The 57,671-nt window shown below is 72.5% G+C and carries 44 protein-coding genes and 7 pseudogenes (1 of these 51 running past the window's edge); 20 read left to right on the top strand and 31 right to left on the bottom strand.

Annotation, left to right across the window (positions count from 1 at the left end; translation table 11 throughout):
* The coding region (locus BMY40_RS23330) for a magnesium transporter (protein WP_143071809.1) at positions 1–362 on the top strand (362 nt) is incomplete at its 5' end.
* 27 nt (positions 363–389) lie between these two features.
* On the opposite strand, the gene BMY40_RS23335 is transcribed toward BMY40_RS23330, so the two are convergent.
* Complete coding sequence (locus tag BMY40_RS23335; RefSeq protein ID WP_245770273.1) at positions 390–671, bottom strand: cation:proton antiporter regulatory subunit; 282 nt, start codon at positions 669–671, stop codon at positions 390–392.
* A gap of 122 nt (positions 672–793) precedes the next feature.
* Between BMY40_RS23335 and BMY40_RS28110 the strand changes: the two genes are divergently transcribed.
* Entirely contained in the window at positions 794–949 is a 156-nt protein-coding gene (locus tag BMY40_RS28110) for a hypothetical protein (RefSeq protein ID WP_177214104.1), read from the top strand.
* 199 nt (positions 950–1,148) lie between these two features.
* Here BMY40_RS28110 and BMY40_RS23340 read toward each other — a convergent pair whose 3' ends face one another.
* From BMY40_RS23340 to BMY40_RS28730, 7 genes and pseudogenes are all read right to left on the bottom strand, one after another.
* Positions 1,149–1,694 (bottom strand): DUF2703 domain-containing protein, encoded by a 546-nt coding sequence (locus BMY40_RS23340; RefSeq protein WP_093662761.1) that lies wholly within the window; start codon positions 1,692–1,694, stop codon positions 1,149–1,151.
* Positions 1,691–2,053: an ArsR/SmtB family transcription factor gene (locus tag BMY40_RS23345; RefSeq protein WP_093662762.1), complete on the bottom strand. Its 363-nt coding sequence runs from the start codon at positions 2,051–2,053 to the stop codon at positions 1,691–1,693. Before BMY40_RS23345 ends, BMY40_RS23340 begins: the two co-directional genes overlap by 4 nt.
* A 17-nt stretch (positions 2,054–2,070) precedes the next feature.
* Positions 2,071–2,397, bottom strand: coding sequence for a hypothetical protein (locus BMY40_RS23350; RefSeq protein WP_143071810.1), 327 nt, complete (start codon positions 2,395–2,397; stop codon positions 2,071–2,073).
* Complete coding sequence (locus BMY40_RS23355; protein WP_245770274.1) at positions 2,387–2,896, bottom strand: sigma-70 family RNA polymerase sigma factor; 510 nt, start codon at positions 2,894–2,896, stop codon at positions 2,387–2,389. The genes BMY40_RS23350 and BMY40_RS23355 overlap by 11 nt, the downstream gene beginning before the upstream one ends.
* 247 nt (positions 2,897–3,143) lie before the next feature.
* Positions 3,144–3,422 carry an SAM-dependent methyltransferase gene (locus tag BMY40_RS23360; RefSeq protein WP_093662765.1) on the bottom strand — a complete coding sequence of 93 codons (279 nt, stop codon included), beginning with the start codon at positions 3,420–3,422 and terminating at the stop codon, positions 3,144–3,146.
* A 1,296-nt stretch (positions 3,423–4,718) separates the two neighbouring features.
* The gene (locus tag BMY40_RS28725; protein ID WP_245770275.1) at positions 4,719–4,943 is read right to left on the bottom strand and encodes a hypothetical protein; all 225 of its coding nucleotides are present in this window, start codon (positions 4,941–4,943) and stop codon (positions 4,719–4,721) included.
* A gap of 145 nt (positions 4,944–5,088) precedes the next feature.
* Positions 5,089–5,490: pseudogene (locus BMY40_RS28730) on the bottom strand (replication-relaxation family protein); the annotation flags it as partial.
* Between the two features lie 868 nt (positions 5,491–6,358).
* Between BMY40_RS28730 and BMY40_RS23380 the strand changes: the two are divergent.
* The 3 genes and pseudogenes from BMY40_RS23380 to BMY40_RS23390 form a co-directional block, all read left to right on the top strand.
* Complete coding sequence (locus tag BMY40_RS23380) at positions 6,359–6,583, top strand: recombinase (protein ID WP_093662767.1); 225 nt, start codon at positions 6,359–6,361, stop codon at positions 6,581–6,583.
* A gap of 367 nt (positions 6,584–6,950) precedes the next feature.
* Entirely contained in the window at positions 6,951–8,450 is a 1,500-nt protein-coding gene (locus BMY40_RS23385; RefSeq protein WP_093662840.1) for a DHA2 family efflux MFS transporter permease subunit, read from the top strand.
* An 8-nt stretch (positions 8,451–8,458) separates the two neighbouring features.
* Positions 8,459–8,758: pseudogene (locus tag BMY40_RS23390) on the top strand (transposase); the annotation flags it as partial.
* A 497-nt stretch (positions 8,759–9,255) separates the two neighbouring features.
* Here the strand turns inward: BMY40_RS23390 and BMY40_RS23400 are convergent.
* From BMY40_RS23400 to BMY40_RS29180, 4 genes and pseudogenes are all read right to left on the bottom strand, one after another.
* Positions 9,256–11,313 carry a CHAT domain-containing protein gene (locus tag BMY40_RS23400; protein ID WP_107436786.1) on the bottom strand — a complete coding sequence of 686 codons (2,058 nt, stop codon included), beginning with the start codon at positions 11,311–11,313 and terminating at the stop codon, positions 9,256–9,258.
* A gap of 207 nt (positions 11,314–11,520) precedes the next feature.
* Positions 11,521–13,056: a CATRA conflict system CASPASE/TPR repeat-associated protein gene (locus tag BMY40_RS23405; RefSeq protein WP_093662769.1), complete on the bottom strand. Its 1,536-nt coding sequence runs from the start codon at positions 13,054–13,056 to the stop codon at positions 11,521–11,523.
* Positions 13,043–13,369, bottom strand: coding sequence for a CATRA system-associated protein (locus tag BMY40_RS29175; protein ID WP_425443164.1), 327 nt, complete (start codon positions 13,367–13,369; stop codon positions 13,043–13,045). Before BMY40_RS29175 ends, BMY40_RS23405 begins: the two co-directional genes overlap by 14 nt.
* Positions 13,370–13,492: 123 nt before the next feature.
* A pseudogene (locus tag BMY40_RS29180) lies at positions 13,493–14,257 on the bottom strand (IS5 family transposase); the annotation flags it as partial.
* Between the two features lie 142 nt (positions 14,258–14,399).
* On the opposite strand from BMY40_RS29180, the gene BMY40_RS23415 reads away from it, so the two are divergent.
* Positions 14,400–14,561: a transposase gene (locus BMY40_RS23415; protein ID WP_177214106.1), complete on the top strand. Its 162-nt coding sequence runs from the start codon at positions 14,400–14,402 to the stop codon at positions 14,559–14,561.
* 266 nt (positions 14,562–14,827) lie between these two features.
* Here the strand turns inward: BMY40_RS23415 and BMY40_RS23425 are convergent, their stop codons facing one another.
* Positions 14,828–16,930, bottom strand: a complete 2,103-nt coding sequence (locus BMY40_RS23425; protein WP_093662772.1) for an ATP-binding SpoIIE family protein phosphatase — start codon at positions 16,928–16,930, stop codon at positions 14,828–14,830.
* A gap of 247 nt (positions 16,931–17,177) precedes the next feature.
* A complete protein-coding gene (locus tag BMY40_RS28305) occupies positions 17,178–17,324 on the bottom strand; it encodes a hypothetical protein (protein WP_218158310.1) in 147 nt (48 codons plus the stop codon).
* Between the two features lie 23 nt (positions 17,325–17,347).
* On the opposite strand from BMY40_RS28305, the pseudogene BMY40_RS28310 reads away from it, so the two are divergent.
* Positions 17,348–17,480 (top strand): annotated as a pseudogene (locus tag BMY40_RS28310) (TerD family protein); the annotation flags it as partial.
* Positions 17,481–17,543: 63 nt separating this feature from the next.
* On the opposite strand, the pseudogene BMY40_RS23430 reads toward BMY40_RS28310, so the two are convergent.
* From BMY40_RS23430 to BMY40_RS23440, 3 genes and pseudogenes are all read right to left on the bottom strand, one after another.
* Positions 17,544–18,313, bottom strand: a pseudogene (locus tag BMY40_RS23430) (transposase family protein).
* 248 nt (positions 18,314–18,561) lie between these two features.
* Positions 18,562–19,386: a hypothetical protein gene (locus BMY40_RS23435; protein ID WP_093662773.1), complete on the bottom strand. Its 825-nt coding sequence runs from the start codon at positions 19,384–19,386 to the stop codon at positions 18,562–18,564.
* A gap of 26 nt (positions 19,387–19,412) precedes the next feature.
* Positions 19,413–20,441, bottom strand: coding sequence for a hypothetical protein (locus tag BMY40_RS23440; RefSeq protein ID WP_093662774.1), 1,029 nt, complete (start codon positions 20,439–20,441; stop codon positions 19,413–19,415).
* 164 nt (positions 20,442–20,605) lie between these two features.
* On the opposite strand from BMY40_RS23440, the gene BMY40_RS27800 reads away from it, so the two are divergent.
* The 3 genes from BMY40_RS27800 (at position 20,606) to BMY40_RS23455 (ending at position 25,302) form a co-directional block, all read left to right on the top strand.
* The gene (locus BMY40_RS27800; RefSeq protein WP_143071812.1) at positions 20,606–20,821 is read left to right on the top strand and encodes a hypothetical protein; all 216 of its coding nucleotides are present in this window, start codon (positions 20,606–20,608) and stop codon (positions 20,819–20,821) included.
* A 483-nt stretch (positions 20,822–21,304) separates the two neighbouring features.
* Positions 21,305–24,625 carry a CHAT domain-containing tetratricopeptide repeat protein gene (locus BMY40_RS23450; protein ID WP_143071813.1) on the top strand — a complete coding sequence of 1,107 codons (3,321 nt, stop codon included), beginning with the start codon at positions 21,305–21,307 and terminating at the stop codon, positions 24,623–24,625.
* Positions 24,626–24,744: 119 nt separating this feature from the next.
* Positions 24,745–25,302: a hypothetical protein gene (locus tag BMY40_RS23455; RefSeq protein ID WP_143071814.1), complete on the top strand. Its 558-nt coding sequence runs from the start codon at positions 24,745–24,747 to the stop codon at positions 25,300–25,302.
* Between the two features lie 152 nt (positions 25,303–25,454).
* Here the strand turns inward: BMY40_RS23455 and BMY40_RS23460 are convergent.
* Positions 25,455–26,227: pseudogene (locus tag BMY40_RS23460) on the bottom strand (transposase family protein).
* Positions 26,228–26,737: 510 nt separating this feature from the next.
* Between BMY40_RS23460 and BMY40_RS29185 the strand changes: the two are divergent.
* The 4 genes and pseudogenes from BMY40_RS29185 (at position 26,738) to BMY40_RS28315 (ending at position 29,278) form a co-directional block, all read left to right on the top strand.
* The gene (locus tag BMY40_RS29185) at positions 26,738–27,019 is read left to right on the top strand and encodes an FmdB family zinc ribbon protein (protein WP_093662778.1); all 282 of its coding nucleotides are present in this window, start codon (positions 26,738–26,740) and stop codon (positions 27,017–27,019) included.
* Positions 27,020–27,040: 21 nt separating this feature from the next.
* Complete coding sequence (gene fmdA / locus BMY40_RS23470) at positions 27,041–28,285, top strand: formamidase (RefSeq protein ID WP_093662779.1); 1,245 nt, start codon at positions 27,041–27,043, stop codon at positions 28,283–28,285.
* Between the two features lie 268 nt (positions 28,286–28,553).
* A pseudogene (locus BMY40_RS29075) lies at positions 28,554–28,610 on the top strand (hypothetical protein); the annotation flags it as partial.
* A gap of 263 nt (positions 28,611–28,873) precedes the next feature.
* Positions 28,874–29,278: a transposase family protein gene (locus tag BMY40_RS28315; RefSeq protein WP_218158311.1), complete on the top strand. Its 405-nt coding sequence runs from the start codon at positions 28,874–28,876 to the stop codon at positions 29,276–29,278.
* A 323-nt stretch (positions 29,279–29,601) separates the two neighbouring features.
* Here the strand turns inward: BMY40_RS28315 and BMY40_RS23480 are convergent, their stop codons facing one another.
* The 9 genes from BMY40_RS23480 to paaA all read right to left on the bottom strand — a co-directional run bounded on the left by BMY40_RS23480 (position 29,602) and on the right by paaA (position 37,056).
* The gene (locus tag BMY40_RS23480; protein WP_093662780.1) at positions 29,602–30,039 is read right to left on the bottom strand and encodes an excalibur calcium-binding domain-containing protein; all 438 of its coding nucleotides are present in this window, start codon (positions 30,037–30,039) and stop codon (positions 29,602–29,604) included.
* 456 nt (positions 30,040–30,495) lie between these two features.
* Positions 30,496–31,344: an alpha/beta hydrolase gene (locus BMY40_RS23485; RefSeq protein WP_093662781.1), complete on the bottom strand. Its 849-nt coding sequence runs from the start codon at positions 31,342–31,344 to the stop codon at positions 30,496–30,498.
* The gene (locus BMY40_RS23490) at positions 31,334–32,188 is read right to left on the bottom strand and encodes a tryptophan 2,3-dioxygenase (protein ID WP_093662782.1); all 855 of its coding nucleotides are present in this window, start codon (positions 32,186–32,188) and stop codon (positions 31,334–31,336) included. Before BMY40_RS23490 ends, BMY40_RS23485 begins: the two co-directional genes overlap by 11 nt.
* A gap of 101 nt (positions 32,189–32,289) precedes the next feature.
* Positions 32,290–33,066, bottom strand: coding sequence for an SDR family oxidoreductase (locus BMY40_RS23495; RefSeq protein ID WP_093662783.1), 777 nt, complete (start codon positions 33,064–33,066; stop codon positions 32,290–32,292).
* A gap of 56 nt (positions 33,067–33,122) precedes the next feature.
* On the bottom strand, positions 33,123–34,307 hold the full coding sequence (locus tag BMY40_RS23500) for a 2Fe-2S iron-sulfur cluster-binding protein (protein ID WP_245770277.1): 1,185 nt from the start codon (positions 34,305–34,307) through the stop codon (positions 33,123–33,125).
* A gap of 8 nt (positions 34,308–34,315) precedes the next feature.
* The gene (gene paaD, locus BMY40_RS23505; protein ID WP_177214112.1) at positions 34,316–34,816 is read right to left on the bottom strand and encodes a 1,2-phenylacetyl-CoA epoxidase subunit PaaD; all 501 of its coding nucleotides are present in this window, start codon (positions 34,814–34,816) and stop codon (positions 34,316–34,318) included.
* Between the two features lie 74 nt (positions 34,817–34,890).
* Positions 34,891–35,625: a 1,2-phenylacetyl-CoA epoxidase subunit PaaC gene (gene paaC, locus BMY40_RS23510; RefSeq protein ID WP_425443165.1), complete on the bottom strand. Its 735-nt coding sequence runs from the start codon at positions 35,623–35,625 to the stop codon at positions 34,891–34,893.
* 46 nt (positions 35,626–35,671) lie between these two features.
* Entirely contained in the window at positions 35,672–35,983 is a 312-nt protein-coding gene (paaB, locus tag BMY40_RS23515; protein WP_093662786.1) for a 1,2-phenylacetyl-CoA epoxidase subunit PaaB, read from the bottom strand.
* Complete coding sequence (gene paaA, locus BMY40_RS23520; protein WP_093662787.1) at positions 35,980–37,056, bottom strand: 1,2-phenylacetyl-CoA epoxidase subunit PaaA; 1,077 nt, start codon at positions 37,054–37,056, stop codon at positions 35,980–35,982. Before paaA ends, paaB begins: the two co-directional genes overlap by 4 nt.
* 337 nt (positions 37,057–37,393) lie before the next feature.
* Here paaA and BMY40_RS23525 point away from each other — a divergent pair, with 337 nt between their 5' ends.
* From BMY40_RS23525 to BMY40_RS23535, 3 genes are read left to right on the top strand one after another with little or no spacing between them, the layout of a single operon-like run.
* A complete protein-coding gene (locus BMY40_RS23525) occupies positions 37,394–37,639 on the top strand; it encodes an acyl carrier protein (RefSeq protein ID WP_093662788.1) in 246 nt (81 codons plus the stop codon).
* Positions 37,639–39,117 carry a class I adenylate-forming enzyme family protein gene (locus tag BMY40_RS23530; RefSeq protein WP_093662789.1) on the top strand — a complete coding sequence of 493 codons (1,479 nt, stop codon included), beginning with the start codon at positions 37,639–37,641 and terminating at the stop codon, positions 39,115–39,117. Before BMY40_RS23525 ends, BMY40_RS23530 begins: the two co-directional genes overlap by 1 nt.
* A 51-nt stretch (positions 39,118–39,168) precedes the next feature.
* Positions 39,169–39,870: a 4'-phosphopantetheinyl transferase family protein gene (locus BMY40_RS23535; protein WP_245770278.1), complete on the top strand. Its 702-nt coding sequence runs from the start codon at positions 39,169–39,171 to the stop codon at positions 39,868–39,870.
* A 69-nt stretch (positions 39,871–39,939) separates the two neighbouring features.
* On the opposite strand, the gene ccrA is transcribed toward BMY40_RS23535, so the two are convergent.
* The 3 genes from ccrA to BMY40_RS23550 form a co-directional block, all read right to left on the bottom strand.
* On the bottom strand, positions 39,940–41,124 hold the full coding sequence (gene ccrA / locus BMY40_RS23540; RefSeq protein WP_093662842.1) for a crotonyl-CoA carboxylase/reductase: 1,185 nt from the start codon (positions 41,122–41,124) through the stop codon (positions 39,940–39,942).
* 117 nt (positions 41,125–41,241) lie between these two features.
* Positions 41,242–45,057: a type I polyketide synthase gene (locus BMY40_RS23545; protein ID WP_093662791.1), complete on the bottom strand. Its 3,816-nt coding sequence runs from the start codon at positions 45,055–45,057 to the stop codon at positions 41,242–41,244.
* Complete coding sequence (locus tag BMY40_RS23550) at positions 45,050–53,812, bottom strand: non-ribosomal peptide synthetase (RefSeq protein WP_093662792.1); 8,763 nt, start codon at positions 53,810–53,812, stop codon at positions 45,050–45,052. The genes BMY40_RS23545 and BMY40_RS23550 overlap by 8 nt, the downstream gene beginning before the upstream one ends.
* A gap of 431 nt (positions 53,813–54,243) precedes the next feature.
* Here BMY40_RS23550 and BMY40_RS23555 point away from each other — a divergent pair, with 431 nt between their 5' ends.
* Positions 54,244–55,608 carry a phthiocerol/phthiodiolone dimycocerosyl transferase family protein gene (locus BMY40_RS23555; RefSeq protein ID WP_093662793.1) on the top strand — a complete coding sequence of 455 codons (1,365 nt, stop codon included), beginning with the start codon at positions 54,244–54,246 and terminating at the stop codon, positions 55,606–55,608.
* 62 nt (positions 55,609–55,670) lie between these two features.
* Positions 55,671–56,189 carry an RNA polymerase sigma factor gene (locus BMY40_RS23560; RefSeq protein WP_093662794.1) on the top strand — a complete coding sequence of 173 codons (519 nt, stop codon included), beginning with the start codon at positions 55,671–55,673 and terminating at the stop codon, positions 56,187–56,189.
* A 100-nt stretch (positions 56,190–56,289) separates the two neighbouring features.
* On the opposite strand, the gene BMY40_RS23565 is transcribed toward BMY40_RS23560, so the two are convergent.
* Positions 56,290–56,991 carry a helix-turn-helix domain-containing protein gene (locus BMY40_RS23565; protein ID WP_245770279.1) on the bottom strand — a complete coding sequence of 234 codons (702 nt, stop codon included), beginning with the start codon at positions 56,989–56,991 and terminating at the stop codon, positions 56,290–56,292.
* Between the two features lie 592 nt (positions 56,992–57,583).
* Between BMY40_RS23565 and BMY40_RS23570 the strand changes: the two genes are divergently transcribed.
* Positions 57,584–57,671: the 5' portion of a helix-turn-helix domain-containing protein gene (locus BMY40_RS23570; protein WP_093662796.1), read on the top strand. It continues 1,178 nt past the right edge of the window; only the first 88 of its 1,266 coding nucleotides appear in the window; the start codon lies at positions 57,584–57,586; its stop codon lies off the right edge, out of view.

Here is a 57,671-nt window from a genome sequence, read left to right on the forward strand (position 1 = left end):
CCGGCGCCCAGGCCGCCACCGCCTGCGTACGCGCCCTGGCGGTCGGCGAGGTGCGCGGCTCGGACCTGCTGAAGGTGATCTGGCGCGAGTGCCGGGTCGGCCTGGTCCTGGGCACCCTGCTGGCCGTGCTGGGCCTGGTGGTGGGCACGGTGTTCGTCGGCGCGAAGGTCGCCCTGGTGGTCGGCATCACCCTGGTGCTCATCTGCGGCTGGGCGGCGACCATCGGCGGCACCATGCCGCTGCTGGCCAGACGGCTGCGGATCGACCCGGCGGTCGTCTCCGCCCCGATGGTCACCACCCTCGTCGACGCCACCGGCCTGATCCTCTACTTCCTGACGGCCAAAGCCGTCCTGGGCGTCTGACCCTGCTCATGGCCGTGGACGCGACCGTCAGGTGAGTTCGCTGAAGCGTTCGGTCTGGCGGGTGCGGCCGGCGACGATGATGGTGTCGCCCTCCTCCACGACGGTGTCGGCCGTGGCGTGGGTGAAGCCCTCGCCGGGGCGCTTGACGGCGACGACGGTGACGCCGTGACGGGTGCGCACCCCGCTGCTGCCCAGGGCCAGTCCGACGATGCCGGCCGGCGGGCTGGTCTTGACCATGGCGAAGTCGTCCTCGGACTCGATGCAGTCCAGCATGCGGCCGCGCACCAGATGGGCGACGCGCCGGCCCATGTCGTGCTCGGGTGGACGACGTGGTGGACGCCGAGCCCCGGCCGTCGCCGGGGCCGTCCACGGCAGCCGTCGGGGCCCGCTGCGCGCTGCCGCCCGGCCGAACCGGCGCCCGGGGTGATCAGATGAGAGGGCCCTTCTCCGACAGCGGTGTCCGCAGGATCATCGCCGCCGTGGTCCTGGTCATCGCCGGTTTCGTGCTGGAGAAGGTCTGGCCCTTCGGCATCGGCGCGTGGTTCCTGATCACGGCGGGCCTGCTGGAGATGATCTACCGCCCCTGACCCGCCGCCCAACCAACTGCAAATATCCGCCTCAGAGGAGCATGCTCCGGCACTTGAACTAGTGACGCATCAGGCAACGTTCGCCCTGTCGACTATGGCTCGTAGCAGCTGGTCGTTGGCGTGACGGTTCCGCCAGAGGGCCTGCGCCGCCTGCGCGACATCCTCATCCCCACAGGGGGCGGCCCCGCGTCGTCCGCGCTCAGCTGCAGCCGGCTGCCGCGCCGCAGGAGGTGTCCGCAGCGAGCTGGGGGGCGGGCTGCTCCGACAGGAACCTGCGGACGTAGGCGGACGGACCGCCGTGCTCCAGGTACTCGCCGATCTGCGTGCTGCGCGCTGCCAGGGCCCGCAGGAGCAGGTCGAGCGCGGCATCTTCGGGCAGCGAGACGGTCTGCTGGCCCCGCCACCGCCACACCCTGCTTTCGGAGGTGTCCGGGTGGGCGGGGCGCAGCTCGTGGCCGGCGGCGCGGATGGTCGGCGAGGCGACGATGCCGTGGTCGATCGCCTCCGCCCAGGTGGCGACCGTGCGCGGCAGCACGTCGAGGTGGATTCCGAGCCGTGCGGCCAGCGGGCGCACGGCTTCGATCGCGCTGTCGATCACGGTGCGGGTCGCGTCGCAGGAGCCGCAGGAGGACTGCCCGTCCATGGTGACGGTCCAGTATTCGACGGCGAGTCGCGTCGACTCGGCGGAGGATGGCGGAGTGTCCACCGTCGCAGCTGCGTGGGCCGTGGTGGTCGTCGTGGTCATGGTGCCGTTCCCTTCTCGGAATCGGTGTCGGTGGACGGTGTGCAGGGTGCGGACGAGACGAAGTCGTCCCTGGCGCGCTCCAGCGCGTCGGCGATGCCCCGCAGCGATTCGGCAAGGGCGTCGAACTGGATCTCGTACAAGACCGTGCGTCCCTGCTTCGCCGCGCGCAGCACGCCGGCGGCGCGCAGAAGGGCGAGGTGCCGGGAGACCACGGACAGATCGACGTCCAGGCAATCCGCCAGCTCGGAGACCGAACAGGCCCGGCAGCGCTCGGCGAGCAGGTCGACCAGGCGGATACGGGTGGGGTCGCCCAGGGCGCGGAACATCTGGTGCGACAGCACCGAACTCAGATCTCCCACCGGAGAATCTTCATTGCTCACTTGCGCAAGTATGCATGCTTTGGGGGTGTGCGGCAACCAGTGACCTCACCCGGCACAGCGGCGCTCGCGGACCCCGGCGCCCAGGGCGAAGACGGCGGCGAGCGCGGGCGGGTCCGGTCCGGGTAGGGGGTGCGGCCCAGGTAGGTGTTGGCGGTGTGGGCCGAGGACTCGCACGAGAGGGCGCCTTGCCAGATGGTGGCGGCGATCTCGCGTTCGATCTGGCGGCGGGGGGCGGCGATGTCCTCCTCGGTGACGCGTTCGCCGACCTGGGCGTAGGACAGGAGGTCGTCGATGCTGTGCTCCACCGGTTCCTCACTCCTCATCGTCGCGGTTTCCCCGATGCTCTATGGGTTCCCGGCCGAGGCCGGGTTGGAGTTCCTTGGCCAGTTTTCGGCGGGCGTGGAAGCAGTGGGAGCGCACGGTTCCCTCGCTGACGCCCATGACCTGGGCGGTGCGTTCGGTGGTGTAGCCGAGTACGTGCTGGAGGATGACCACGTCGAACTGCCGCTCGGGGAGGCGGGCGACGGCGTTGTACAGGCCCAGGGCGGTTTCCATCGCGGCGAAGTGCTGCCGGTAGGACTCCAGGACCGCGCGGGTGACCCGGGTCAGCACGGCGGTGTCGCCTATCGCCGCCTGGCGGCCCTGGAGCTCCAGTTCCGCGGCGACGGCCTCTTTGAGTAGCGCCCACGCGCAGGCGGCCGGGTTCTCCTCCTCCATCAGGCCGGCCCAGTTCATCGCCAGGTGCATGAAGACCCGGTGGGCGAGCTGGGAACGGCACTGGGTAGAGGGGGCCGAGGCGGAGCAGGGTGTAGCCAGTGCCACCGGAGCAGCGGGCTTCGACGTGGACGCTGTAGTGGGCGGGCATCATGCCGACGTTGTCGGGGAGGTCCAGGCCTGCTGCGGTGTGGAGGGGACGGTAGGTCGGCTGTCGGGCATCGAGGATCGTGCGCGTGTTGCAGCGCAGCCAGCCGGTGCTGGTGTAGCGGTGGGCGTAGACCCTGGTGTGCGGGGTGTCAGGGTGAACCGGATTTCAGCAGCGCGGAAGGGGGCCGCCCTGTGCTGAAGCGCCTCATGGCTTGCGGCCGACGGCGCCGTAGTTGACTTCCTCGGCCGGGTTCCCGCTCGGCTCGGTCTCGGGCCGCCAGCGCGGGCACGGCACCAGGCCGGGCTCGACCAGTTCCAGGCCGTCGAAGAAACCGGCGAGCTGCTCCACCGGCCGCAGGATGTAGGGGATGGCGCCGCTGTCGTTGTAGGCGGCCTGGGCCTGGTTGGCGGCCTCGTAGGTGTCGGTGCCGTCGTTGAGGGACAGGTAGCTGCCCGAGGCACCGCAGCGCTCCTGGCCCAGCACGGCCGGCGGCCGACAGACATGTGACCTTGAGGCCCGTCGGCCGCCGACCGCCGCCGCTCACCCCTCTGACCGGTACCGCCAAGGCTGACGTGCGGCACCGCCGGGCTTGGGGCGGCTTCCCCGACGCCCATCAAGGCAGGCCGGGGACAGACAGACTGTCGAGGTGGGCGGCGTGCTGCCGCCGCACTCACGAGTGCGGGGCACACCGGCCAGCCCCGCACACCGGCGCGGGCGGGCAGCCGGCCCAGCCGAAGCTCCGCCCGGCCCACGACACCGACGCGGAGGCAGCGGGTCCCCTGCTGCGCTGGCTGTCCGCCGTCGGCGACACCGCTCCTTCTCGGGCCAGGGAGGCACCCGGCTGGTCGCGGCGTCGATGAAGAAGGACCGCCCACGGCCGGATCTGAAGACCCCAAAGCCCGTCCGCCGGCCGGCTGCCCCGCTATACCGGCCCCCGGTCGCTCGGGGCGGGGTAAGGGGCGGAGCAAACACGGCGACAATCCCCGCCCCCGGATCCATCCTCGATGTGACCGGCGAACCGGCCGGAGCCGTGATCGCGGCGCGCACGCGAGGCATGCGGCAGGACGGGCGGAGTCCGGCCGCCCGCATCCGCGCCGACGGCGCCGGCCCGTACCGCTCGCCTGACTTCCATACCGGGGGCAGCTGGGCGCTGCTGCGGACCGAGAACACCACCGCTCTCCCTACCAGCGGCCCTCCGGAAAGCGGTCGGCAGCCGTAACCGAACGGCCCACGGATCGTTGGGCAGACCGCACATGCACAAGCATCCGCCCTCCCCCGTGCGGATGCGCCCACCACAGGGACCTGACAACCACCCCGTCCCCCAGGGTTCAGGCCCCTGTGGTGTTTCACCGGTGCCGACTCCGGAGGAAAGACACGCAGCCGGCCCGGCGTCGCACCCGCGGCCATCGGCTGCGGTCAGGACATAGCCCCGGCGCAGGAGAAGCGGCAGCTCACACCCGGCCCGGATATAGGGGTTCGCCGGGGGTGCGAGCCATACAGCGCGCCGCTGCCGGGCCGCTGCGAGAGCTCGCGGACAGAGCCACACCGTCGACGGCCTCCTCCGGCCGCCGACCCGTGATCTCCAGCAGCAGCCCGCCTATGAGCGCGGCGTGGGTCTGATGCGGCCGCAGGCCGGGGTTGGGGTCCCCCGGGTCACGGCGTTAGCCCCGGGCACGCAGCAGCTGCTCATCGTCGTTCATCCGGTCAGCCTTGCAGCCACCACCGGCAACCGGGCAGGGCCGGCGGGCCCGGCCTGGGCGGAGGCCGGGCCCGCCGCGCTCACCGCGCCTTGGGCAGCGCGGTCAGCGACCGCCGGTCCTCGCCGTGGCCGACAACCCGCCACACCGGCCGGTCGGCCCCCTGCCGGGTCAGCAGGGGCAAGGTCGTCGTCGCCACGGTGAGCCGGTGGTTCACGTTCGAGAGGCGGCGGGCGCGGTCGTGGAAGGCGGCCTCGCGGGTGTCGGGTGCGGCACGGCGTGGGGCGGGGGCGAAGACGACCAGCACCGGCGGGAAGGGCCGGTCCAGGGACGGCCCGGCGTAGATCTCCTGCCAGTGGCTGCGCGGGGCGCGGGCGGCGTTGCCGCGGCCGGTGGGGGGGTGCGGTGCGGTAGGCGTTGTAGCGGTCCAGCTTGGCGGTCAGGCGGGCGTAGGACATGGTGCGGTCGATCTCCACGAAGGCGGTGGAGCCGTCGGCCAGGAGCACCACGGCGTCGGGGATGAGAGGGCCGGCCGGAGTGGGGTGGGCGACTTCGAGGTACCAGTCGGCGTGGTCGGCCACCTCCGCCTGGTGGAAGGCGACGACGGTGTCGACCAGGGCGAGGCCGTGCTCCCGAAGACCCGTCTTGCTGGCGGCGACGCGCTTACCCGTGGTCCGGCAGGCCGTCGGCGCGAGCTCACCGGAGGCGGCGGCTTCGGCCAGCCCGGCCGGGGTGCAGTACCAGTAGCTGTGCTGGGCGCGGTGGGTCCGGCCGACCAGGGCGGGGGATTCGGTGAGCAGGTTGCGCAGCGCGCGGCGGACGTGGTCGGTGCCCTGCCGGTGGGGCAGCAGCAGCGCCTTGAGCTGGCGGGGGTGGCCAGGCGCAGCCGGGCCAGGGTGAGCAGGACTTCGCCGCGGAGGTCCGCCCCGGCCTTCGTCGCCGCTGCCTTCCGGGGCCGGGGCGCTTCTTCCGGTACATCAGGAGCGGGAGAAGAGGAGTTGCAGCCGGCCGGAGCAGGCGAATCGGGGTTCTGATCAGCGGCAACCGTCAGACGGCGGTTTTCGGCTGCGGGGCTGGGAGCAGGGCTCACCACGGGGCTTGCCGCGGGGCTCGCTGCCGCGGCGGTGCTTGCCGGGGCCGGCGGCACCTGGTCCAGGTCCTCGCTGGACGTGCGGTCGGTGGTGGAGCGCGGCTCGTGGGCGGAGCCGGGTGCATGGTCGGCGGGCACGGTGTCCAGATCGACGCCCCGGCGGGCCCGGTCAGCGGATGGTGCGCCGTCGTCGGGGTCGAAGAGGGCGAGTTGTTCGGGCCGTGCGGGCGGCCGGTGTGCGGCGGTGCCGTACAGCGGGCGGCCGGTGCGGCGGGCGGTGCGCAGCCGTGCGGTGAGCACGGCGGCGGCGGTGGCGCGGTCGTGGCGCAGCGGAACACGGGGGACCGCCCACTCCCTCACTGCCAGAGGCAGGCCGGGCAGGGCCGGGCCGGCCTGTGGTCGCTGGTCCGGGCCGGTGGGTGGGTGTGCCGCGGGTGGGAGGTCGTTCCAGGTCCAGCGGGTGGTGTAGAGGCGGCACTCGGGGCGGGTGCCGCGCGGTGTCGCGGGTTCGGTGATGTCGGTGCAGTGCGCGGCCAGCGCGGCGTCCACGATTCTCTCGTCCAGGCCGGGTTCGCGGCGGGCGCCCCTACGGAACTCTCTGTCAGCATGAGCACGCCTGCATCCGCTGCCCGATGCTGCACGTCAACCCCAAGATGCTGGGCCGTCTCGAAGAACTGGAGGCTGACCTCCTCGCCCGCCTCCAACGGGCCGAAGGCGAGAGCTGGCTCGGCGAGGCCGAAGGCATCAACCTCACGCTCACCTTCTTGTGCGTCAAACGCGAAGAGACCCAGCGACAAGTCCGACGCCCACCGGTTCACCTCGGCTTCCCCCAGCTCAGGGCAAGGCGTGACACCTGAGTGCGACGGGTGGGGCAGCCAGACGGTCGTCCCGCTGCCCAACGGGCTAGCCTGCGGTTTCTTCCCCCGCTGGTTCCGCGGCTACGGTCTTCTGCCTTGTCGCCGCGGGCCGCTCGGCCTGCGCGGGGGCGCGCAGAGTGCGCACCTGCGGCCCCCTCCGTCCGCCGGGCGTGCGAACCGGCCGGGGTAGCGAGGCAGGACCACGGCCGCCGGGCGGGCCGCGGGCCGATCGGCGTCGGCAAATTGGTTTGAGTGTGTCAGTGCCCTCCGAGAGGATCGAGGCACCGCCGATGAGCCGTCCACGCCGCCGTGGCCTGTCGGTGCGTCCCACCATCCGCGGAGGACACCCCCCATGACGGAAGGCACCATGCCCCCTTCACACACAGCACCCACGCTGCCACCCGCCCACGTCACCGCCGTGCTGCGGATCCTCGTGCTGTCAACCTTCGTGGTCCTCCTCAACGAGACGATCATGGTCAACGCGATCCCGCGACTCATGCGCGACTTCGAGGTCACCGCGACGGCCGCGGGATGGCTGTCCACGGCGTTCATGCTCACCATGGCCGTCGTCATCCCGGTAACGGGATGGTTCCTCCAGCGGGTCTCGACCCGGACCGCCTTCGGTCTGGCCATGGCACTGTTCCTCACCGGCACGGCCCTCGCCGCGGCCGCACCCGCTTTCCCCGTGCTGCTGGCCGCCCGCGTGGTCCAGGCCGGTGGCACCGCCGTCATGATGCCGCTGCTCATGACGACGCTGATGACCCTGGTGCCCGCGCAGGACCGCGGCCGGGTCATGGGCAACGTCACCCTCGTCATCTCCGTCGCGCCCGCCCTGGGCCCGGCGGTCTCCGGCGTGCTCCTCCAGCTCGGGTCGTGGCGGCTGCTGTTCCTGACCGTGCTGCCGATCGCCGGGGCCATGGCCGTCCTCGGCCTGCGCAAGCTTGTCAACGTCAACGAGCCGCGGGTCAGCCCGATCGACTGGCCCTCCGCTCTCCTGGCGGCACTGGGCTTCGGCGCCCTCGTCTACGGCCTGAGCGGGCTCGGCGCGGCCGACGCCGCCCGCGCACCGGTGCCGCCGTCGGCCACGACCCTGGCAGGTGCCGTGCTGGTGGGCCTGTTCGTGTGGCGGCAGCTGTCACTGCAGCGCTCCTCCACGCCGCTGCTGGACCTGCGCACCCTGACCTTCCGCCACTTCTCCGTGGCACTGGCCCTGGTGTGCCTGTCGTTCATGGCACTGATGGGCGCGTTCATCCTGCTGCCGATGTACCTGCAGAATGTGCGCGGCCTGACCTCGCTGCAGACCGGGCTGCTCCTCATACCCGGCGGCCTGATGATGGGCCTGCTCGGCCCGCAGGTCGGCAAACTCTACGACCGGTTCGGTGCACCGCGCCTGGTCGTGCCCGGCGCCGCGGTGACCGCCTCGTGCCTCGCACTGTTCACCCTCGTGGGCGAGCAGACCTCGCCATGGTCGGTGCTCGCCCTGCACGTGGCCCTGAGCGCCGGCCTGGCGTTCGTCTTCACCCCGGTCTTCACCTCCGGTCTGTCCGTGCTGCCGCCGCACCTGTACCCGCACGGCTCGGCCGTCCTCGGCTCGCTGCAACAGGTCGCGGCCGCAACCGGCATCGCCCTGGCCGTCAGCGTCATGTCGGGCCGGGCCGCCGCGGCGGCAGCAGCCGGCGCGAGCGACACCGGGGCACTGACCGCGGGCGTCCGCTGGGGGTTCGCCGTCGGCGCGGTGCTGGGAGCGCTGGCCGTGCTGGTCGCGCTGCTGGTCCGCACCCCGCCCGCGCCGCAACCGGCCCCAGCCCCCGGGACGGAGGACGAGGGCGGCACGACTGCTGACGAGACGGCGGGGACACGGGTGTGAACCCGGCCGCCGCTGCCCACCCCCGCGTGACCAAAGCGTGGGCCGACACCGGATACCGCACCAAAGCCATCGACCACGGAGCCCGCCTCGGCATCGACGTCGAGGCCGTCCGCCGCGACCCTGGCGTCAAAGGCTTCAAAGTCATCCCCCGACGCTGGGTAGTCGAGCGGACCTTCGGCTGGCTGATGCACCACCGCCGCCTCGCCCGCGACTACGAAACCCACCCCCATCGCTCCGAAGCCATGATCCACGTCGCAATGATCGACCTCATGAGCCGACGCCTCACCGGCGAAGCCACCCCCAACTAGCGCGGCACCTGAACCTCGAACCAAACAACCCTGCCGGGACAAAACGCTCTTTTGAGGCCCTGCTCCGTGAGCAGGCGGAGTGCTTCCGGTTCATGGACCAGGGCGTCAGCAGCTTGGAGGCCTGCCGGGCCGTCGGCATCAACCGGCGCACCGGGAAACGGTGGCGCACCGGCCGCCAGGCCACGGAAAACACGCGGGGTGCGCCACCGGTTCGCCGGCTGATTCAGCGGGACGTCGGCAGCTTTTCCAGCAGCCGGCGGTTCTTGCCCATACCCAGCCACCCGCCACACCGGCCGGTCGGGACCGCGGACGGTCAGTCGGTGCAGCGTCGTGGCCGCCACGACCAGCTGCCGGCGCCACACGGGCGGGGCGGTGACCGCGCTGTCGTGGAGGACTGCCTCGCGAGTGGCCAGGGTGGAGGCGCAGGTGGCGGTGTGTGCTCGTGCAGGACGCCGCGGGCCGGCTTGGAGGCTCATATACCGGCGAGACAAAGGGACTCAGACGCCGTAGTGCACGAAGGACGCCCAGGCGCTGGGATGGTCGGGACGGCGGGCGCGCTCCGCGACGAGGGCGTCGCGGAGGGCTGCGGCGCTGCCGGTGTGGTCGAACAGGGGCCGGCCGGGGCTGGTGAGCAGCCGCTCGTAGACGTCCCGGGCAATGCGCGCGGTGGGTGCGTCCGGGACGGGCCACAGAGTACCGATGACGGTCTGGAACTCGGAGTACATCAAGGCGGCGGTGAGACTGATCCACTCGTCGAGGACGAGGGCGCCGCCGGCGGCGGTGGCGCACGCGGCGAGGAAGCCGAACTCGGCCTGTGCCATGGGAAGGTCCGCCAGGTCGGAGACGGTCAGCGGGCGGTCGTGGAGCGAGAGGTGGCTCTGGAGAGGGTCGTCCGGGTCCTGTACGGCGTGGCAGTCGAAATGGGCCCATGCATGTTCCTGGAGTGCGGCTCCCACCCGGCCGTGGCAGGCCTCGGGGCCGGCGAGGACGGTGAGGCCGCCCGGGGGGAGGAGGCTCCGCAGCCGTGCGTGGGTGCGGGCGGTGGCCGGAAGGTGCTCGGTCTCCGGGGTGACGAGGAGGAGGCGGCGGCGGTGGGCGGGGGCGCCGCGCGTGTCGTCGCGGGCCTTCCGGGCGGTGACGAGGCGGTGCATGGTGGGCGCGTAGGAGGAGATGGCCAAATCGGGCACAGAGGTGCCCTCCCCCGCGCCCCGGGGTGCCGCCGCATGCAGCGGAAGGGTGGTGAGGGGACCGGTGGGCACCCACCACATGCGTGAGTTGCCGGACGACAGCTCCAGGGCATTCAGGACGGGCTCCGCGACGGTGCGCCAGAGCCAATCCAGTACGTCCCGGACGATCTCCTCCCGTTCCGCGCCGGTGAGTTCGGTCATCGCGACCACGTACCGTTCGGCCCAGTTACGGCAGTCCTCGGCAGTCAGGCCGGGAAGCGGGAGACGAGCGGGCTCGTCGCGGTCCCGGCGGGCGATCAGCGCGTCGCAGTGCCACGGGCTGACGTTGACGTAGACGACGGGGCCCTCGTCCGCAGCGGGCTTGAGGTGGGTGCCGTAGTCCGGTTTCGTGAAGACGGGGGCGCCGAGTCCGGCCCCTCTGGAGAGCTTCTCCCACTGCTGCTCGAAGCCGCTGAGCGGGGGGCCGTCTGCCGCCGCCCCGCCACGCAGGCCGGCGTTCAGCCGGTGGTAGACGCGGACGACCGGGTTGCTGTCCCCGGCCAGCCCTTCCATCCGGACGTCCTGCGGGGTGACGCGCGAGCGCGCGGAACCCGCGGGGAAGTGAATCCGCGGCTCCAGCATGGCGTGCACCCGATCCATCCGCCGAGCTCGCCGGGGCTGCCTCTCCCGCAGTTCCTCGCGGGGCGACCGGGTCTTCGTGTGCCGCATCCACAGGTTGGCGCGCCCGTGCTCCAGGAGCTCCACGGCGCGGGTGGTGTCACCTGCGTCGAGGGCACACGCCGCCGCCTCCGAGGCCAGCCTGGGGTGGTCGGCGAGCACCTCCAGCATCTGCTCACGCGCCCCCCACAGCGCCCTGGGCAACAGTTCGACGGCGGTGGCCAGATCGCGGTACCCGGCTGCTGGGCCTTGCGCGTCGGCTGCCGAACGTCCGCTCTCGTAGGCGGTCCGCAGCCGTACCTGGACGGCGATGCCCGGGGTGCGGCTCACCTCCCGGCGCAGCTTCCTGAGGGAGGGGAGGCGGCGTTCGAGCTCGTCGGGCAGGGGCTCGGGCCGGTCCAGGCGGGTTTGGTAGGCATCGAAGAGGTTTCCTGTGGCCCGTGCATGGGTGGGGCTGTCGGGCGGGGACTTCCGGTAGGCGCGCAGGAGGTGTTCGAGGGCCTGATCGAGATCACCGGGGTCGGGCCCGGACCCGGCGGCCTTCTGTCCGAGCTTGTACCGGTCGAACAGGGCTACCCCCAGGTTGTTCGAGGATGCGGCCAGACGGGGGCCGCCGGGCAGGGAGCGCGAGACGGCCCGGCCGAGCAGGTCGATGCACGTGTCGAGGTGGCGGCGTTCTCCGGTGTCTTTGAAACGGGCGTGTTCGGTCATGCCACGCCGGAAGAGCTCTTGGGCTGTCAGCGCGGTGTCGGCGGACCGGTGCGCCGGGCGCCGGTGCCCGGGCGGCGGCTCCGATCGCTGGGAGGGCCGATGCCCGGTGTCCCCGGACCACCTCGACCGGTCGTCGCTGTTCCACGAAACGCTGTAGCTCATCGGTGTCCTTCCTCGGGTCCGTCTCTCCTGTCGTGGTGCCGGTCCTCAGTCCCATCCGCTTCGGCGTGCCGCCGCGCAGGCGGCGGCGAACCCGGCGACCGCCCCGGCTCCCGCGCCTGCCCACGTCCAGCCCACCCCCGTGGCGCCACCCGTGGCGGACACCGCTGTCCAGGCCAGGGCCGCGCCCAGCGCCGCCGCGCCGAGCCGGACCAGTGCCGCCGTCCAGCGCCGCTCCGGCACCACGACGCGCAGCACCACGAGGGAGACGAGCAGGGTGAGAGCGCCCAGGGCCGTGACGACGGCGGGCTTGACCGGGCCGGGGAGCGGAATGGTGTACTGCAGGGCCTGGACGGCGGTGAGGCTCATCAGGACCGCTCCGACGGCACCGGTGAGACCGAGGTTGACCGTCTCCTGACGACGCTGCCGGGCGCGCTGGAGCAACTGGTCGGCGAACGCGCCGACCTGTTCGCAGCGGCGCAGCGTGGCCTCCAGATAGGTGGACTCGTCGTCCAGACGCCTGCCGAACCACTCCGCCAGCGCCCGGTCGTCGGCGAACGGCCCACCAGGGGTGGGACCGTCGGGCGAGGAGTCGCCGAGGGCGGCGAGGTTGGCGGCGGCGATCTCCACGGTGCGGGCCATCTCGCGGCTGCGGGTCGAGCGGTCGACCAGGCCGCGTTCCCGGGCCTGGAGGCCGACCAGGGCGCGGGTGGCCCGAAGCAGGTCCGCCTCGCGGCCGGGGCCGTGCGGAGCGGCTGTCTGCTCCAGCAGTTCGGTGACGGCCGTGTCTGCGGCGTCACGCAGCCGCCCGGCGCTCCCGGCCGCGGACCAGACGCGCAGCTGGTAGCGGAGCCTGGCGGCGTGCAGCAGGTACTTCCCCAAGGGCGGCAGCTCGCGCGCCCGGGTCGTCCAGGTCCAGGCCGTCAGTTCCCGGTCGTGGTCGTGGGCGGCGACCACGACGAACCGCCTTTCCAGGCGCGCGTCCCGGGCAGCGGACGCCTCCCACACCGCGAAGCCCCGGGAGACGGCGACGCCCCCGTACGGCCAGCCGTCGGACACGGCGGGATCGGCCGGTGTTCGGGCTTGTACCGCCACGGCCAGCGGGCGGTCCGGCTCCGGCACGGGCCGAACCCCCGGTTCGGCGAGCCGCGCGAGGTACAGCCTCGCCACCCCCAGTACGCCCCTGCCCCGAGGTCGCCCTTCCAGAGCGTCCCCGGCTGGCAGGACCGCAGACCACTGCGTATCCAGCTCCGCCCAGCCCAGGCCCTCTTCGGCGGCCGGTGCCAGCATGACCGACAGGCACAGTACGTCGCGCTCCCGTCGCAGGGCCGCCTGCCGCACTCCCACTCCCGGCCGCGCCCTGGCCGCGAGCAGCCCCGCCGTCCCGGTGGCAGTGGTACCGATTAACGACTCCCAGCCGCTCTCCGGCTGCACCGCCACTCCGGTCCGCTCCACCGGATCCGTCATCCCCAGCACGGTGCCGCACTTGTCCCACACCTCCGCCAGCAGGGCGAGGGCACCGTCCCGGTGCGCTCCGCCGGTGAGGACGAACAGGTGCACCCCCAGGGCCTCAGCCCGCAGCACCGGTGCTCGCGGTGTCGCCGCCGGAGGCGGTCCGCCCGTCCGCCCGGTTCGCCGGATCTGCCGAGTCCAGAGCGTGGACCAGTTCGTTGACCCGTTCCCGGCACTCCTCGGGAAGCGGCAGCAGGGCGGCATCCTCCAGACCGACGATGCGGTACGGGCCAGCCATCTCCACGACCGCAACGGCCCGCCGCAGACCGGCGGCGTCCCCGGCCGCGAGCGCACGCCGCATGGCCTCCAAGCCGCGCCCGACCGCGTTCCAGTTCTCCCGTTTCAGCCGCCAGACCGGGACGTCCCCCAGGATGTCCACGGCCATGCGTCGTGTCTCCGGCTCCACGTGACAGGAGCGTAGACGCACGCCCGTCCCGCCGTCAGCGGGATGGGAGAACCGGCCCGGGCGCCCGGTTTCGCCGCCGTCCGGTCCCGGCGGGAGGTCGTTGCGGACCGCGAGCTTGTCGTATCTCGTCGCTACGGCACGGTGCCTCTTGGGGCGGTTGATGCCGCACTCGACCGCGTGCCGCGCTCGGTAGTCCACCGGGTCGAACTCCGGTGGCCGACCACCGGAGAAGCCCTGCTTCTTGCAGCCGCGTGCCTGGTCGGCCTTGTCCGGGCTGGTGCAGCGGATCCCGCGGCGGCGCAGGTGGGCCCGGTTCCTGCGGGAGGCATACGTTTTGTCAGCTCGCACGCGATGGGGACGGACCCGCGGCCGGCCCCGCCCGATGCGAGGCACGCGGACCTTCTCCAGTACGAGTTCGAACTGCGGCGAGTCCCCGCGCTGCCCTGCCGTGATTATGATCGACATGGGCTTCTGGCCCTGTTCGACGGCCAGGTGCAGCTTGGTGGTGAATCCGCCGCGAGAGCGTCCCAGCCCGTGATCACCAGGCTCGGTGAACACACCACCCGGCGGTTCCTTCTGCGGGTCACCCCGCTTGCGCGCCCCGGCCGCATGCTGACGAGCGCGGCACACGGTGGAGTCGACGCTCAGGTCCCACGTGATCGTGCCCTTCGCATCGGTCAGGGACTGGAGCCGGGTGAGGATGCGGTGCCAGGTGCCGTTCCGCTGCCATCGGCGGAACAGGTCGCAGACCCGGCCCCACGGTCCGTACTCGACGGGTACGTCCCGCCACGGCACACCGGTCCGGATCCGGAACCGTATGCCGTCGGTCAACTGCCGCCGGGGCCAGACGGGCTGATAGCCGCGGATCCTGCACGCGGCCTGACCACGAAGATGGCCCGAGAGCTTCTGTCCTGGCGAAGCACCTTGTGAGCGCTCGTACGAGCAAGTCGAAGTCAGCGCTGACTGACCGCCTCTTCCCGATAATCTAATCATTGGTCCGGATGTGTCGTTGACTGATGCACAGTGGGCGCGGATCGAGCCGTTGCTGCCGGACCGGATGCCGAAGCGAAGTGGCCACTGGCGGGATCATCGCGAGGTGATCGACGCGATCGCCTTCAAGTTCCAGACCGGAACGCAGTGGGTGCACCTGCCGGAGAAGTATGGCAACTGACGCGGTATCTACGACCGGCTGCGGATGTGGTCCATCGACGACACCTGGGAACGGGCGTTCACCACGCTGATGGCCCAGGCCGACGGCGACCTCGACTGGGTTGTGTCGGCGGATTCCGCCATCCGGACCGCTCACGGCGTCACGCGGGGCCGGCGCGGCGGAACGCGGCCAGCGCGGTGCGGGCGCGGCCCGGCGGTCGCCCGCACCTGACGCGGCCGGGCGGGGCGTCACCGGCCCGCTCCGTGCAGTGTGGTCGCCGGGTGGTGTCAGGGGCCCTCGGTGAGTTGCTCGGTCCAGATGGTCTTGCCGCCGGGGGTGTAGCGGCTGCCCCAGCGGTGGGCGAGCTGGGAGATGAGGAACAGGCCGCGGCCGCCCTCCTCGGACAGGCGGGCGCGGCGCAGGTAGGGCTGGGACTGGCTGGGGTCGGAGACCTCGCAGACGAGCCGGTGGTCCCTGATCAACCGCAGGCCGATGGGGCCGCCGGCGTAGCGGACGGCGTTGGTGACCAGTTCGCTGACGATCAGTTCGGTGGTGAAGTCCAGCTCGCCCAGGTCCCACTCCGCCAGCTGGGCGGAGGTCAGGGCCCGGGCGTGCGCGACGAGGCTGGGGTCGGCGGGCAGTCGCCAGAAGGCCGTGTCCTCGGGCGGCACCCGGGCCACGCGGGCCAGGAGCAGGGCGAGGTCCTCGTCGCGGTTCTGTTCCCGCAGGCGGGCCAGGAGGCGGGGCCCGACCTCGCTCAGCGGCTGTTCGGTGCTCGCGGCGGTCCGGGCGCTCTCGCACATCCGCTCCAGGTCCCGCTCGGTGTTCCGCGCCGCCGCGGTGAGCGGTCCGCTGTGGAAGGCCATGATGTCGCCCGGCCGCAGGAGCAGTTCCACCGGTTCGAAGGGTTCGGTGCCGCCTCCCAGCGGCGGCCCGGGACGGAGTTCGACGCTGTCGGCCGCGCAGTGCTGCCTCCTGGCCAGGACGGGGCCGGGGTGGCCGGCGCTGGCGACGAGGCACCGTCCGGTGACCGGGTCGTAGGCGGCGTACAGGCAGGTCGCTCCGTGCAGGGAGCTGACGGCCGGTCCCGCCCGGTGCCTCTCGTCCTCGCCGATGCGGGTCACCAGGTCGTCCAGATGGCTCAGCAGCTCGTCGGGCGGCGGGTCCAGGTCGGCCAGGGTCTGCACTGCCGACCGCAGCCTTCCCATGGCGCCGGCGGCGTTCACTCCGTGCCCGGCGACCTTGCCCACCACGAAGGCCACCCGGACCCCGGACAGCCGGATCACGTCGTACCAGCTCCCGCCGGTGCCGGCCGCGGTGCTGGCCGGCGCGTACATCCCCGAGGTCTCCGCCCCGGCCAGGCGCACCACCGGAGGAGGCAGCAGGCTGCGCTGCAGAGCCTCGGCCGTGCTCCGCTCCCGGGTGTACCGGCGGGCGTTGTCCAGGCCCAGGGCCAGCCGGGAGCCGATCTCCTCGGCCAGGGTCGCGTCACCCCGGTCGAACGGAGTCCGGTCCCCGGTCCGCCACAGCGGCACGGCCCCCAGCACGGTCCCGCGCGCCCGCAGCGGGAGGACCAGGAGGGAGGTCGCGGCCTCGGGCAGGCTCAGCCGGGACCGCCGCGGATCCCGTGCCGCCGCCCTCCGCAGGCCGCTCAGGTCCGGCATGATGCCGGCCGACCCCCGCAGCAGGTGCTCCCGCTCGACATCCCCGATCGAGAACGTCTCCCCGAGGCCGTAGACCTCCTCAGGCCACAGCCCCTCCCCGGCGGCCACGGCGACACGCCTCATGGGCGCGTCCGCGGCGAACTCCCCGAGCTCCTCCCCCGCCAGCACCTCCTCGGTCAGATCGACCGCGCCCAGATCGGCGAACACCGGCACCAGCAGATCGACCAGTTCCTCGGCGTTGCGCGCCACGTCCAGCGAACCGCCGACGCGCACCGCCGCCGCGTGCAGCAGGTCCAGCCGCTGCTGTGCGCGCGGGCTGGAGGCCAGCACACCACCTCCGGTCAGGGCCACCCGCATCCCGAACCGGTCCTCGAGCTCGGCTCCCGCCACGGGCACCAGCCAGACGAGGAAACGCGCCCCGCCTCCACCTGCGAGCGCGAACACGCTCACGTCCACGTCCACCCGGCCGCCGCCGACGCGCCGCAGCACCACGCGTCCGTCGCTGCGGCGGCCGTGCCCGGCGCTCTCGGCCAGCCCCGCCCACTCCGACGGATCCTCGAGGAAGGAGCCCAGCTCCCTGCCGCAGAGCTCCCCGGCCGAGCCGCCCAGCAACTCCAGCACGGGCCGGGTGCACATCATCACCGCGCCGGCGGCGTCCAGCACCAGCTCAGCGGGCTGCCCCCAGCCCGCCGCCCCGGTTCCGGGGAGACCGCCACGGCCGGTCATACGCCTCCCACCACGACGTCACCACAAGGTCCCGTACTTCCCAGGAGAAGACCTCGTTCCGTCCGCCGCAACCCGGCCGCGCCCCTCCTGCCCGCGCCGAACACCCGCGCGCCGGGCGTGCAGGCGGCGGTCCGCCTCGGCGGGAGCCGCCCATGAGCCTCACCCTCGGCCATGTCGACCAGCGGTCCGCTCTTCCGCCGCGGGAGACCGTGCCGGCCGGGGAAGTCCCCAGACGCGCCCGAGCACCTCACCCGGTCAGCACCTCGTGAGGCGGGCCGTCCCCAGCCGACCGACCGGGGTGGAGCAGCAGGCCGTGGCCGGCCCGTCCGGCCGCCGCCGGGTCGTGGGTGACGTGCACGACGGTGGCGCCTTCGGCGGCCGCGTCCTCGAGCACTTCGGTGATCCTCCGCTGCGCTCCATACCGGCGGCAACCTCGTCGGCGGCGCCGGGCAGGGGGCGACGACGAGCGATCCTGGTGGACCTCCAGCGGGTCCCGGTCCACATCGACCAGATCGTCTTCGCCGTGAACTCCTTCACCGGCCAGACCTTCGCCTAAGGGGTGTTGCAGAAGGCTGTGAGCAGACAGGTTGAGCTGCGTTCGACCTCGTGTTGATCATGCGGCGAGTGCGAGGTTGTGCATGCGGGCGACGGCCCGGACCGCGTAGTGGAGGCCGTCGCCGCGCTATCGGCAGTCACGGAGGATCTTGTAGTTCCTCATCCGGGCGAAGGTGTGCTCGACGCGAGCCCGGACCCGGCGATGCTCGGCGTTGTCCGCCTCCTCGCCTGCCATTAGGGCCCGTCCGGGGCGTCTGCGGTGCGGGATGATCAGCCCGGTGTTGATGTACGCGCCGTCGCCCAGCACCGCCACCCCCTGGCAGTGCTCGGCCAGGCCGGAGGCGCGCCAGGCCCGCGCATCGGCGGTGGTGCCGGGCACCGGCCGGGCCGCGGCGACCACCAGCCGAGTGTCGGCATCGACGATGACCTGCACGTTCGCCGAGAACCGGTGGTTGCGGGAGGATGCTCCGACCTTGCGGTCGCGGACCGGGACGGGGTGCCGTCCACGATCCACAGCCGGTCGGCGGCATTGGCGGGGGCCCGAGCCGGCTCGAGTGCGAGGAGCGGCCGCAGTCGCTGGATGACCCGGCACACCGTGGCCGGCGAGACCCCGAACAGCCGCGCGAGCTGCCGCAGGGTGAGGTTCGTGCGGTAGTACACCGCGACCAGCAGCACCCGATCGGCCAGTGGCAGACACCACGGGCGGCCGATCCGCGGCCCCTCGCCACCCCGCTCCCGCACCACCTTCAGCAGCCGCTCGAACTGCCGCATCCGCAGCCCCGTGAACGTCTCCACCCACACCGGCTCAACCCTCAACACCCCGCCCATACAGGCAAAATGCCCGGGTCACGGCCTTCTGCAAAACCCTTTAGGAGCTGTCCCGTTACGCCTGGACGGCAAGGCGTCCCTGCGGCGGCATGGTGACTCCCGGCACCTGGCGACGCTGTTGACTACGAGTGACGGCTCGCTACCCTCACCCCGTGCGCAGCATGGCGGCAGGCGTGCGGTTGAATCGCGGCGGTCGCCGTGGACCGGCCAAGGGCTCCCGGTAGTCCTGGGGGCCGGGTTGACGCCGGTCAGGTGCGTGTCGGCGGGTTTTCGGGGTCTACGTGTTTGGGCCGGTTCTCGAAGACCTTGGCGATCACCCATCGTTGCCCGCGCCAGCCGGCCTGTTTGCCGGGGTAGATCCGCAGCTCGTAATCGTCCGTGAGGTAGGCCGGTTCCAGCGCTGCCGCATGGAACATGACCTCGGCTCGGCCTTCATCCCCTTTGAATTTCCGGGAGTAGTTGCCGGTGATCCGAGGACTGTCGTCGAACACGTCGGGCATCACGCTGTCGCAGAGCCCTGTCATGAAGTCCGGCGATGGCGGCTTCTTTCCTTCGACCAGCACGATCACGTGGATCAGCTGCTTGTTGAGGCGTTCGGTCTGGGCGGACTGCCGGCGTCCGCTCGGTGCGGGGACGGGGTCCAGATGCCGACCGCAGCGCGGGCAGCCGAGGGTGTATGAGACGGGCCTCGCATGTCTCCTGCACAGAGTGACACCGCAGGCTTCGCAGTATCCGCCCATCGGGTTGTTGATCAATGCGCCACCGCCATGGTCGTCCAGCAGGTGGTGCGCGCTCACCCAGGACACACCGCATCCCGGTGCTTCGCAGGCGCAGAAGATCGCGTTCAGGCGGGTGTCGAACAGTTGCCTGGGGCCCAGCTGTTCCTCGGGAGTGGCCTTACTCGTCGTTCGGGCTCCGATGTAGATCAACCCGCTGGCCAGGCGCCGTGCCTCCGGCAGGTCGGGGTAGACGTCGAAAATGACCAGCAGCCGTCCCAGAGCAGATCGGTAGCGTTTCTCCGTCATGAGGGAAGTCGCCTCGTCGAGCAACTGCTGTGTCCATCGCGTCACCATGGGGCCTTCGTCCTTCCTGCGGCTGCTCATGCGGAATCGGGCGGTGGAGTGGGAGGAGGTATGTGCAACGCGCGCGTGAGAGCGTCTCCGAGGTCCGGGGTGAGGGGCGTGGGAGCGGTGCCGTCCGCGCCATCGGGTGGCGGTGCGGGAGCCGGCAGCGTGGCGGGCCCGAGCCTGCTCGCGGTTGTCGGGAATGCGGAGGTCAGGCCGAGGCGGAACGCGAGCTCGCCGCTGTGCAGCCGGGCCGCGGCCTCCAGCAGCAGGGCGTAGTTGTCGGCGGCGGCACGGGTACGGGCCCGGCCCGCGAAGGCCAGAGTGAGGCTGATGAGGACGGCGGGCCACCACCATCCGGCGACCGGAAGGTACAGCAGGGCCCACGCGGTGAGTGTGCTGCCGCGGTACAGGGACTGGCGTGCCGCGGCGATCTCTGTGCGGGTGGTCTCGGGCAGGGTGAGCCACAAGTACGGCCACACCGTGGCCACATCGAGCTGGTGCACCCGGTCCAGGCGGGCGGAGACGCCGTGGATGCGGTCGCCGCTCCAGGTCGGGCGGTCGGGGTATTCTGCGGCGATTCGGGTCATGGCGAGGTGGGCCGTCCACCGCGCGGTCGGATCGCTGCGTTCGCCGCGGCCGCGGGTGCGCCGGGCCTCCGTCATCAGTTGGTCGTAGCGGCTGGCGGTCGTGGCCCAGCGGTGCCGACGGCGGTTGACGCGCAACTGGGCCAGGGCACGCAGTGGGCGTGGCCAGGTGCGCCAGTCGGCGGCCAGGCACGCGCGTTCGACGAGTGAGCCCAGCGCCTGGGCGGTGAGCCCCGCCGCGGCGGAGCCGGCCAGGACGGCGCCGAGGATCACGATCTGGCCGCCGGCGGTGCGGACCGTGCGGGTTTCGGCCGTCGCGGAGACCTGGTGGGTGAGATGGCGCAGGTCGAAGGGATGGCCGTGGCCGAGCAGGGCCGCCGTGCCCAGGACGGCGAGGTAGAGGGCACCCGGCAGGACGAGGAGGGACAGCCAGCGTTCGGCGAGTTTCTTTCCAAGTTCCGAGAGCAGGCCACCCATGGCTAGAGACGGTCCCGTCGCAGCGGTTGGCCGGTGATGGCACAGCTAGGTAGGGGCACGCCGGGGTGCGGAGCCCAGGAGCGCGTACACCGGTGCGCCGGGCACAGGTAGACGATGTCGGCCGGTCCCGCACCCCGGGACAACCCAGTCACCTGGTACGGACCGTGGCCGCCGGGTGGCTCACCACCACCGAGGCCGCGGGAGCCGTCCTCCCCGCCAAGGAGCCCGTGCACGCCGCGAGCGTCGCCGTCCGCCTGCAGCAGCAGGTGCAGGTGCTCCAGCGCCCCGTCAACGTCCCCGCCCGAGCGCACGGCTGCCAGAACCCGCTCCAAGGGCTCGTCGTCGCCCAACTGCCCGTCGAGCAGTTGGGCGCGGAGTAGCTCCAGGTTCTGACAGACGTATGCCACGGCGTTCGCTCTGCGAACGGTCGACTGGTCGAGGCCGTCCCTCACGCGTCCTCCCTATAGTGATGACGCTAGCCACGCGGCTCCAACTGTGCAATGACGCAGGGGTATTCGGAGACGAGGTGCTGAATGTGGTGGAAGTCGTTCACTGGCGGTCGCGATCGAAAAGGTACGGAAGACTGGTCCCGGCTCGGCTCCGAGGTGTGGGAGAGATGGCATCGGACCGGTGCCACCGCGGACCTTGACGAGGCTGTCGCCGTCTACCGCACGGCAGTGGAGCGAACACCCCGGCGCCATGAAGAACGTGCGAGTCTCCTGTACGGCCTCCTGGCCGCGCTTCACGCACGCGGCACACGAACCGGCGCCCTGGCGGATCTGAACGAGGCCGTCGCCGCCGGGCGGGAAGCCGTCGCCCTCGCTCCCATGAACGCGGGCTACCTTTCGGCCCTCGGAGTCGTAATGTCGGAGCGCTTCGAGCAGACCGGGCAGGACGCCGACCTCGAAGAGGCCGTGATGCTGTGCCGCAGGGCCGTCACATTGCCCCCCACGGGCCCGTCCGACGTCGAGAATTCACTGGAGCACCTGGCCACGGCGCTGCACCTGCGATTCCAGCGGACGGGATCCCTGGCGGACCTGGAAGAGGCGATCGATCTTGAACGCACGGCGGTCGCACTGAGTCAACCCCGGTCCTCCGGACGCAAGGGGATCCTGACCAACCTCAGCGGCCAACTGATCTCACTCCACCTCCGGACCGGCCGACCGGAGGCCCTGGACGAGGCCGTCGCTTTCGCCCGGCGAGCGGTCAGGGCCGAACCGGCCGCCGACCCCCATCAGCTCGCCTGCCTGACCGACCTCGGCAACGCCCTGGAACTACGGTACAAACGAGGCGGCGTACGCGCGGACCTGGACGAATCCCTTGCTCTTGGGCGCGAGGCCGTCGCACTGACGCCAGCCTTCCCCACCGTGCGGGCCCCGTTCCTCATCAACCTCATGAACAGGCTGAGCCTGCGGTACGAACAAGGGGGCTCCGACGCGGACATCGAGGAAGCACTACGCCTGGGCCGCGAGGCGGTCGCCGCGGCTCCCTTCCACCATCCGGAGCGCCCCGGCTACCTCTTCCACTTGGTGAGCACACTGACCCTGCGGTCGATGCACAGCGGTAGCACGACGTTCGTCGACGAGGCGGTCGCCCTCTCCCGCGCCGCGGCCGAGGCCGCACGTTCCCTGGCCCATCCGGAGGTCAGGGGTGCCTACCTCACCACCTTCGTACTCGCCCTCCAGAGCCGTTTCGAACAAGCGGGAGACGTCGCCGATCTGGACGAGGCGATCAGCGTCGGGCGCGAAGCCATGACGTTCTTCTCCACCGGGACCCTCGGAGCGGAACGGCACTCCTTCATCCTGACGGAGGCTCTGTACGTCCGGTTCAGACAGACCGACTCCATGGACGACCTGAACGAGGCGATCGCCCTCTCCCGCGCAAGCCTGGCGGCTGCGCACGGCGATCCTGCGGGCCAGCCGGGTCCGCTCGGTTTACTGGGCATGTTGCTGTGGGCCCGTCATGAGCGCACGCAGGACGAGTCCGACCTGGAAGAAGCGGTCGGGTTCTGCCGTCAGGCCGTGGAGGCGACCGTCCACGAGGCCGAGCTGGCGGTGCGTCTGGCTAACCTCGCGGGTGCGCTGGTGGTGCGATTCCGGCGGACCGATCTGGTCACCGACCTCGACGACGCCGTTGAGGCGGCCTCCCGCGCCGTCCGCCTCACGCCGCGGCGTGACACTGAACTCCCGCGCTACCTCTCGAATCTCGCATTCGCCCTGACCTTGCGGTTTCAACGGGCCGGCAGGAGAGAGGACCTGGACGAGGCCGTCGCCGTCGGCCGGGACAGTGTCACGCTGCTTCCCGCCCACCATCCCGAACGGGCGAAGTTCCTCATCAACCTCGGTACCGCGCTGAGGACCCGGTACGAGCGCTTCGCGGCCGAGGCGGACCTGGAGACTGCCACCGCCGCTTTCATGGAGGCGGCGGGAGCGGAGTCTGCACCCGCTGCCCACCGCGTCCACGCGGGGCGGAACGCGGCCGCACTCATCGCCCCGACGGATCCCGTCCGGGCCGCGGACATCCTGGAAGCGGCGGTCCTGCTGCTCCCGGAGGTCAGTGCCCGCCGCCTCGCACGCAGCGACCAGCAGCATGCGCTCGGCGTCGCCCGCCGAATGGCTAGCGACGCGGCGGCGCTCGTCCTCGCCGGCCCTCACCAGGCCGGCGCCCAGGACCCCGCCCTGCGCGCCCTGCGCCTGCTGGAGACGGGACGGACCGTCCTGATCGGCCAGGCGCTCGACACCCGGGACGATCTGTCGGAACTCCGCAGGCACCACCCCGGCCTCGCCGAGCGCTTCGTCGGCCTGCGTGACGGTCTCGACCAGCCGGCGCCCGCGCTCCTCGTGCCGCCGGTGTCCGCCGTTGGTGGCTCCCCGGCCCCCGGCCACTCCGGACACGCCGGAGTGCCACAGACGCACGCCGCGCTCAACAGACCCGCACTCGCGGCCGAGTTCGCCGCCACCCTCGCCGAGATCCGCACCAAGGACGGATTCGCCTCCTTCGGCCTGCCGCCCGCCCCGGAAGACCTGGTGACCGTGGCGGAGCACGGCCCGTTGGCGGTGCTCAACGTCAGTACGTACGGCAGCCACGCCCTCCTGCTCACCCGGGACGGCGTGTCCGCCGTCCCGCTCCCCGCGCTCGACTTCGAGAGCGTGATCGCCAGGACGGACGCCTTCCTCGACGCCCTGCACCGGGCGGTGGCGGGCAGCGACAGCACCGAGCGGCGCGCGGCCCAGGCAAGCATGCGCGAGGTGCTGGAGTGGCTGTGGGACGCCGCAGCCGAACTCGTCCTCGACCGGCTGGGTTTCCGGCACCGGCCGACGGCGGAGCCGGATGCCTGGCCCCGGCTGTGGTGGGTGCCGAGCGGCCTGCTCAGCCTACTGCCGCTGCACGCCGCCGGGCACCACACCGAGACGGCAGCCGGCACCGCACCCCGTACGGTGATGGACCGCGTGGTCTCCTCCTACACGCCGAGCGTCCGCGCGCTCCACCACGCCCGCCGACACGCCCCCGTCCCGGACACCTCACCGGCCTGCATCCCCCGCGCCCTCGGCGTCGCGATGCCCGTCACCCCCGGCCTGCCCGGTGGCGGCCCCCTGCACCACGCGAGCGAAGAGGTCGCCATGCTCCGCAGGCATCTGCCCGGACTCGTGGTCCTCGACGGCGGTGACGACCCGGCCACGCCGGTCAAAGCCGACGTGCTGAAGCGGCTGCCGGACTGCCCCGTCGCACACTTCGCCTGCCACGGTCACAGCGACGGCACCGACCCGTCCCTCAGCCACCTACTGCTCCAAGACCACGAGCGCGACCCCCTCACCATTGCCGCCCTCGCTCCCGTCGCCCTCGACCACGCCCAGCTCGCCTATCTGTCGGCCTGCCGCACCGCGTCCGTCGTTCACGGGGCTTTCCTCGACGAGGCCCTCCACCTCGCCTCGGCGTTCCAGCTCGCGGGCTTTCCGCGGGTCGTCGGCACTCTCTGGGAAGTCGACGACCGGCTCTGCGTCACCATCGCCGACAGCTTCTACACCCACCTGCGCACCGCGGAGGGCGGCCTCGACACCCGTCGCACCGCGCACGCGCTGCACCGCGCCCTTATCGCCGTACGCGACGGGCACGACCTGTCAGGTCCCATCACCAGATCAGGGAATCCGTTCCTATGGGCAGCGCACATCCACGTCGGGGCTTGAGCACTCAACGCCACCACGGCCGAAGGGGGGCCACAATGTTGTTCAAACGCTTCCGGAAGAAACCGGCGGCGAGGATGCCCGCGCCACCGGCGCCCGAGCCGGAGGAACAGCGGCGGGTGGTGAGGCAGGACGGACCCGACAGCGACGGGATGGTCACGCTCTCCGGCCAGGGCTGGGCGGGCGACCTGTGGCGGGAAGTACCCGTCCGCGTGCCGTGGCGCGTTGACGTCAACGAGTTCCTGAGCCGACGGCCACTGCCCTACCTCTGGCCGGACGACGCCGAGTACCGGGCGCACGTCGACGCCGACGAGCACCCTGAGCAGCTGTTGCGGACCAGTTGGATCGACGCCTTCCTTCACCACCCCGACGACAGCGTCGTCATCCAGTGCCTTCGTGACGCCTTCACCGGCGACAACATCGCGAACCTCACCAGCGTCGCCGACATCCTCGGCTACGCCTGCGCGCCGGAGGTGAAGCAGGAAGCCGCGAAGGCGGTGTGGCGCGCCGACGACGCGGGAGTGCACTGGGTCTTCAACGTGCTGCTCTCCCGAGGGCTCATCCCCTCCGACTACGACGCCCTCTCGGTGCACGAGGCGATCAGACACCTGCGCGCGACCTGCCCTCCAGAGAGGGCCGGGACACTCCAATCGGAACTCGGCGGTTCCGATCAGGACTGAACCGCTGCGGCGCAGCAGTCAGCTTCTGTGCGATATGCCGTGGGGTCCGCCCAGTCGCCGTTCCTCGTGAACGCCACGTTGTTCCTGGTCACCGTTGGTGTGCGGACAGCACATAGGTCGGGCGAGGATGAAAAACTCAGAGTGAACTTCTTTCATCCTGTGTAGCAGCAGGCCAGAAGGACATGTACGGCTTGGACGATGCGGCCGATGCGTCGGGTTGAGCAGCGTGCTCGTCGTAGCAGTCGCCATTCCTTGAGGCGGGCGGAGGCGCGTTCGCCGGGAGCGCGAAAGCGCGCATGGTCGCGGTGACCGTAAGTCAGGGGTGCGGACGGTGGCGCCGGCACCCTGGTAGGCGCGGTCGGCCAGGACGAGGACCTGCCGGGTCAGACACGCTTGGACGATGCCGTGGGCGCGGGCCGCGGTCAGATCGTGGGTCCGGCCCGGGGTCGCGCGGGAGAACCACAGGGGTGTGCCGTCCGGACGGGCGATGACCTGGACGTTTATGCCGTGTCGGCGGTGTTTCATCGAGTAGTACGGCTCGTCCGCCTTGATGCGGTCGGTGGGGATCAGCGTGCCGTCGACGATGACGACGTCGCCCTCGCCCAAACCGACCAGGGCCTCGTGCAGCCCCGGTGCCCAGGCGGCCAGGACCTTGAGAGTCTCGTCCACGTACCGCCAGGCGGTTGCCTCCGAGACACCGAATCCGGCGCCGAGCCGGGCGAACGTCTCGTTCTTCCGAAGATGGGCCAGAGCGAGCAAGACCTGTTTGAAGCAGCCCGGCTTCCGCCGCGGCGAGTTCCGTTCACGCCTTCGGGCGTAGAAGAGCCACGAGACGTGCTCGACCAGCTCGTGCGGGACGTCGAGCATGGCAGGATACGGAACCAACGAAGCCCCCGGCCGCCGGTGTGCTGAGTGGAATCACCACGCCAACGACGAGGGGCCCTGCCTCGTCACCACGGCCACTGACCAGCTCGTTTCACCCTCGCGTCCCAGGATGAAAGAGGTTCAGTGACACGATCGGCATAACCACGGCGGGGGTAATATTTCCGCCCACCCGGAGAATGCGTCGTGTTCTGCTGCGACGAGAAGCCCCGGCCTCAGGCGCCGGCTTGCAGTGCCCCGATTCTTCCGCTGCGGCCCGGAAGCCCCGAAAGGCAGACCCACGTCTATTCCGGAGTGCACCACCGCTCTGTTCACCGTACTGAAAGTGGCCACCGGCAAAGTCGTCGACCCCTATTGGGCCTGTCGAACACAGCGCGACCCCCATTTGCGCGCCGTCACATCCAATGGAGTTATCCCACACCGAGTCGTTCAGCTACACCGTTGAACGATCGTTACGCTCAAACCACCACCAATTGCTTCAGCGGCAGTGGGGAAGTTCAGCCAGCGCCATCACACCCCCGGTCCGCCCCGAATGTGACGCGGAGGCTCTCACATGGCGAGGTACGACTACGCGTGCGGACAGTGTGGCGTGTTCGAGGTCGTCCGTCCGATCGACGCCCCGGTACATGAGCCGAGGTGCGCCACATGCGGCGGAGCGGCGACGCGTGTATACACCCCGCCCGCCGTCACCTCGCCCCACTCCGCCCTGCGACGGGCGCGCGACGCTGCCGAGGCCAGCGCACACGAGCCGACGGTGCGACACCGCATGCCCGCACCGCCCCGTCGTCATGCTCATCCGCCGAATCCGCTGCGCGCACGCCTCCCGAGGCCGTGACCCACAGGCAAGGAGCGAAAGATGCCCGAAGTACTCTTCAGCATCGACCAGTCCCGGTCGTTCTACGATCAGGCAGTCCCGCCGCACAACCGCTGGCACCCCGACATCCCGCCGGTGGCGACCGTTCGGCCCGGCACCGAGTTCCGCCTCGAATGCCGGGAGTGGTTCGACGGGACGGTTCACAACGACGACTCCGCCAACGACATTCGCGACCTCGATCTCTCGATCGTCCATCCTCTGAGCGGACCGATCGCCGTCGAGGGCGCGCAGCCCGGTGACCTGCTGGTGGTGGACATCCTCGACATCGGTCCCGTCCCGCAGGAGACCGGGCCGGTCGCCGGCCAGGGCTGGGGCTACACGGGCATCTTCGCCAAGGCCAACGGCGGCGGTTTCCTCACCGAGCACTTCCCGGACGCGTACAAGGCGATCTGGGACTTCCACGGGCAGATCGCGACCTCCCGCCACCTGCCCGGCGTGCGCTTCACCGGCATCACCCACCCAGGCCTCATCGGCACCGCCCCGTCGCACGACCTGCTCGGTCGGTGGAACGCCCGGGAGGCCGAACTCATCGCGACCGATCCCGACCGAGTGCCCCCGCTCGCGTTGCCGCCGGATCCGCAAGGGGCAATCCTCGGCATGCTGGAAGGCGACGCATTCGAACGCGCCGCACGGGAGGCGGCACGAACCCAGCCGCCACGTGAGAACGGCGGCAACCAGGACATCAAGAACCTCACCCGCGGCGCCCGGATCTTCCTGCCGGTGTATGTCGAGGGTGGCAAACTGTCCGCCGGTGACCTGCACTTCAGCCAGGGCGACGGCGAGATCACCTTCTGCGGCGCAATCGAGATGGGCGGCTACCTCGATCTCGGCGTCGACCTCATCAAGGACGGCATGCAAGCCTATGGGGTGACGACGAACCCCGTGTTCTACCCCGGCAACGTCGAGCCGCGCTACAGCGAATTCCTCACTTTCGTCGGCATCTCCGTCGACGAAGACGGCCGCCAGCGCTACCTCGACTCACAGGTCGCCTATCGGCGGGCCTGCCTGAACGCGATCGAGTACCTGACCAAGTTCGGCTACTCACCCGAGCAGGCCTACCTGCTCCTCGGAGCCGCCCCGATCGAAGGCCGTTTCAGCGGCGTGGTCGACATCCCCAACTCCTGCGCCACGCTCTATCTGCCCACCGCCATCTTCGACTTCGACATCCGCCCGTCCGGCGACGGGCCACAGAGCGCCGATCGGGGAAGCTGCGCCCGCTCAAGCTAGCGAGCTCGTGCACGGTTGGCGGTGAGACGTCGAGCTGCTGATCGTTGATCATGGTCGTGTAGTGGGGAACACGTCTCGTGCAGCGATCACCAGCGACCGATGGATCACGGGCCTGCCGGCCGAGGTGATCGCTGAACTGGTCGCCGAGGTAGGCCCGTTGAGGCATGAGCGGCACCAGGCCAGGCTCACCTCCCGGCCGCAGAAGCGGGCGATCGGCGCCGGCGCGAGGCATCGGCTGGTGTTCGTCGACCGATTCCTGGCCACCCTTATGCATCTCCGGCACGCGACCACGCACGACGTGCCGGCCTGCTGGTTCGAGGTGGACCGCTTCACCATCACCCGCGCCGTCGGCGAAGTGCGGCCCCTGCTCGCCGAGCGAGGCTGCACCATCGCCCCCGGCGTGCGGCTGCGAACCCTCGCCGAGGTCATCGACCACCTCGGCGCCAGCGGGAAGTCAGGCATCATCGACGGCACCGAGGTCCCGGTCCACCGCCCGGCCGTCGGCCGCACGGACCGGGAGGCGTTCATCTCCGGCAAGACCAGGCAGAACGCCGTCAAGACCATGGTCGCACCGACGCCGGCGGCCGGATGCTGTTCCGCAGCCCGACCAGGCCGGGCAGCTGCGCGGACATCACCCACGCCCGCCAACTGGGGCTGGCCAAGCTCCTGGCCGACGGGCCGGCCGTGGAGACCCTCGCCGACGCCGGCTACCGGGGCCTGGGCGCGCAGACCGGCGGACGCGTGATCACACCACCACACCGAAAGTTCACGAAGAGCGCTCCCGACCGGTACGAGACGATGTACCAGCGGCAGCGCACAGCGCACTCCTCGCGGCGCATCCGGGTCGAGCACGGCATCGCCCACCTGAAGAACCGGCGCGCCCTGGCCCGCCACCTCGGCCGCCGCGAGCACATCAGCGACACCGTCCAGGCCGTCGCCGGCCTCCTCTCCCACCAGCAGACCATGGACCTGATCCGAGCACGGCAGAGGTAAGCGTCGGTCCAACCGAAGCCCACGACGCCTCACCACCAACCGGGCACGAGCTCGTTATCCAACCTTGCGTTCACAGGCTTTGGCGCGGGTTGGCGTCTTCGATCCGAAGGCCGGAGGGACGGAGGGGCGGACGTACGCTGTCGTAGGATCCAACCGATGAAGGTTGCGTTGCCCCCGGCATGAAGCCCCAGGTCAGCAAGGTCGGCCCCGCATCCGAACCGATGGCCCGTTACTTAATTCCGGTGATGCCGTGGCAAATATTATCCACTGTTTACTTTTAATGCGATTTTTCCTGTTGCAGAGGATTGGAAGTGGGTTGAGATTCAGTTCGCCTCGCAGGCAACACCGTCGTCATCCCGGTCGAGTTCGTCTCGGTAGCCGGGGTCGCCTGGCGTGAGCGGTCCCGGTGCCTCATCGCAGTTTTCGTAGTACACATCGGTGTCCGGGGCATCTCCGGGCGGTTCTTCCGGGATGTCCTCAGGTGCATCGGGGGGTGGAGCTGTTTCCGTCGCGGTGGATGTCACCGTCTCGGTCGGCGGCTCCTGGGCCGGCTCCGTTGCAGTCTCCGTCTCCGTGACCGTGACGGTTGGCGTTTCGTCCGGCCCGGGGTCTGTGCCTTCGCCGGCCTCGATCAGGGCGCCGAGGGCCGCAAGAGCGACGACGGCTCCCGCTACCGCGAGTAGCGCGATCAGCCACGGGTTCCAGCGTCGCCGAGGGCCTTCAGGCTCCGGCCGCTGCCACCCGGCATTCTGGGAGGACATGATGGCCGCCTTGTGACGTATACGGTCAGGAACCTCCACCAGAGCACATCAGGCAAGTAAGCGCTCGATAGCGTTCACCCGTTTGGCTCTCCTTGGGTGTCGACCGGCCTTCGGGGGCCTCGGCCCCGGGTCCTGGACACACAAGACACTGGATCCTGAGGATCTGAGAACGGACATCCCGTGGTCGTGAGCAACCATCCGTCGCAGTTCACGGCGGACGCGGTCGCGCTGTAACGGTCGTGGCCCGAGGCGACGATCCGGCAGGTCGCCGCCGATCTGGGGATCAGCCCCGAGACCCTGCGGAACAAGGAGGCTCCCTCGCGGCGCGAGCATCAGGGATCCAACATCACGGGAAACTCCAGGCGGCCGCTCCCCCTGCCTGGCGGCGCCCATCACCGCGGCCGGGCAAGGATTCAGGTCGCGCGGCCTGTTCGTCGAGTGCGGTGAGGGTGGTCGTCACGTCCGGGAGGCCTTTCGGCCGTCGCTGTCCGGGCGCCGCGCGCCGAAGGCGGCCGACATCTCCCCCAAGGTGTCGGCGACCGCACGGGCGCCGGGCGCGCCCGGTTCGATGAGCGTGTAGTGGCCCGTTCCGGGCAGCACGACGGTCTTCAGGTCACGGTGTACGGACGCATAGTCCGCGAACTGGGCGAGCGGGACCTCCTCGTCGGCGGCTCCGTGCAGCAGCACGGTGGGGACGCCGGTCGTGCCCGCGTCGCGCAGCAGGGTGAGGGGGTCGACCGACGGCATCCGCTGCTCGAACAGGTCCTCACCGCCGAGGAGTTGCAGGGCGGCGCCGTTGCTGAGGTCGTCGCGGCGGGTGGCGGCGAGGTCCGTGATCGGGGCGAGCGCCAGCACGGCGGTCGGCAGGCTGCGGGTGTGCCAACGTGAACCGGGGGGCAGCAGGCCGCGAGCCGCGCACCACAGAGCGAGGTGGCCGCCCGAGCAGTGCCCCGCCAGGACGTACGGCCGTCCCTGCGGCAGGGTGTCCACGATCCGCGCGATGTCGTCGAATGTCTCCGGGTAGCCGCCGGTGCCGCCGGACCGGCGGAAGCCCGGGAGCAGGACGTCGAAACCCCGCTGCGAGAGGTACGCCGCGAAGGGGGTCAGGTGCATCCGGTCGTAGCGCCAGTAGCCGCCGTGCAGCAGGATCACCAGCGGGGCGTCGGGATCTTCGGCGGGCCAGGCGTCGTAGACCTGGTGTGGGTGGTTCCCGTAGGAGCCGTGCACCGGTGCCAGCACCGGCCTCAGACTCAGGACCCGCTTCTCCTCCTCGGCCGCGAAGGCGGATACCGTCCTAGACGCCACCGCGTACCTCCCACAGTTCGGGAAAGATCGGGCGGGCCACGCGCCGCTCGAGCCAGGCGAGCCCGGTGGACCCGGCGCTGCCGCTCTTGGCACCCATGGCACGGCGTACGACCATGACGTGGTCGAAGCGCCAGCGTGCGAGGAGTTCGGCGATGTCGGTGAGCAGTTCGCCGAGGGCGAGCAGCGGGTCGTGCCGCGGGCCGGTGTAGACCTGCCGCCAGGCTTCGACCACGCCCGGATCGCAGTTGTGGGGTGTGGTCACGTCCCGGTCCCGGACGTGTCCGGGGATGGGCAGACCCTGCCGGTGCAGGAAGTACAGCACCTCGTCGTAGAGGGACGGTTCGCGGTAGGTCTCGCCGAGCGCCTCGTGGACCGCGGCGTCACCCTGGTGCAGGCGGAGCATTTCGGCGGACTTGTCGCCCAGAAGGAACTCCATGTGCCGGTACATGGCCGACTGGAAGCCGGACGCCTGGCCGAACGCGGCCCGGAAACCGTTGAACTGGGCGGGTGTCAGAGTGGCGATCGGTGCCCAGGACGCGTTGAGGGCGGTCAGGGCGCGGCGGCTGCGTACCAGCGCGTCCATGGCGGCGTCCAGGTCGTCCTTGGCGAAAGCAGTCCTCGCGGTGCGCCACTCGTGGACGATCAGGGTGAACCACAACTCCATCACCTGGGTGGTGACGATGAAGCCCATCTCGTCCGGGGCGTCGGTGAGGGGGCGCTGCAGCGTGCTGAGGACGGACGCGCTCACGTAGATGTCGTAGGGGCTCGCACCCGGGAAGGGCCGGGTCAGCGGGTCGAGGTCGTCGGCGGTGGGTGGGGCGGGAGCCGTCGTGCTGTCGTTCATGGCATCTCCTAGTGCTGCCGTCGGCCGGGAGTGCGGCCGTGCGGCCAGGGCGGGGGCCACCGGTCGTGCGGCGCGGGGAAGCGGTGCCGCGAGCGGCTTTCTCAGACGCCGAGGTGGACGCCGCCGGAGGCGTCGATCCACTGGCCGGTCACCCAGCGGGCGTCGTCGCTCGCCACGAAGGACACCACGTCGGCGATGTCCGCGGGAGCGCCGAGCCGGCCGAACACGGAGGCGTCCGAGTACCTCCGGCGGATCTCCGGGATGTTCAGCGTGGGGTTGATCTCCGTCTCGGTGTAGCCGGGCGCGACGCTGTTCACGGTGATGCCCCGGGGGCCCAGCTCCTGCGCGAGGGACAGGGTGAGGTAGTCCAGGGCGGCCTTGGTCATGGTGTAGGCGACGATCGGGGGGAAGGCCACACGGGTGGCCACCGAGGAGACGTTCACGATCCTGCCGCCGTCGCGCAGCCGGTCCAGTCCGCGCTGGACGATGAAGAACGGCGCCTTGGTGTTGACGGCGAACACCCGGTCGTAGTCCGCCTCGGTGACGTCCGCGATCCGGCGCGGGAGGGTGATGCCGGCGTTGTTGACGAGGACGTCCACGCCGGGCCGCGCGTCCTGCTCGGCCAGGGCCCGGTCGAAGGCCTCCCAGAGTGTGTCGGCATCGCCGGGTACGCCGAGTTCGGCATGGACGGGGAAGGCCCGGCCACCGTCGGCCTCGATCTCCTTGACCGTGCGCTCGGCCGCCGCCCGGTCGTGCCCGTAGTGGACCGCCACAAGGGCGCCCTCGCGGCCCAGGCGTCGGCTGATGGCCCGGCCGATGCCGCGGCTGCCTCCGGTGACCAGGGCAGTCCTGCCCTCGTGCCGCAGGGTGGTGGTCAACGTCTTCTCCTTCGGGTGAGTGGGGGTGGACCGGGGCGCGACGGGCGTGCGCCGGGTCATGCGTCGAAGTCGAGGGTGAGCTCGGTGCCGAGCGGCCGGGCCCGGCACACGAGCGTGTAGCCCGCGGCCAGCTCCTCGGCGTGGAGGGCGTACTGGGGGCCTGCCGTCACCCGGCCGGACAGGACCCGGGCCCGGCAGCTGCCGCACACCCCTTCACGGCAGGCGTGGGGCACATCGGGGTGGGTGCGCAGCAGCGCGTCCAGGATCGAGGCGTCCTCGGGCCCGGCGGTTGCCAGGCAGCGGTGACCGCCGAGCAGCGCGGTGACGCGAGTGCGGCGCGAGGCGGCCGTCTGGCGGGGCGGCGCGCTCCTCGGCGGCGTGTCCGCGGGAGTGAACAGCTCCGAGCGGATCCGGGTCGGGTCGGCGCCCCACGCCGTGAGCGCCCGGCGCACCGCGACGACCATGCCGGCCGGGCCGCACAGGGCGAACGCGGTGCCGGGGCCGGGGTGGGCGTCGACCGCGGTGAGCAGGCGCGGCAGCTTCGCGTCGTCGATCCGCCCACCCGACAGCCCGCTGCCGTGCTCCTCCTGGGTGAGGACGTACAGGACGGTGAAGCGGTCGACGAACGAGTCCTTCAGGTGGGACAGTTCGTCGGCGAGCAGGGCGTCGGCGGCCGTCGGGACCGAGTGGATCAGGGAGACGCGGCAGGCGGGGTCCTCGCGCAGTGCCGCGGCGGCCATGGCGGCGAGCGGTGTGATGCCGGAGCCGCCCGCGATCAGGACATGATGGCCGCCGGACCGCCCGGGCAGGGCGAAAGTGCCCGTGGGCGGGGAAAGCTCCAGGATGTCACCCGGCGACAGGCTGGTGACGGCGTGGGCACCGAAGCCGTCGGGGGCGCCGCGGCGGATCACCAGGCGCAGCGCGGCCGGGTCGGCCGGCGGGGGGCAGACCGAGTAACTGCGGCGCAGTTCCGCACCGGCACGGCGGTGCCGGAGGACGACGTGCTCACCGGGCCGGTGGGTGAAGACGTCGCGCAGGGCTTCGGGTACCTCGAGGGTGACCGCGACCGCGTCCCCGGTGAGGTGCTGGACCCCGACGACCGCGAGTCGGTGCCAGCCGGTACGCCGGCCTGTGGTCCGGGGCCGGTCGGGAAGTTCCGGGCGGGAGGCTGTGGGCGTGGCGGCGGGGGTGGCGCCGGTCGCGGCGGCAGCGTCGGGACCTGCGGTGGCGGGGGTGTTCACGGTCGGCCTCATAGCGCGCTCAGGTGGGGGAACAGCTCGTGGCATGCCGTGCACCGCAGCACGGACTGGCAGCGGGCCGGTCCGAAGGGACTGTGCCGCCGGGTGGCGCGGGAGCCGCAGTGCGGGCAGGGCACCGCGGCCAGTGCGACGGGGACCGGACCGTTCGCCTTCGCCGGCGCAGGTACGGGCGGGGCGATGCCGTGGGCGGCGAGCTTCTCCCGGCCGGCCGCCGTGATGCGGTCCGCCGTCCACGGCGGGGACAGCACCTGCCGGACCCGCCCCCCGGGGTGGCCGCTCGCGGCGAGGACGTCCCGGATCGCGGAGACGATGGCGGGCAGTGCCGGACAGCCCAGATAGGTCGGGGTGATCTCCACCTCGAGCACTCCGTCGGCGGCCGGGGCGACGGAGCGGACCACGCCGAGGTCGCCGAGGCCGATCATCGGCAGCTCCGGATCGGGCAGTGCCTCCACCAGGGCCCGGACCTCCGCCACCGCGCGGGCGGGGCGCAGGGGTACGACGGGGCGTGGCGCCGGGGGCTTCGACCGGGGTGGCGCCGACCGCGCCACCGGGGGGATCGTGCCGTTCACCAGCGGCCTCCCGGGAACTGGCGATACACCGACTGCATCTCGGCGATCAGCGGGCCGAACTCCTCGGTGTGCAGGCCCACCCGCCCGCCCCGGGCCTGCCAGCGCGGGGTCGGCACGGTCAGACCCGCGCGGGTCACGACCTCACTCACACGTCGCTCCCACACCGAGTGCAGCGGGGCCGGCGAGGGCACCGTGCCCGCCTCCACGAGGTGGTCCACCACCTCGTCCTCGTCGAACAGTTCGGCGGTGTAGGGCCATATCCGCTCCAGGCCCCGTTGCATACGGCGGGAGCTCTCGGGGGTGCCGAGCCCCAGCCGCAGCGTCCAGTTGTCGGCGTGCATCCGGTGGAAGGCCACCTCCCTGGCGGCCCGCTCCCCGAACGCGGCCAGCCGGACGTCCGCACAGCCGGCCAGGGCCTCGTAGTACAGGACCGCGTAATGGGTGTAGGCCAGTTGGCGGGAGACGGTCACCGCGAAGTCCCCGCCGGGCAGCTCGGACAGCAGGGTGTTGGTGAACTCCCGGTCGGAGCGGGTGAAGGCGAACTCGTCCTCGGAGCGTCCGGTGCCGTCGACGTGCCCGCTGAGGGTGAACAGCGTGCGGGCGTGGCCGATCAGGTCGAGGGCGATGTTGGACAGGGCCATGTCCTCCTCGATGGTCGGCGCCCGCGTGATCCACTGGCACAGCCGCTGCCCGAGGACGAGGGCGTCGTCGCCCAGACGCAGCAGGTGCACGGCGAGGTGGGCGTCGGCCCGGACGGCTTCGGTGGGCGGAGCCGGGTCAGTCGAGGTGGTCACCGTCGGGCCCTTTCTCGGTCAGCGGCGCGAAGTGCTCCGGATACCGGTAGGGCTTGTGGCGGGCTCCCGTGAAGAACGGGTCGCGTTCGTCCGGGGACACCGCGTGCACGGCGTCCGAGCGAACCACCCACAGCGACAGCGGGTCGCCACGCCGGGTGTACAGGTCACGGGCCCGCAGCAGGGCCGTGTCGGCGTCGGCGGCGCGTACGGACCCCACATGCTGGTGGGCGAGGCCCCGGCGAGGCCTGAGGAAGACCTCCCAGGACGCCGGAGCACCCTCCCGCTGCCGGCTCATACGCGCTCACCCGCCCCGTCCCGCGCGGCCTCAACCGCGGCCACGTCCGCCTCCGTGTCCGCCTCCGACGGCGACCCGTCGGCCCCGAAGCGCGCGGCGTACGCGGCGGATGCCTCCCGTACCCAGGCGCCGTCCTCGTGCGCCCCACGCCGGTGTGCGACGCGCTGCCGGGACCAGTGCGTGTCCTCGCCGAGCGCCGCGCGGTAGACGTCCCAGTCAACGGGGGTGAAGTCGTAGTGGCCGCGTTCCTCGTTCCAGCGGATCGCCGGGTCCGGGAGGGTGAGTCCGAGGCGTTCGGCCTGGGGGACGCAGCTGTCGACGAAGCGCTGGCGCAGCTCGTCGTTGGTGTGGCGCTTGATCCCCCAGGTGATGGCACGGCGGGAGACCGCGGCGCCGAGTGCCGCGGTGCGGTCGTCGGCACCGCCCGCCGCGGTGTCGGGCGGCCCGAACATCAGCGCCACGGCCGGCAGCCACCAGCGGTTCACCGCGTCCTGGGCCATCGCCTTCTGCTCCGGCGAGCCTTCGCACAGGGCACGCATGAGGTCGTACCCCTGCCGTACGTGGAAGGCCTCCTCCTGGCAGACGCGGCGCATCGCCCGGGCGTACGGTCCGTAGGACGTGCGGCACAGGGGCATCTGGTTGACGACGGCGGCGCCGTCCGTCAGCCAGGCGATGGCGCCGGTGTCCGCCCACGTCAGCGCGGGGTGGTTGAACGTCGCCGAGGCCCGCTGCCGGCCCTGGTGCAGGGCGTCGAGCAGTTCGGCCCGGTCCACGCCCAGCGTCTCGGCGGCGGAGTAGAGGTACATCCCGTGCCCGGCCTCGTCCTGGACCTTGGCGATGAGCACCGACTTGCGGTGCAGGGAGGGGGCCCGGGTGAGCCAGGCGCCCTCCGGCTGCATACCGATGATCTCGGAGTGGGCGTGCTGCGCGATCTGGCGGATCAGCATCCGGCGGTAGCCCTCGGGCATCCAGTCGCGGGGCTCGATGGTCGCCCCCGAGGCGATGAGGCCGTCGAAGTGCGCGAGCAGCTCGTCCTGCGCGGCAGGCTCGGTGGCGGTCGGCTGCGCGCTCATGCGCCGCCTCCGCGGCCGGTCTCCGCCACGGGGGGTACGCACCGGCCCCCGAACCGGACGTATGGCCTGGGCACTGGCATCACTCCTTCGGCACTCCTCGGGCTCGGGCACGCCCAGCGCGTCGCGGTACCCGTCCCACCGGGCGGGCGGCGCGCTCTCCCTCTCGGAAAGAGGCTCCGCACGGGGCCCGCTATCCCCACGCCGGGTGGCGGGCGCGCGTGACAAGGATCACGCCGGGCCGCGGGGATTGCCGCCCGCCGCGCGGGCCTCTTGTCCGGGTGACACGGGATCCATGAGGTCTGCTCGACGGCCACTGGCCGTGGCGGAAGGGGAAAGCATGAGCACCATCAGGGAGTTGCTGGTCGAACTCACTGGTACCACGGAGTTCGCCGACGCCGAGCGGGTCGGTGACGACGTCGACCTCGCCGCGAGCGGCATCGACTCCGGCGACCTGGTGCGTCTCGTCCTGCTCGTCGAGCAGCGGCTCGGCGTGGAGATCACCGCCGACGACATGGAGAAGCTGCGCACGATCGCCGACTACGAGCGGTTCGTGGCCGAGCGTTCCGGCGCCGGCGGTGCGTGATGTGGCTGACGCAGCTGCTGGAACGCAACCGACAGTGCCGGCCCGACCGGTTGGCGCTGGTCGACGAGCAGCGCCGGATCACCTGGTCGCAGTTCCATGACCGTACGCTCGAACTGGCGCGAGGGCTGGCCGATCTGGGCATCGGGCGCGGCGACCGCGTCGCGGTGCTGTCCAAGGACCGCGTCGAGGTCCTGGAGACCTACTTCGCGCTCGCCCGGCTCGGCGCGCTGTTCGTCCCACTGAACCACAGCCTGGCCGTGCCCGAGGTCGCCGGCATCGTCGAACGTGTCGGAGCGGTGGCCGTCCTCGGCGAGTCGGACCTGCTGGACCGGCACCTCGAGCTGCCGGCATCGGTGCGGATCAGGACGGCGCTGGACGAGCCGGCGTTCAAGGCGCTGGGCGCCCCGGCCACCGAGCGTGACCTGCCCGAGGTGGCCGACACCGACCCGATCGCCGTGCTGCACACCTCCGCGACCACCGGGCAGGCCAAGGGCGTCACGGTCGACAGCGCCTCGTTCCGTGCCATCGCCCTGGGCTGGCTGGCCGTGGCGCGTCCCACCGACGACATCGTCATGGTCAACTGCTGCCCCCTGTACCACGGCAGCATGGTGGTGTCCCTGACCTACCTGGCCGCCGGCGCCACCGTCGTGCTCATGCCCGGCTTCACCCCGCAGCGGGCGCTGGCCGCGGTGGAGGAACACCGCGCGACCCACATGTGGCTGGTCCCGCAGATGCTCCGCTTCATGCTCCAGGCCAAGGGCACCGCACGCGCCGACCTGTCCTCGCTGCGGGAGATCCTCTACGGCGCCGCCCCCATGCCCCTGGACGTGTACGCCGAGGCCGTGGAGCGCCTCGGCTGCGGTTTCCGGCAGGTCTACGGCATGACGGAGGTCGGCGGGCCCTTCGTCACCCTCGGCCCCGACGAGCACCCGGCCCCCGGGGACGTCACCGCCCGCATCCCCTGCGGACGCGTCGTTCCCGGCATGTCCGCCCGCGCGGTCGACGAGGCCGGACGGGAACTGCCCCGCGGCGGGATCGGTGAGATCGTCGTGCGCGGACCGGGCGTGATGCAGGGTTACTGGAACGACCCCGAGGCCACGCGCGAGATCGTCCTCGACGGCTGGATCAGGACCGGTGACCTGGGATTCGTCGACGACGCAGGCCGCATCCACCTCGTGGACCGCACCAAGGACGTCATCATCCGGGCGGGCCAGAACGTGTATCCCTCGGAGATCGAACGCGCTCTCATGTCCCACCCGGCGGTCCGGGACACCGCGGTCGTCGGCATGCCCGACGACGACTACGGCGAGGTGCCTCTGGCGTACGTCGTCGCCGAGCCGGGCACGCGGGCCGCGGACCTGCTCGCGCACGTCGGGCAGCAGCTCGCGCCCTACAAGCGCCCGCGGCGGGTGGAGTTCATCGAGCAGGTGCCCCGCAATCCCGCCGGAAAAATCGTCAAGAAGCTGCTGCGGGCCTGACGGGTGCGCCCGCGGCAGTACCCGCCTCCGACGGCCGGCCGTCTTCCGGAGGTGTTCCCCGGCGCGGCGGCCGGCCCGTACGGCGAGGTGGCCGCCCGGCTGTTCCCGCCGCGACCCGCGTGGGCGTCGGCCGGGCTCGGGCTGGGCCTCGCCGTCGTCTCGGACCCCCGGGCCGTCCCCGCCGGACCCGCCGAGGAGGCCGCGGCCGCGGCGATGCCGCCGCGGCGCCGGCTGGAGTTCCTGGCCGGCCGGCTCGCGGCACGGCGCGCGCTGCGCGCGGTGGGGCTGGAGTGCGGGCAGATCCCGCGGGCGGGCCGCCTGCCGAGGTTCCCGCCGGGGCGGGCGGCGTCGATCGCGCACAGCGCGGGCGTCGCGGTGGCCGTGGCCCGGGCGCCGGGCCGGGACCTCCCCCTCGGCTGCGATCTGGAACTGCGCCCCCTGCCCGCCGAGGCGGTGCGGCTGGTGCTGCGCGACGACGAGGAGGCGCTGCTGCACGCTCCCCCGTCCGGGACGGCGCCGTGGTCCGTGACGTCGCTGTTCTCGGCGAAGGAGGCCGCGTGGAAAGCCCTGCACACCGGGCCGCGGGCGCTGCCGGACGGCATGCTGAGGAGCCTGCGCGACCTGCGGGCGCAGCCGCTCGCCCAGGGGCTCCGGATCGAGACGCGGACGAACCCGGCCTTCGCCGTGCACGTCGAGGCGGTGGCGGTCGGCGCGGGCGTGTTCAGCACGGTCCTCGGCTGGGCCGGCCGCTGACCGACGGCCACTGAGGCGACGGTGGCCCCTGCCCCGCGCGTCGAGCGCGGGGCAGGGGCCACCGTCACCTCACGCCCGTGCGTTGACCAGGACCGCCATGTTACCCGCCGGGTGACGGTTGTCGTGGACGAGCTGGTGCGCCAGGCCGATCTCCTCGAAGCCGAACGTCCGCGACAGGCACGGGTCGACGAAGCCCCGGTCGATCAGCCGGGTCACCTCGCGGGCCTCACGGGCGCTGGCCACGTGCGATCCCTGCAGCCGCTTCTGCCGCATCCACAGGAAACGCAGGTCCACGTCGCCGTTGTAGCCGGTGGTCCCGCCGCAGATGACGACCATGCCCCCGTTGGCGCACAGGTACATGGACGTGGGGATGGTGTCGGCGCCGGAGTGCTCCAGCACGATCCGCGGACCGCGGCGCTCGCCGAGCACCTCCCAAAAACGCCGCCCGAAGGCGCGCGCACCGGCCAGCCAGCGGGCCATCGCCGCCTCGTCGGAAGTGTCCGGCATCCTGCCCCAGTGGTCGAACTCGCGCCGGTCGATCCATCCCCGGGCGCCGAGCTTCATGCAGAACTCCCCGCGCTCCTCGCCGGAGACGACGGCGACGGGGATGCCGCCGACGTGTCGCACGAGCTGAATGGCGATGCTGCCCAGGCCGCCGGCCCCGCCCCAGATCAGCACCGGGTCGCCCGGCCGGACCGTGTGCGGCTCCCAGCCGAAGAGCTGGCGGTAGGCGGTGGCCGCCGTCGCCATGTAGCAGGCGGACTCCGCCCAGGAGAGGCGGGCGGGCTTCGGGTGGCACATGTAGTCGTCGACAACCGCGAACTGCGCGAAGGAGCCGTAGTTCTCCTCGTACCCCCACACGCGCTGGGTGGTGGAGAAGGCCGGGTCGGCGCCGAGGCGGATGTCCTCGGCCGACTCGTCCCACCGGCTGGCCAGCACGACGACCTCGTCGCCCAGCCGGACGTCCCGCACCCCCTCGCCGACGGCCCACACGATGCCGGACAGGTCGGAGCCGCCGATGTGGAAATCCTCGGTGGCGCCGGCCTTCTGCCGGGCGGCTATCACGTCGAGTGGATGTCCCAGGGCGGCCCAGACGTTGTTGTAGTTGACTCCGGCCGCCATCACCTTGACGAGCACCTGCCCGCGCCCGACGGGGGGTACGTCGACCACTTCGGTGCGGAAGGCGTCGATGGGCCGCCCGTAGCGCTCGCGGCGGATCAGCGAGGCGTACATCTTCTTCGGCACCGTGCCCATCTCGGGCGCGTCACCGAGTTCGTAGAGGTCCTGGGTGGTGGTCGCGGTCACATGGGGCTCCTGGACGGTCGAGTCCCGCTCGGGACGGGGAGGCGGACAGGGGCGGGGGCCGGTCGGTCAGTGGGGCGCCTCGCGCAGCGCCTTGGCGACCGTGGCGCCGATCAGCGCGATGGGCTCGGGTTCGGTCATCTCGTAGTGCCCGCACGGCACTCGGTGGTCGTGCAGGGTCCCCTCGACGTGGGGCCGCCAGCCCTCGATCTTGTCGGGCAGTACGGCCAGGTCGCCGGGGAAGTCGGTGGCCTCCTCCCGGGCGGCGCTGAAGAACAGCACATCGCCGCGGAAGACGCCGGGCGCGAACTGGGGTGCGATGCGCAGGTTGTTGCGCATGACCGCGGCGATGGCCTCGGCCTCGGCCCGGGTGACCGGCGAACTCGTCGGATCGGCCGCCAGGCCGGCGTCGACGCGGGCGAGGACGGCCGTCACGTCCGGCACGTCGGCCGCTCCCCGTTCGGCGGGAAGGCCGGCCACCCTCGCCAGCAGGGACGCCACCTGCCGTTCGACCGCCGCGGCGTCGTACTCCGTACCGTACGGCCGGGGGGCGTCCAGCATGGCCAGCAGTTCCACCCGCTCGCCCCGCTCCTGCAGGGCGCAGGCCATCGCGTGCGCCACGAAACCGCCGTAGGACCAGCCCAACAGCCGGTAGGGGCCGTGCGGTCGCACCTCGCGGACGAGGTCGACGTAGGAGGCGACCATGGACGCCGCGTCCGGCGCGGGCGGCCGGATGCCGTCGAGGCCGGCGGCCTGGATGCCGTAGACCGGCTGGTCGCCGCCGAGGTGGGGCAGCAGTCCCGTGTAGCGCCAGGACACGCCCGCCCCGGGATGGACGCAGAACAAAGGTGCGGCCTCACCCTGGGTCCGCAGCGGCAGAAGCGGGGCCAGGGCGTTCCTGCCGCCGCTCGGCTCCTGCGCTCCGGTGTCGTCGGCCGCCGCCAGGAGCCCGGCCACGGTGGGCGCGGCCAGCAGGGCCGCGGCGGGCACGTCGAGCACGTCGGCCTGACGCAGCCGGCCCGCCAGCAGGACGGCGCGCATCGAGTCGCCGCCCAGGTCGAAGAAGTTGTCGTGGACGCCGATGCCGCCGATGCCGAGGGTCTCCTCCCACAGGCGGGTCACGGCCTGTTCGCGTTCGGTGCGCGGGGGCACGTGTTCGGTCGTCAGGCGGGGCCGCGGGCCGAGGGCCGGCTCGGCGTCCGCCGCGGTCCCGGTGTCCGGCGCGCCGGGGTCCGTGCGGGCGCCGGGGGCGTCGATCCAGTGGCGGTGCCGTTCGAAGGCGTAAGCGGGCAGCGGCGCGCGCCGGGGCGTGCCCGGCACCTCGGGGAGCGCGGTGCCCACGCCCGCGCTCCACAGCCGACCCAGTGCCTCGGCCAGGACGAACCCGTCGTCGGCGTCGGCCTTGGCGTGTCGCATGGTGGTCACCGTCACCGGCGCGTGCTCCGCGAGCTGGGCGGCGGCCAGCTTGGTCAGGGTGTCGCCCGGCCCGATCTCCACCAGGACGGGACGGCGCTCCCACAGGGCGGTGACGCCGTCGGCGAAGCGCACGGTGTCGCGGGTGTGGTCGATCCAGTGCTGGACCGAGGTCGCCTGCGCGTCGGTGATCCAGGTGCCGGTGACGTTGGTGACGAACGGGATCCGCGGCGGGCGCAAGGTGACGCCGCGCAGGTGCTTCTCGTACGTCTCCAGCACCGGGTCCAGGACGTGGGAGTGGGCGGCGACCGGTATGCGCAGCCGGCGGAACGGGACACCCCGCCGGGTGAGTTCGGCCTCGAAGCGCGTGACGGCGTCGTCGTGCCCGGCGACGGTGCAGGCGGCGGGGCCGTTCACCGCGGCGAGGGACAGCTCCTCGTCGAGCAGCGGCAGCACCTCCTCCACGGGCGCCGCCACCCCGACGGTCGCCCCGCCCGCGGAGCTGATGAGCCGGAGGCGTTCGGTGACCAGGGGCAGCATCTCACCGAGGTCGATCACTCCGGCCAGGCAGGCGGCCGTGTACTCGCCGAGCGAGTGGCCGATGAGCGCGTCCGGGCGCACCCCCGCCGCCATGAGAGTGCGGGCGAGGGCGTACTCGGTGACCACCAGGGCGAGGAACGTGTTCGTGCTGTCGGCCTGCCGCCGCTCGAACAGGGCATCGCGCAGGTCGGCGCCGAGGACGGGGCGCAGGATGCGCGCGCACTCGTCGACGGTGTCGCGGTAGACGTCGTGCTCGCGGTAGAGCTCCGCGCCCATGCCGGGGTACTGCGTGCCGCCGCCCGGCAGCAGGAACGCCACCCGGGCGGGCTCGTCCGGAAGGGGCGGCGTGCCGGGCACGGCGCCGCGCAGCGCGGACAGGGCCTCCTCGCGGGAGGCGGCGGTCACGGCCAGGCGGTGGCGCAGCGCGGGCCGGTCGGCGCGCAGGGAGTGCGCGACGTCGTCCAGGCGCAGTTCCGGTCGCCTTTCGAGGTGACGGGCGAGGACCTCGGCCTGGCCGCGCAGGGCGCCGGCCGTACGCGCGGACAGGGGCAGCACCAGGCGGCGGCCGTCCGCGGGTGGGCGGGGCGGGGCGGGCGCGGTGGGCGGCGCCTCCTCCAGGACGACGTGGGCGTTGGTGCCGCCGATGCCGAAGGCACTGACCGCGGCCCGCCGGGGGTGTCCGCCCGCGGGCCAGTCCTCCAGGGTGGTGGGGACCCGGAACGGGCCGGCGGCGAAGTCGATGTGCGGGTTGGGCCGTTCGAAGTGCAGACTCGGCGGGATCCGCCGGTGCTCCAGGGCCAGGACGGCCTTGATGAGCCCGGCGATGCCGGCGGCCGCTCCGAGGTGGCCGATGTTGGTCTTCACGGAACCGAGGGCGCAGTAGCCGCGGCGCCGCGTGGACTGCCGGAAGGCCTCGGTGAGCGCGGCGACCTCGATCGGGTCCCCCAGGCGCGTGGCGGTGCCGTGCGCCTCGACCAGGCCGATGGTGCCGGCGTCCGTCATCGCCTGGGCCTGCGCCGCGAGGATGACCTCGGTCTGGCCGGCGGCACTGGGCGCGCTGAAGCCCACCTTGCGGCGTCCGTCGTTGTTGACGGAGCTGCCCCGGATGACGGCGCGGATGCGGTCGCCGTCGGCGAGGGCGTCCTCCAGCCGTTTGAGGACGACGGCGCCGACGCCGTCGCCGGAGGAGGTGCCGGCCGCGTCCTCGGCGAACGCCCGGCAGTGCCCGTCGGGCGAGAAGGGGCCGCCGGGCACGTAGCGGTAGCCGAGCAGCGCCGAGGGGTTGACGGAGACGGCGGCGGCGAGCGCGGTGTCGCACCGGTAGTCGAGCAGGTCCTGGCAGGCGGTGTGCACGGCGACGAGTGCGGTGGAACAGGCCGTCTGCAGCGACAGACTCGGGCCGGTCAGCCCCAGCTCGTAGGAGACGCGGGTGGCGAGCGTGCCCAGGGAGTTGGCGGTGGCCGCGTGCACGAGCTCCACCGATCCGGGCTGCCCGGCGTACCGCGGATGGACGTGAGCCGGGTAGTAGCGGCTGTCGCCACTGCCCGCGTACACGCCGAACGTACCGGTCGCGGCGCCGGAGCCGAGGACCGCGGCGTCCTCCAGTGCGTGGTACGCCGTCTCCAGCAGCAGCCGCTGCTGGGGGTCGATGACGGCCGCCTCGGCGGGGCTGTAGCCGAAGAACCCGGAGTCGAAGCGGTCGATTCCCTCGATGACCGACGCCATGCGGACCAGCGTGGGGTCGTCGAGGTCGCGCTCGGCTCCGCCGGCGGCCAGGAACTCCTCGTCGGTGACGGGCCGCACCGACTCGCGTCCGGCGGCCAGGTTGTCCCAGAACGCGTCCAGGTCGTCCGCGCCGGGGAAGCGGCCCGCCATGCCGATCACGGCGACGACCGGGGCCTGCTCGTCCTGCGGTTGGGGGGTCTCAGGCATGGCCTCGGTCCTTCCCGTGCCGTGCGGAGCGGCGGGCGCGGGCCAAGCGCTGCCGCTGGGCTCGTTCTTTGGCGCGGTCCAGGCCGCTCGGCCCGGCCCCGGCGATCGGCGACGGCGCCTGCGGGTCCACCGTCGGCGGGGCACCCGTGGCCTCGGGGACCTCCGGCCCGGTCAGGGTCGACAGGTGGCGGGCCAGGTCGCGCACGGTGGGGTGCGCGAACAGGTCGACGACCGGCAGTTCGCACCCGAAGGCCCCCTCGACCGCGCTCTGGGCGGTGACCAGGAGCAGCGAGTTGCCGCCCAGGTCGAAGAAGTTCTCGTCCGGGCCGACCCGGTCGCGGCCCAGGACCTCGCGCCACAGGCCGGCGAGTCGGCTCTCCAGCGCCCGCAGCCGCTCCCCCGCATCGTCGGAGGGCGCCACCGAATGCTCGGCGCCGCCGGCCGCGCGCAGCACCCAGTGGTCACCGCCGGCGGCCTCGGCGGCGGCCCGGTGCAGCGCGCCGAGGTCGGCGCCCTCCTCCAGGGCGACGCGTCCGGCCAGTCGCCGCACCTGCCGGGCCGGTTCGAGGACGTGGCTGCGGACCCAGGGGGCGCTGCGGTCGGCGCCAATCAGCAGGTGGGGTTCGTCCAGGGTGCGGGCCAGGTCGAAGGAGCGCAGCGCGGCGGCGGTGTCCAGGACGCGGTAGCCGCGGGCCTCGGTGAGCGGGGTGAGCCGGTAGCCGCTGCTCATGCCCCGCTCGCGCCACATGCTCCAGGCCAGGCTCTGCGCGGGTAGTCCGAGGGCGCGGCGGTGCGAGGCGAGCGCGTCGAGGTAGGCGTTGGCGGCAGCGTAGGCGGTGTTCATGGCGCCGCCGAAGTAGCCGTTCACCGAGGAGAAGGTGACGAAGGAGCCCACCGGATGGTCCGCGCTCGCCCGGTGCAGGGTCCAGGCGCCGCGCACCTTCGCGTCCAGGGCCTCGCGCCAGGCGGCCGGGTCCAGTTCGCCGACGGGGCGCTCGACGAGGGTCCCGGCCAGGTGCAGTACGGACACCAGGGGCGCGCCCCAGTGCTCGGCGGCCGCGCGGACGGCGTCCCGTACCTGTCGCTCGTCGGTCACGTCGGCGCACGCGTACCGCACCTCCCCGAGTTCCCGCAGCCGCCGGTAGGCCTCGATGCGGGCGGCCGGGTGCCCTCCGGCGGCCAGGTGCCCCGGCCAGGCGTCCTCCACGGGCAGCGGGGTGCGGCCGAGGACGAGCAGCCGGGTGCCGGGCGTCCGCAGGAGGTGGGCGGCGAGCTCGGTCCCGACGCCGCCCAGTCCCCCGCTAACCAGGTGGAAGCCGTCGGCGGGGGGCGGTTCGGCACGGGGTGCCGACTCTGGCAGGGGGGCCAGCCGGCGTACCAGGCGCCGTCCGCCCCGGCGGGCGACCTCGGTGTCGGCGGGGGTGCTGGCCGCCTCGGCGAGCAGCAGGGGTACGGGGTCCTCGTCGCTTCGCGGGTCGAGGTCCAGATGGACGCACCGCAGCCCGCCCAGCTCCTCCCGCAGCGACTTCAGCACAGCGCCGGCCATGGCGTGCGCCGGGGAGGGGCGGTCCTCGGCGGTGACCGCCTGGGCGCCCGCCGTCACGTACAGCAGGTCGACCGGGCCCTCGCCGGCCGGCCCGGCCTGCCCGGCGGGCCGGCCGGCGAGGGCCCGGGCCAGCGCGATCAAGGGGGCGGTGGCGGCCTGGGCGGCCGCCGGGTCGGCCGTCGCGCCGGTGTGCAGCGCGCCGAGGTGCACAATGGCGTCGACCGGCCGCCCGTCGGATTCGAGGGCCCGCAGCAGCGCCTTGTGGTCGGCCTCTTCGGCGAAGCGGATCCGGTGGTGGGCCGCGTCCTGCCGGGCGTACGACGCCCCGTCGGTGACCTGGGTGCACAGCCCGCCGTCGGCCCGCAGCGCCCGCGCGAGGCGCCCGGCGAGGTCCTGTGCCCGCGGGTCGCCGCCCGCGAGGACGAGGACGTGCCGGCCGGCCGCCGCCGCGCGCGGGCGGTGGCGCTCGGCCCGCTGCCACACCGGCCGCAGGAACCAGTCGGGCAGGGTGGCGGCCGTCCCCAGCAGCAGCTGGGCCTCGTGGATCGCGCCGTCGAAGGCGCCCGCCTCAAAGCTCTTGCGCAGCCTGGTCCGCTGGATCTTGCCGATCTCCGTCTTCGGGACGTCGTCGGCGGCGACCGGCACGAGGAAGGCGGGGCTGACGCCGATCTCCCGGGTCACCTTGCCGGCGATCTCCCGCAGCGCGGTGGCGGGGTCGTGCTCCGGCGCGAGGTGGACGAACAGGGCGAGTTCGTCGGTGGCCGCCGACGGGTCGGAGCGCACCGCGACCGCGGCGGTGAAACTGCGGACGGCGTAGGGCAGTTCCTCGACGCAGGCCTCGATCTCGTGGCTGTAGTGGTTGACGCCGTTGACGATGATGACGTCCTTGGCGCGGCCGGTGATGTACAGCTCACCGTCGCTCAGGAATGCCAGGTCGCCGGTGTCGAACCAGCCGTCGTCGGTGAACGCCTCGGCGTTGGCCGCCGGGTTGTCGTGGTAGCCGCCGGTCACGGAGGTGCCGCGGACCTGGAGCCGGCCGACGTCGCCCTCGGTGAGGACGGTGCCGTGTTCGTCGACGATCCGCATGGCGAAGCCGGGGTAGGGCAGGCCGCAGCTGACGAACGTCTCGCCGGTGCCCGGCGGTTCGGCCGGCAGCACGGCGTCGGTGACCACCGAGCAGGTCTCCGACATGCCCCAGCCGGGGTGCATCACGCCCTGCGGCAGCCCGAACGGCTTCAGCGTATGCAGGAACCGGCGGGCGGCCGCGGCCACCACGACCTCACCGGCGTTCATCACCAGCCGCATCGGCGACAGGTCCCACTCCCGGTCCCGGAAGCGGTCGGCCTGCTCGGCCAGCAGCCCGAAGGCGAAGTTGGGCGCCCAGGTGACGGTGACCCGGTGCCGGTGGGCGAGGTCCATCCAGCGCAGCGGGTCCTGAAGGATCCAGGAGGTCGGCGCGTGGATCTGCCGGCATCCCAGGTACACATCGCGCAGGTGGAACATCACCACACCGGTGACGTGGTCGAGCGGGATCCAGTTCAGGGAGACGTCCCGCTCGCCGAGCCCGTTCATCTGCTCGGTGGCGACGGACCGGGTCAGCACGTTGCGGTGGGTCAGGCGCACGGCCTTGGGCAGGCCGGTGCTGCCGGACGTCATCAGCATCAGGAGGAGGTCGTCGGGCCGGGCGGCGTACCAGTCGCGGTCCTCGGGCGCCTCCCGCAGCGCGTCAGCGGTCGTCAGCCGAAGCCCCGGCCAGCCCTGGCGGGCCGCCAGGTCGCGCAGGCCGGGCTCCAGGTCAGCGGAGCACACCATCCAGGGCCGACCGAGCATTCGCCAGATGCCCTCCAGCTTGGTCAGTGCCGCCGAGGAGGCGGCGTAGGAGGCGGGGACGGTCAGCGGGACGGCGACGAAACCGCCGAGGACGCAGCCCCACAGCACGGCGAGGAAGTCCTCGGTGGCGTCGCACTGGAGGATCACCTGGTCGCCGGGGCGCAGTCCGGCCCGCCGCAGTCCCGCGAGGACCCTGGACGCCTCCGAGAGCAGGGACGCGTAACCGTGCCGCGTCTCGCTGCCGTCGGCGTGCACGTGCACGATGTCGCCGTGGCCGTGTTCGGCCGCGCGGACGAGGGCCTGCGCCCAGCCGGGCACGGTCGGTTCGGTCAGCTCCGGCCCCTCGCTCAGCGCCGGGACGGCCCCGGTCGCGGTGCGCGGGCCGTCGGCCGGTGCCGACGGGGCGGTGCGGCGAGGGGGGCCGGCGGGCCGGTGGCCCAGCTCCTCCGGAACGGCCTCCACCCCGGCCTCGACCGTGCGGACACCGGGGACACGGGCGAGTCGCTGCCGCCAGGATTCGGCGGCCGTGCGGTCCACCAGCGGCAGAGCGCGCAGCGCGCCGGTGTCGAGCGCCCCGTCGGCGGTGCGGGGCAGGGCGTTGACCGCCGTGACGCGGACGGCGCCGTGGCCGGCCTCGTCGAGGATCCGCTCGACGCGCTCGGCGGCGTCCGCGCGGCCCGCCACCACGTACAGGTGCGGCGATTCGCCGTCGGGGCCGGGCAGGGCGACCGCGTCGCGGATGCCGGGCACGGACAGGGCCGTGTCCGTCGTCCCGGCGGCGTCGGCCACGCGGGACGCGGCCGGGGTGCATGGGGGCGGCGCCGGGAGATCCCCGATCCTGCGGTCCGGGTCCGCGCACACCGCGCGCAGCAACTCCCGCAGGGCGCGGGCGAACCCCTCGGCGGTGGAAGTGTCGTACAGGTCCGTGGCGTATTCGATGTGCAGGTCGAGCCCGTCGGGCGCGCCGTCGTCACCGTGCCGTTCGAGGACGTCGACGAAGAGGTCGAACTTGGCGGTGCCGGTGGCGGTGGGCCGCAACGGCACCTCGCGGTCGTCCAGCCGGAGCACGGCGGGCTCGTTGTTCTGCAGCGCCAGCATGACCTGGAACAGCGGGTGACGGCCGGGGCGGCGGGGCGGGTTCAGCTCGTCCACCAGCCGGTCGAAGGGCAGGTCCTGGTGGTCCAGTGCCGCCAGGTCGTGCGGGCGCAGCCTGGCGAGCAGGTCCCGGAAGGCGGGGTCGCCGGAGGTGTCGGCACGCAGGGCGAGGGTGTTGGTGAGCAGCCCGATCAGGTCGTCCAGGGCGGGTTCGGAGCGGCCCGCGACGGGGGTGCCGACGACGATGTCCTCGCCGGCTCCGCAGCGGGTGAGCAGGGCGCTCACCGCGGCGTGCAGCACCATGAAGAGGCTGGCGCCCTCACTCTCGGCCAGGCTCAGCAGTTCCTGGTGGAGTGCGGCGTCCACGGTCTCGGTGACATGGGCGCCGCCGCCGCGCGGGGACGCGGGACGGGGCCGGTCGCCGGGCACCGTGCACTCCTCGGGCAGACCGGCCAGCGTCTCGCCCCAGCGGGCGGTCAGCCGCTCCAGCCGTCCTCCGCCGTCCGGGTCGGGGGCGAGCAGGGCGCGTTGCCAGACGGCGTAGTCGGCGTACTGCACCGGCAGTGGTTCCCATGCCGGGGCCCGGGCCTCCCGGCGCGCCATGTAGGCGGCGGACAGGTCGTCCGCGAGGGGGCGCAGCGACCAGCCGTCGGCTGCGCTGTGGTGTAGCACCAGCAGCAGCGTCCGCTCCTCCCCGGTCCCCAGCAGCCAGGCGGCCAGGGGGCTTTCGCCGGTCAGGTCGAAGCGGTGCAGGGAGGCCGCGGTGACGTGGGCGGCGATCTCGTCGGCCGGGCAGTCCACCCGGCGCAGCCGCGGGCGCTGCTCCCCCGGCGGCAGGATCCGCTGATGGGGTACACCGTCCTGCTCGGCGAACACCGTGCGCAGACTCTCGTGCCGGTCGGCGAGGTCGCCGAGCGCCGCCTCCAGCGCCTCGGCGTCCACGGTGGAGCCGACCGGCACGACCAGCGGGATGTTGTACGTGGCCGCGGCGCCGTCGAGCCGGTTCAGGAACCACATGCGTTCCTGGGCGTAGGACAGCGGGACGCGCTCCGGACGGTCGACGTCGCCGAGTGCCGGGCGGTCGGGAGCGGTGCCCGGCCGGTCGGCGAGCCGCTGCGCGAGCGCCGCCGGTGTCGGGCCGTCGAACAGGGCGGTGACGGGCACCTCGACCCCGGTCTCGTGCCGCAGGCGGGCCAGCAGGCGGGTGGCGAGCAGGGAGTCGCCGCCCAGGTCGAAGAAGTCGGCGTCGGCGCCCACCGTGTCGCGCGGCAGTCTCAGCACGTCCTCGAACAGGGCGCACACCAGGCTCTGCCGGGGGGTCTCCGGGCGGGCGCCGGCCGCGGCGGCGGCGAAGTCGGGCGCGGGCAGGGCGTCGGTGTCGAGCTTGCCGTTGGCGGTCAGCGGGAGCGCGTCGAGGCTCATGCAGGCCGCGGGGACCATGTGGTCGGGCAGGTGCGCGGCGGCGTGGGCGCGCAGCTCCACCGGACTCGGCGGCTCCTGCCCGGCGGACACCGTGTAGGCGACAAGCTGCCGGGCGCCGTTGTCGGCACGGCGTACGACGACGGCGGCCCGGGAGACCCGAGGGTGGGCGGCGAGGACGGCTTCGATCTCGCCGGGTTCGACGCGGAAGCCGCGCAGCTGCACCTGCTGGTCGGCCCGGCCCAAGTACTCAAGGGTGCCGTCGGCGCGGCGCCGCGCCAGGTCGCCGGAACGGTACATCCGGCCACCGGGCGGGCCGAAGGGGTCGGCGAGGAACCGCTCGGCGGTCAGCTCGGGCCGGCCGAGGTACCCGGCGGCCACGCCCGCCCCGGCCACGTGCATCTCGCCGACGGCGCCCGGCGGCACCGGCCGGCCCGCGGCGTCCAGCAGGTACACCCGCAGGCCCGCCAGCGGCCTGCCGATGACACTCCTTCGGCGGGGGTCCGTAAGGTCGGCCGGGGCGATGCGGTGGTGGGTGACGTGCACGGTGGTCTCGGTGATGCCGTACATGTTCACCAGCGCCGGGCTTTCGAGACCGTGCCGGTCGGCCCATGGCCGCAGGCGTTCGGGGCGCAGGGCCTCACCGCCGAAGACGACGTAGCGCAACGTGCCCGCCGGGTCCGGGCTGCTGCCGGGCTCCTGCTCGCCGTCCGCGTCCATGAGCTGCTCGAAGGCGGACGGCGTCTGGTTGAGTACGGTCACGCCCTCGCGGTGCAGCAGCCGCAGGAAGTCCCCGGGCGAACGGGTGACGGCGTACGGAACGACGACGAGCCGGCCGCCGTGCAGCAGCGCGCCCCAGATCTCCCACACCGAGAAGTCGAAGGCGTAGGAGTGGAACAGCGTCCACACGTCCGTCTCGCCGAAGTCGAACCGCTCGGCCGCGGCGGCGAAGAGGCGGACGACGTTGGCGTGCGGGACGGGCACGCCCTTGGGACGGCCGGTGGAGCCGGAGGTGTGGATGATGTACGCGATGTCCGACGGGCTCGTCGGGCCCGGACGCTCGGTGTCGGTCAACCGGCCGGCCGGGCGGGCGGCGAGGTCCGCCTCGACCGCGGGGTCGTCCAGGACGACGGTGGGGACGCCGCCGGTGAGATGTTGGGCGAGGTCGGTCTCGGTGAGGAGCAGGACGGGTGCCGCGTCGTCCATGACCAGCCGCAGGCGTTCCGCCGGGTGACCGGGGTCCAGCGGGAGGTAGGCGGCGCCGGTCTTGAGGACGGCCAGCAGGGCGGGCAGCAGCCGCATGCCCCGGTGCAGTGCCAGCGCCACCACCCGGCCCGGGGCCGCGCCACGCTCGGCCAGGAGCCGGGCCAGGCGGTTGGCCTCGGCGTCGAGTTCCGCGTAGGTGAACCGTTCGCCCTCGTACGTCACCGCGATGCGCCGCGGCCAGTCCCTGGCCTGCCGCTCGAACAGGTCGGTGAGGGTGGCGGTGACCGGGAGGTCCCGCACGGGAAGGTCACGCGGATGCTCACCGGGCAGCAGCAGGTCCAGGTCCCCCACGGGTGCCGTGGGCGCGGCCTGAGCCAGTCGGCGCAGGAGGACCAGGAACCGGTCGCGGTGCAGGGCGAGTTCGTCCTCGTCGTACAGGGCGGGGTTGGCGTCGAAGGCCAACCACAGCCCGTCGGGCCGGGTCCCGGGCCGCACGGTGATCTGAAGGTCGTCGACGGCACCGCCGGAGAGGTGGTGCCAGGTGGCCGGGCGGCCGCCGAAATCGAGGGACTCGGTGAACGGGACGATTTTCAGCACCGGTCCGTACAGTCGGCGCCCGGCGCCCAGCAGGTTCAGGTCGCGGCGGATGAACTCGCCCCGGTACCGCTGGTGCCGGCGCAACTGCCGGACTTCGTCGGCGACCGCCCGGACCAGGTCGGCGACGGCAGTGCCGGGGTCGGCGGCCACGCGCAGCGGCAGGACGTCGGAGGCGGTGCCCGGAGTGCGCAGGGCGGCGCTGCCCAGCCGGCTCATCGTGGCCATGCCCAGCACGAGGTCGTCGGCACCGGTCATGCGGTGTAGGTAGACGGCGACGGCGGCGGTCAGCAGGTCGGTGCGCGTGACGTCGAGCCGGGTGGCCGCGTCCGCCAGGGCCTGTGCGTCGGCGCTCCCCAGCTCCACGGTGCGGCGCAGGAACGGGGCGACGGGGGCGGCGGTGCGGCGCGTGAGCCGCACGGGCTCCGGCAGTCCGGCCAGCCGCCGGGACCAGTACGCCCGGTCGCGGGCGCAGCGCTCGGAGGCGAGGTAGGCCGCCTCCTCCGTCTGCAGCCGGCTCACGGGCGCGAAGACGGTCGGGGCGGGTTCGCGCTCCTCGGCCAGCGCGTTGTAAGTGTCGGCGAGGCGGCGGCCGAGGAGCTTGTAGCTGTAGCCGTCGAGCAGGATGTGGTGGGCCCTCAGCAGCCAGAAGTGCCGGTCGGGGGCGAGGGTGAGCAGGGTGTGCGAGAACAGTGGCCCCTTGTCCAGGTCCGCCGGCGTCGCGAGGTCCGTGCGGATCCACTCCCAGGCAGCGTTCTCGGGGCGGTCGGCGTCGCTGACGTCGATCCGCCGCAGTGCCCAGTCGTCCGCGTCCGGCGCCCGGTGGCAGCGAGGGCCGTCGTCCGTGTCGAGGAAACGCAGGGCGAAGGTGTCGGCCTCGCCCACGGTCCGGCGCAGGGCCTTCTCGAACAGGCCGGTGTCGAGGGCCCCGTGGATCTCCACCGCCTCTGCGGTGTTGTACGCGGCGCTGTCGGGCGCGAGCCGTCCGGCGTACCAGAGTCCCTCCTGGGCTCCGGACAGCGGCTGGTGGTCGTCCTCGCGGAGTGACTCCTCGTGGAGTGACATGGCACAACCCTCACGTGGCAAGTCGTGATGTCCCGGCCGGGACGGCCCGGCCGGGCGGACAGGGGTGCGGCCTCGGCCCACGGAGCGGGGAAGGGGGGCGCACACCGGGAGCGTGGGGTCGGCACGGCCCCACCGCCGGTCCTGCAAGTGCCCCCAGGGTGCGACGAGGGGCCGAAGCCGATCAAGCCCGGACCGGTCCCGCGCCGGGAATTCAGGTATTTCCCTGAAGAACGCGAGGACCGGGATAGCGGCGATACCGGCAGACTTCAAGGAATTCCCGCGACTTTCGTCCGACCCTCTGCCTCGGGTGGATTCACCGGCCCCCGGCGTTGCACTCTCGAACGGGCGTCGGGCGCTCGAGCCCCGGCAGTGACGATGTTTCACCACCCCCTGAAGCGGAAAATGAGATCGAAGGAAAGAAGGCTGGCGGTATGCACCGTGCGTTGTGTCCGGTCGAGAAGCTGTACGTCGGACAGCGAAGCAGAGCGGTGCTCTCCTGCACCCTGCGCGGACAGGTCGACGCCGGGGCGCTGTCCGCTGCGTTCGACGCCGTCGCGCAGACCCACCCGACGCTGCGCGCGCGTATCGCGCCGGACGGCCAGGGCTTCGCGCTGCATCTCCTCACCGAGGACGAACGGCCCCGGCTGATCACCCGCACCGGCGGCGAGGAGGCCTACGCGGCGGAGTTGAACACTCCCCTGCCGGTCGGAGGCCCGCTCAGCCGCGCGGTCCTGGTGAGCGCGCCGGAGGGCGACCGCCATCTGTTCGTCCTCGTCGTGGACCACACGGTCACGGACGGGCACAGCAGCATCGCCGTGCACAACACCCTCTGGGATCACTACCGGGCCCTGGTCGAGGGCGGTGCGGACAAGGGGGAAGCGGCCGCGGCCGGCTCGGCCGCCGGCGTCCCCGGGGACAGCGCGGACTCCCCCGGCTGGCCGCGGCCCGTCAGCCGGCTGCTGCCCGACGCCGACCCGGCGGCCACCGCCGCCTACCTGGAGCGACGCGTCGAGGAGGTGCGTCGGTACCCCGTCCAGCTCGTGCCCTACGACGTGCCGCGTCCGGCCGGCACCGGCGCCCGGCCGGGCGCGGAACCGGCCGGCGACGGACACATCGAGGTGTGCCGGCTGACCCTCGACGAGGAGCGCACCACCCGGCTGCGGCGGACTGCGCGCGGGGCGGGTCTGTCCGTGCACTCCCTCGTCGCCGCCTCGCTGCTCACGACGGCACGGCGTCGCCTGGAGGGCGACGGCCCCCGCACACTCGGCTGCCTGTCCCCCGTGGACCTGCGGTCCCGGCTGTCCCCGCCGCTTCCCGCTTCGGTCATGGTCCCGGCCGTCACCACCCACCTGCAGACCGTCGATGTCGCCACGGACACCGACCCGACGGCGCTGGCGCGCACCGTCCACATCCGGCTGCGCGACTTCATCGCCCGCGCGGACCAATATCACGAGATGCGGATCACGCCGGAGATCCCCCGGAACCCGGCCCTGCAACTGGCCACCGTGATCGCCACGAACATGGGCGTCGTCCCCGGTCCCCGGCTGCCGGCCGGACTGCACGCCACCGACGTCCGGCTGGTGCCCGCCCGTGAGGACTACTTCCCGCAGGCGGGCCGCAGTCCCGTCATGGCGTGCGTGGTCTCCTTCGGGGGGCGGCTCGCCATCGAGTTCCCGCACTTCACCGCCTGCTTCAGCCCTTCCTTCATGCGGGCTTTCCGCGACGACGTCCTCACCGGGCTCCTCGCCTTCACGGACGTCTCCGAGCCCCTGCCCGCGCCCGCGAACGCCCGGTGAGGACGGCCACCCCGGCCCACCGCGCCCGACCGCATCGGCTGCCATAAGGAGCACTCCCCCACATGAGCACCGTCAGCCATATCCCCACCCCCCTTGCGCTGCTGCCCCGAGCCCAGTCGGGCGACGAGCAGGCGATGAACCACCTGCTGACCGAGATCACGCCGTACGTCGCCCGCCTCTGCCGATCCGTCACCCACGACGACGGCGCCGACGCCACCCAGGAGGCGCTCCTCGCCGTCTACCGCGGTCTGCGCACCCTGCGCGAGCCGGCCGCGTTCTACGGCTGGGTGCGTGCGGTGACGCTCCGCGAGGCCGTCCGCACCGCGAAACGCGCGGGTGACGAAGGAACCTACGTGCAGGTCGACCCGGGCCAGGAGGCCAACCCGCTGGACGCCGTGCACATCAGCGACGTACTGGAACGACTCTCCACCTCCCACCGGCAGGTGCTCACCCTGCGCGCCTACGGGCTCAACGAGGAGGAGATGGCGCGGGTCCTCTCCCTGCCGATAGGGACGGTCCGGTCCCGTCTGCACCGGGCCCGCTGCCGGTTCCGGGAGGCCTGGCTGCCCTCGGCCGCCTAGTCCGTACCGGCCGGGCCCGGCCGGTGCAGGCCACCGGTGCCGAGGCGGCTGCCGGCGGTGCACACCGTCGGCAGCCGCCTCGGAGGGGACCACGAAGCGGCTACTCGACGAAATCCGGCAGGACGCACGGTGGCCACTGCCCCATGGCGAACATGCCCAGCCCATGGGCGCGCGCCACGAGCGCGGGGCGGTTGGGAGCGTCGAACCTGCGCAGCAGCCGCCCCACCCGGTATTCGACTCCCTGACGGCTCATGTAGAGGCGGCTGGCCAACTGCACCGTCGATGCGCCGCCCGCCACTCCTTCGAGTACGCGCGCGTCGATTTCGCTGAGTGTCTGCAGGCCGCTGGGCTCCGCCGGATCGGCGTCCCCGATGTGGCGGAGCAGGATGACCAGTCCGGCCGGACCGTCGGGGCCGGCGACCGCTATGGCCGTGAGGTTCGCGGAGAAGGTCCGGCCGGCACCGTCCCGGCCGGTCACCCGCTCCGTGAACCGGTTCGACCGGCCTTCGGTGAGATCGGTGAACCGGCGCCGCAGGCTCGCGGGCGGCGGTGCGAGGAGGAGGTCGCAGAGGTCACGGCCGCAGATCGCGCCCGGACTCAGGCCGAACGCCCCGGCGAATTCCTCCTCCGCGGCGGCGACGGTGGTGCCCCGGGTGGAGGCGTGGGTCGTGTAGGTGCGACGCCGTCGGCTGTCACGGGCGTCCTGCGGCACGGCTTGGGCGGCGGAGTCAGCGGCTGCCTTTCGGGGGCCGGGGGAGGAAAGGGAAGAGGGGAAGGAGGCGGTGCTGCTCGTGGTGGCCACAGACGTAGCGCCCTTCTGTGCGCGTGGGGGGCTGGGATCGCGTCACGACCATCGGATAACGTTGTCAGGGCTCTTCGTCCCTCGGGTTGCCCGCTTGAGGTCCTCAGGAGGCACCACCATGCCCGTGTGGACTGCCGGAGCGGCCGCCGCGACCGCGGAAGCGTCTGTCAACACCTCCGGATCCAGACGCGACTGTCGCGACCAGCCGTGTGGTCGACCTCCATAACGAGCCCGAATGGGCGCGAGGGGGCACGGAAACCTCCGGAGACGAGGGGCGAGGTCGCATCAGGTCGGCAGCACTTTGCAGGCTAAAGCCGGGCAACGTCCTTGGCAAGGGTTTGCCTGATGAGACCGGCGCATTGCCAAATCTTTTTATCCGGGCCTTATTTCGGACGGCCGCAACCAACTCCCGAGGGACCGGAAAGGTAACGGGCAGGGGAAAAACCGGCAAATTACCTGGATGTCTCGCGGTTGCAACTGTGTTGCCCCCACCGTCGGCGGTTCATAAAATACGGACAACTTCCGCACGCCGCCCGCGAAACACGTGGAAGGGAGCGGACTCACGGTGACCTCAGAGGATCAGAGGGTGGGAATGCTCGGGCAGCCGCACTTCGGGCGACGGCTGAGGAAGCTCAGACTCGAACGAGGGCTGAGCCAGGCGGCGGTCGTCGGCGAGGGCA

The sequence above is a fragment of the Streptomyces radiopugnans genome (genome assembly GCF_900110735.1).
GTDB lineage: Bacteria > Actinomycetota > Actinomycetes > Streptomycetales > Streptomycetaceae > Streptomyces > Streptomyces radiopugnans.

Coding starts and splice junctions, on each gene's coding strand:
- BMY40_RS23335 (WP_245770273.1), bottom strand. CDS start 671: ATGGGCCGGCGCGTCGCCCATCTGGTGCGCGGCCGCATGCTGGACTGC.
- BMY40_RS28110 (WP_177214104.1), top strand. CDS start 794: ATGAGAGGGCCCTTCTCCGACAGCGGTGTCCGCAGGATCATCGCCGCC.
- BMY40_RS23340 (WP_093662761.1), bottom strand. CDS start 1,694: ATGACCACGACGACCACCACGGCCCACGCAGCTGCGACGGTGGACACT.
- BMY40_RS23350 (WP_143071810.1), bottom strand. CDS start 2,397: ATGAGGAGTGAGGAACCGGTGGAGCACAGCATCGACGACCTCCTGTCC.
- BMY40_RS23380 (WP_093662767.1), top strand. CDS start 6,359: ATGCTGCACGTCAACCCCAAGATGCTGGGCCGTCTCGAAGAACTGGAG.
- BMY40_RS23385 (WP_093662840.1), top strand. CDS start 6,951: ATGCCCCCTTCACACACAGCACCCACGCTGCCACCCGCCCACGTCACC.
- BMY40_RS23400 (WP_107436786.1), bottom strand. CDS start 11,313: ATGACCGAACACGCCCGTTTCAAAGACACCGGAGAACGCCGCCACCTC.
- BMY40_RS29175 (WP_425443164.1), bottom strand. CDS start 13,369: ATGGCCGTGGACATCCTGGGGGACGTCCCGGTCTGGCGGCTGAAACGG.
- BMY40_RS23425 (WP_093662772.1), bottom strand. CDS start 16,930: ATGACCGGCCGTGGCGGTCTCCCCGGAACCGGGGCGGCGGGCTGGGGG.
- BMY40_RS23435 (WP_093662773.1), bottom strand. CDS start 19,386: ATGGTGACGCGATGGACACAGCAGTTGCTCGACGAGGCGACTTCCCTC.
- BMY40_RS23440 (WP_093662774.1), bottom strand. CDS start 20,441: ATGGGTGGCCTGCTCTCGGAACTTGGAAAGAAACTCGCCGAACGCTGG.
- BMY40_RS23450 (WP_143071813.1), top strand. CDS start 21,305: ATGTCGGAGCGCTTCGAGCAGACCGGGCAGGACGCCGACCTCGAAGAG.
- BMY40_RS29185 (WP_093662778.1), top strand. CDS start 26,738: ATGGCGAGGTACGACTACGCGTGCGGACAGTGTGGCGTGTTCGAGGTC.
- fmdA (WP_093662779.1), top strand. CDS start 27,041: ATGCCCGAAGTACTCTTCAGCATCGACCAGTCCCGGTCGTTCTACGAT.
- BMY40_RS28315 (WP_218158311.1), top strand. CDS start 28,874: ATGCTGTTCCGCAGCCCGACCAGGCCGGGCAGCTGCGCGGACATCACC.
- BMY40_RS23480 (WP_093662780.1), bottom strand. CDS start 30,039: ATGTCCTCCCAGAATGCCGGGTGGCAGCGGCCGGAGCCTGAAGGCCCT.
- BMY40_RS23490 (WP_093662782.1), bottom strand. CDS start 32,188: ATGAACGACAGCACGACGGCTCCCGCCCCACCCACCGCCGACGACCTC.
- paaB (WP_093662786.1), bottom strand. CDS start 35,983: ATGAGCCGGCAGCGGGAGGGTGCTCCGGCGTCCTGGGAGGTCTTCCTC.
- paaA (WP_093662787.1), bottom strand. CDS start 37,056: ATGAGCGCGCAGCCGACCGCCACCGAGCCTGCCGCGCAGGACGAGCTG.
- BMY40_RS23525 (WP_093662788.1), top strand. CDS start 37,394: ATGAGCACCATCAGGGAGTTGCTGGTCGAACTCACTGGTACCACGGAG.
- BMY40_RS23530 (WP_093662789.1), top strand. CDS start 37,639: ATGTGGCTGACGCAGCTGCTGGAACGCAACCGACAGTGCCGGCCCGAC.
- ccrA (WP_093662842.1), bottom strand. CDS start 41,124: ATGGGCACGGTGCCGAAGAAGATGTACGCCTCGCTGATCCGCCGCGAG.
- BMY40_RS23545 (WP_093662791.1), bottom strand. CDS start 45,057: ATGCCTGAGACCCCCCAACCGCAGGACGAGCAGGCCCCGGTCGTCGCC.
- BMY40_RS23550 (WP_093662792.1), bottom strand. CDS start 53,812: ATGTCACTCCACGAGGAGTCACTCCGCGAGGACGACCACCAGCCGCTG.
- BMY40_RS23555 (WP_093662793.1), top strand. CDS start 54,244: ATGCACCGTGCGTTGTGTCCGGTCGAGAAGCTGTACGTCGGACAGCGA.
- BMY40_RS23560 (WP_093662794.1), top strand. CDS start 55,671: ATGAGCACCGTCAGCCATATCCCCACCCCCCTTGCGCTGCTGCCCCGA.